The 57,671-nt window shown below is 40.3% G+C and carries 56 protein-coding genes and 1 pseudogene (1 of these 57 running past the window's edge); 43 read left to right on the forward strand and 14 right to left on the reverse strand.

The features are described 5' to 3' along the window. A partial coding sequence (locus tag HT689_RS09795) for a hypothetical protein (RefSeq protein WP_240148133.1) occupies positions 1–1,942 on the forward strand: 1,942 nt, incomplete at its 5' end. 378 nt (positions 1,943–2,320) lie between these two features. On the opposite strand, the gene HT689_RS07995 is transcribed toward HT689_RS09795, so the two are convergent. Further along, the gene (locus HT689_RS07995) at positions 2,321–3,004 is read right to left on the reverse strand and encodes a DUF4956 domain-containing protein (protein ID WP_173251774.1); all 684 of its coding nucleotides are present in this window, start codon (positions 3,002–3,004) and stop codon (positions 2,321–2,323) included. Further along, positions 2,997–3,320: pseudogene (locus HT689_RS08000) on the reverse strand (VTC domain-containing protein); the annotation flags it as partial. The gene HT689_RS07995 and the pseudogene HT689_RS08000, both read right to left, overlap by 8 nt. A 596-nt stretch (positions 3,321–3,916) precedes the next feature. Here HT689_RS08000 and HT689_RS08010 point away from each other — a divergent pair. The 10 genes from HT689_RS08010 (at position 3,917) to HT689_RS08055 (ending at position 14,367) form a co-directional block, all read left to right on the forward strand. Continuing rightward, positions 3,917–4,681: a nucleoside phosphorylase gene (locus HT689_RS08010; protein ID WP_173219958.1), complete on the forward strand. Its 765-nt coding sequence runs from the start codon at positions 3,917–3,919 to the stop codon at positions 4,679–4,681. 473 nt (positions 4,682–5,154) lie between these two features. After that, positions 5,155–6,534: a potassium transporter TrkG gene (locus HT689_RS08015; RefSeq protein ID WP_050236539.1), complete on the forward strand. Its 1,380-nt coding sequence runs from the start codon at positions 5,155–5,157 to the stop codon at positions 6,532–6,534. Positions 6,535–6,547: 13 nt separating this feature from the next. Then, positions 6,548–7,213 (forward strand): TrkA family potassium uptake protein, encoded by a 666-nt coding sequence (locus HT689_RS08020; protein WP_173224714.1) that lies wholly within the window; start codon positions 6,548–6,550, stop codon positions 7,211–7,213. A gap of 271 nt (positions 7,214–7,484) precedes the next feature. Beyond that, positions 7,485–8,501, forward strand: a complete 1,017-nt coding sequence (locus HT689_RS08025) for a glycosyltransferase family 2 protein (RefSeq protein ID WP_173224717.1) — start codon at positions 7,485–7,487, stop codon at positions 8,499–8,501. Positions 8,502–8,616: 115 nt separating this feature from the next. Beyond that, a complete protein-coding gene (locus tag HT689_RS08030) occupies positions 8,617–10,860 on the forward strand; it encodes a PavB family fibronectin-binding SSURE repeat adhesin (protein ID WP_173224720.1) in 2,244 nt (747 codons plus the stop codon). Between the two features lie 166 nt (positions 10,861–11,026). Further along, positions 11,027–11,725: a response regulator transcription factor gene (locus HT689_RS08035; protein ID WP_173213906.1), complete on the forward strand. Its 699-nt coding sequence runs from the start codon at positions 11,027–11,029 to the stop codon at positions 11,723–11,725. After that, on the forward strand, positions 11,722–12,756 hold the full coding sequence (locus HT689_RS08040; RefSeq protein ID WP_173224723.1) for a HAMP domain-containing sensor histidine kinase: 1,035 nt from the start codon (positions 11,722–11,724) through the stop codon (positions 12,754–12,756). Before HT689_RS08035 ends, HT689_RS08040 begins: the two co-directional genes overlap by 4 nt. Before the next feature lie 201 nt (positions 12,757–12,957). Beyond that, positions 12,958–13,569, forward strand: a complete 612-nt coding sequence (gene rpsD, locus HT689_RS08045; RefSeq protein ID WP_000092756.1) for a 30S ribosomal protein S4 — start codon at positions 12,958–12,960, stop codon at positions 13,567–13,569. Positions 13,570–13,742: 173 nt separating this feature from the next. Continuing rightward, positions 13,743–14,030: a type II toxin-antitoxin system RelB/DinJ family antitoxin gene (locus HT689_RS08050; RefSeq protein WP_173224725.1), complete on the forward strand. Its 288-nt coding sequence runs from the start codon at positions 13,743–13,745 to the stop codon at positions 14,028–14,030. Next, a complete protein-coding gene (locus HT689_RS08055) occupies positions 14,020–14,367 on the forward strand; it encodes a type II toxin-antitoxin system RelE/ParE family toxin (protein WP_173224728.1) in 348 nt (115 codons plus the stop codon). The genes HT689_RS08050 and HT689_RS08055 overlap by 11 nt, the downstream gene beginning before the upstream one ends. Before the next feature lie 802 nt (positions 14,368–15,169). On the opposite strand, the gene rpmG is transcribed toward HT689_RS08055, so the two are convergent. Together rpmG and rpmF are read right to left on the reverse strand one after the other, a co-directional pair. Further along, positions 15,170–15,319 carry a 50S ribosomal protein L33 gene (gene rpmG / locus HT689_RS08060; protein WP_001265622.1) on the reverse strand — a complete coding sequence of 50 codons (150 nt, stop codon included), beginning with the start codon at positions 15,317–15,319 and terminating at the stop codon, positions 15,170–15,172. A gap of 15 nt (positions 15,320–15,334) precedes the next feature. After that, complete coding sequence (rpmF, locus tag HT689_RS08065) at positions 15,335–15,517, reverse strand: 50S ribosomal protein L32 (RefSeq protein WP_000290417.1); 183 nt, start codon at positions 15,515–15,517, stop codon at positions 15,335–15,337. Between the two features lie 230 nt (positions 15,518–15,747). Here rpmF and ilvD point away from each other — a divergent pair, with 230 nt between their 5' ends. Then, positions 15,748–17,451, forward strand: a complete 1,704-nt coding sequence (ilvD, locus tag HT689_RS08070; protein ID WP_138336847.1) for a dihydroxy-acid dehydratase — start codon at positions 15,748–15,750, stop codon at positions 17,449–17,451. Between the two features lie 60 nt (positions 17,452–17,511). Here ilvD and HT689_RS08075 read toward each other — a convergent pair whose 3' ends face one another. Beyond that, positions 17,512–17,853 carry a metal-sulfur cluster assembly factor gene (locus HT689_RS08075; RefSeq protein ID WP_173224731.1) on the reverse strand — a complete coding sequence of 114 codons (342 nt, stop codon included), beginning with the start codon at positions 17,851–17,853 and terminating at the stop codon, positions 17,512–17,514. A gap of 123 nt (positions 17,854–17,976) precedes the next feature. On the opposite strand from HT689_RS08075, the gene rgg reads away from it, so the two are divergent. The 15 genes from rgg (at position 17,977) to HT689_RS08150 (ending at position 29,434) form a co-directional block, all read left to right on the forward strand. Beyond that, positions 17,977–18,828, forward strand: coding sequence for a quorum-sensing system transcriptional regulator Rgg (rgg, locus tag HT689_RS08080; RefSeq protein WP_173224734.1), 852 nt, complete (start codon positions 17,977–17,979; stop codon positions 18,826–18,828). Positions 18,829–19,028: 200 nt separating this feature from the next. Then, positions 19,029–20,276 (forward strand): transporter, encoded by a 1,248-nt coding sequence (locus HT689_RS08085; RefSeq protein ID WP_173280924.1) that lies wholly within the window; start codon positions 19,029–19,031, stop codon positions 20,274–20,276. Between the two features lie 228 nt (positions 20,277–20,504). After that, complete coding sequence (gene hisS / locus HT689_RS08090) at positions 20,505–21,794, forward strand: histidine--tRNA ligase (protein WP_173280926.1); 1,290 nt, start codon at positions 20,505–20,507, stop codon at positions 21,792–21,794. A gap of 96 nt (positions 21,795–21,890) precedes the next feature. Then, the gene (locus HT689_RS08095) at positions 21,891–22,355 is read left to right on the forward strand and encodes a hypothetical protein (protein ID WP_173280928.1); all 465 of its coding nucleotides are present in this window, start codon (positions 21,891–21,893) and stop codon (positions 22,353–22,355) included. Positions 22,356–22,364: 9 nt separating this feature from the next. Next, positions 22,365–22,571, forward strand: coding sequence for a helix-turn-helix transcriptional regulator (locus HT689_RS08100; protein ID WP_001176233.1), 207 nt, complete (start codon positions 22,365–22,367; stop codon positions 22,569–22,571). Further along, a complete protein-coding gene (locus HT689_RS08105) occupies positions 22,571–22,753 on the forward strand; it encodes a hypothetical protein (protein ID WP_173280931.1) in 183 nt (60 codons plus the stop codon). Before HT689_RS08100 ends, HT689_RS08105 begins: the two co-directional genes overlap by 1 nt. Next, positions 22,746–22,943: a hypothetical protein gene (locus HT689_RS08110; protein WP_173280933.1), complete on the forward strand. Its 198-nt coding sequence runs from the start codon at positions 22,746–22,748 to the stop codon at positions 22,941–22,943. The genes HT689_RS08105 and HT689_RS08110 overlap by 8 nt, the downstream gene beginning before the upstream one ends. A 2-nt stretch (positions 22,944–22,945) precedes the next feature. Beyond that, entirely contained in the window at positions 22,946–23,296 is a 351-nt protein-coding gene (locus HT689_RS08115; protein WP_173280936.1) for a PspC domain-containing protein, read from the forward strand. Positions 23,297–23,314: 18 nt separating this feature from the next. After that, positions 23,315–24,055: a DUF3169 family protein gene (locus HT689_RS08120; RefSeq protein ID WP_173280938.1), complete on the forward strand. Its 741-nt coding sequence runs from the start codon at positions 23,315–23,317 to the stop codon at positions 24,053–24,055. A gap of 10 nt (positions 24,056–24,065) precedes the next feature. After that, positions 24,066–24,890 carry an ABC transporter ATP-binding protein gene (locus HT689_RS08125; protein WP_000621676.1) on the forward strand — a complete coding sequence of 275 codons (825 nt, stop codon included), beginning with the start codon at positions 24,066–24,068 and terminating at the stop codon, positions 24,888–24,890. Continuing rightward, a complete protein-coding gene (locus tag HT689_RS08130; RefSeq protein ID WP_173280940.1) occupies positions 24,883–25,581 on the forward strand; it encodes an ABC transporter permease in 699 nt (232 codons plus the stop codon). The genes HT689_RS08125 and HT689_RS08130 overlap by 8 nt, the downstream gene beginning before the upstream one ends. A 9-nt stretch (positions 25,582–25,590) precedes the next feature. Next, positions 25,591–26,232: a type II CAAX endopeptidase family protein gene (locus HT689_RS08135; protein WP_173280943.1), complete on the forward strand. Its 642-nt coding sequence runs from the start codon at positions 25,591–25,593 to the stop codon at positions 26,230–26,232. Between the two features lie 17 nt (positions 26,233–26,249). Further along, on the forward strand, positions 26,250–26,480 hold the full coding sequence (locus HT689_RS08140) for a hypothetical protein (RefSeq protein ID WP_033682917.1): 231 nt from the start codon (positions 26,250–26,252) through the stop codon (positions 26,478–26,480). A gap of 271 nt (positions 26,481–26,751) precedes the next feature. After that, positions 26,752–28,515 (forward strand): aspartate--tRNA ligase, encoded by a 1,764-nt coding sequence (gene aspS / locus HT689_RS08145; RefSeq protein WP_173280946.1) that lies wholly within the window; start codon positions 26,752–26,754, stop codon positions 28,513–28,515. Further along, the gene (locus HT689_RS08150; RefSeq protein ID WP_033682919.1) at positions 28,493–29,434 is read left to right on the forward strand and encodes a YitT family protein; all 942 of its coding nucleotides are present in this window, start codon (positions 28,493–28,495) and stop codon (positions 29,432–29,434) included. The genes aspS and HT689_RS08150 overlap by 23 nt, the downstream gene beginning before the upstream one ends. 29 nt (positions 29,435–29,463) lie before the next feature. On the opposite strand, the gene HT689_RS08155 is transcribed toward HT689_RS08150, so the two are convergent. From HT689_RS08155 to HT689_RS08175, 5 genes are all read right to left on the reverse strand, one after another. After that, positions 29,464–30,450 carry a LacI family DNA-binding transcriptional regulator gene (locus tag HT689_RS08155; protein WP_049515781.1) on the reverse strand — a complete coding sequence of 329 codons (987 nt, stop codon included), beginning with the start codon at positions 30,448–30,450 and terminating at the stop codon, positions 29,464–29,466. Between the two features lie 9 nt (positions 30,451–30,459). Next, the gene (locus HT689_RS08160; RefSeq protein ID WP_173280948.1) at positions 30,460–31,260 is read right to left on the reverse strand and encodes a DUF1189 domain-containing protein; all 801 of its coding nucleotides are present in this window, start codon (positions 31,258–31,260) and stop codon (positions 30,460–30,462) included. A 145-nt stretch (positions 31,261–31,405) separates the two neighbouring features. Continuing rightward, complete coding sequence (locus tag HT689_RS08165; protein WP_020902368.1) at positions 31,406–32,248, reverse strand: sugar ABC transporter permease; 843 nt, start codon at positions 32,246–32,248, stop codon at positions 31,406–31,408. Position 32,249: 1 nt separating this feature from the next. After that, on the reverse strand, positions 32,250–33,542 hold the full coding sequence (locus tag HT689_RS08170; RefSeq protein WP_033687466.1) for a sugar ABC transporter permease: 1,293 nt from the start codon (positions 33,540–33,542) through the stop codon (positions 32,250–32,252). 110 nt (positions 33,543–33,652) lie between these two features. Beyond that, positions 33,653–34,924: an extracellular solute-binding protein gene (locus tag HT689_RS08175; protein WP_004259122.1), complete on the reverse strand. Its 1,272-nt coding sequence runs from the start codon at positions 34,922–34,924 to the stop codon at positions 33,653–33,655. A 477-nt stretch (positions 34,925–35,401) separates the two neighbouring features. Between HT689_RS08175 and malQ the strand changes: the two genes are divergently transcribed. The 3 genes from malQ (at position 35,402) to HT689_RS09800 (ending at position 39,655) form a co-directional block, all read left to right on the forward strand. Continuing rightward, on the forward strand, positions 35,402–36,919 hold the full coding sequence (gene malQ, locus HT689_RS08180) for a 4-alpha-glucanotransferase (RefSeq protein WP_078238543.1): 1,518 nt from the start codon (positions 35,402–35,404) through the stop codon (positions 36,917–36,919). Between the two features lie 25 nt (positions 36,920–36,944). Then, entirely contained in the window at positions 36,945–39,203 is a 2,259-nt protein-coding gene (glgP, locus tag HT689_RS08185; RefSeq protein WP_173280950.1) for a glycogen/starch/alpha-glucan family phosphorylase, read from the forward strand. A gap of 245 nt (positions 39,204–39,448) precedes the next feature. Beyond that, the gene (locus HT689_RS09800; RefSeq protein ID WP_000265676.1) at positions 39,449–39,655 is read left to right on the forward strand and encodes a hypothetical protein; all 207 of its coding nucleotides are present in this window, start codon (positions 39,449–39,451) and stop codon (positions 39,653–39,655) included. 105 nt (positions 39,656–39,760) lie between these two features. Here HT689_RS09800 and HT689_RS08190 read toward each other — a convergent pair whose 3' ends face one another. Continuing rightward, positions 39,761–40,609 carry a putative RNA methyltransferase gene (locus HT689_RS08190; RefSeq protein WP_173280952.1) on the reverse strand — a complete coding sequence of 283 codons (849 nt, stop codon included), beginning with the start codon at positions 40,607–40,609 and terminating at the stop codon, positions 39,761–39,763. A 151-nt stretch (positions 40,610–40,760) separates the two neighbouring features. Here HT689_RS08190 and HT689_RS08195 point away from each other — a divergent pair, with 151 nt between their 5' ends. Continuing rightward, entirely contained in the window at positions 40,761–41,039 is a 279-nt protein-coding gene (locus tag HT689_RS08195; protein ID WP_004258701.1) for a DUF6110 family protein, read from the forward strand. A gap of 1 nt (position 41,040) precedes the next feature. Continuing rightward, positions 41,041–43,104, forward strand: coding sequence for a heavy metal translocating P-type ATPase (locus HT689_RS08200; RefSeq protein WP_173280954.1), 2,064 nt, complete (start codon positions 41,041–41,043; stop codon positions 43,102–43,104). A 77-nt stretch (positions 43,105–43,181) separates the two neighbouring features. Here HT689_RS08200 and tyrS read toward each other — a convergent pair whose 3' ends face one another. Further along, entirely contained in the window at positions 43,182–44,438 is a 1,257-nt protein-coding gene (gene tyrS, locus HT689_RS08205) for a tyrosine--tRNA ligase (protein ID WP_000546884.1), read from the reverse strand. A gap of 141 nt (positions 44,439–44,579) precedes the next feature. On the opposite strand from tyrS, the gene pbp1b reads away from it, so the two are divergent. The 6 genes from pbp1b (at position 44,580) to HT689_RS08235 (ending at position 51,394) form a co-directional block, all read left to right on the forward strand. Further along, positions 44,580–47,063, forward strand: coding sequence for a penicillin-binding protein PBP1B (pbp1b, locus tag HT689_RS08210; protein WP_173226907.1), 2,484 nt, complete (start codon positions 44,580–44,582; stop codon positions 47,061–47,063). Positions 47,064–47,145: 82 nt separating this feature from the next. After that, positions 47,146–48,057 carry a DMT family transporter gene (locus HT689_RS08215; protein WP_173226905.1) on the forward strand — a complete coding sequence of 304 codons (912 nt, stop codon included), beginning with the start codon at positions 47,146–47,148 and terminating at the stop codon, positions 48,055–48,057. Between the two features lie 228 nt (positions 48,058–48,285). Then, complete coding sequence (dapD, locus tag HT689_RS08220) at positions 48,286–48,984, forward strand: 2,3,4,5-tetrahydropyridine-2,6-dicarboxylate N-acetyltransferase (RefSeq protein WP_173226903.1); 699 nt, start codon at positions 48,286–48,288, stop codon at positions 48,982–48,984. Positions 48,985–49,051: 67 nt separating this feature from the next. Continuing rightward, complete coding sequence (locus tag HT689_RS08225; RefSeq protein WP_173226901.1) at positions 49,052–50,182, forward strand: N-acetyldiaminopimelate deacetylase; 1,131 nt, start codon at positions 49,052–49,054, stop codon at positions 50,180–50,182. An 11-nt stretch (positions 50,183–50,193) separates the two neighbouring features. Continuing rightward, positions 50,194–50,733 (forward strand): 5-formyltetrahydrofolate cyclo-ligase, encoded by a 540-nt coding sequence (locus HT689_RS08230; RefSeq protein WP_050392045.1) that lies wholly within the window; start codon positions 50,194–50,196, stop codon positions 50,731–50,733. Continuing rightward, the gene (locus tag HT689_RS08235) at positions 50,717–51,394 is read left to right on the forward strand and encodes a rhomboid family intramembrane serine protease (protein WP_050392046.1); all 678 of its coding nucleotides are present in this window, start codon (positions 50,717–50,719) and stop codon (positions 51,392–51,394) included. Before HT689_RS08230 ends, HT689_RS08235 begins: the two co-directional genes overlap by 17 nt. A gap of 263 nt (positions 51,395–51,657) precedes the next feature. On the opposite strand, the gene galU is transcribed toward HT689_RS08235, so the two are convergent. Further along, positions 51,658–52,557, reverse strand: coding sequence for a UTP--glucose-1-phosphate uridylyltransferase GalU (galU, locus tag HT689_RS08245; protein ID WP_173226900.1), 900 nt, complete (start codon positions 52,555–52,557; stop codon positions 51,658–51,660). A gap of 21 nt (positions 52,558–52,578) precedes the next feature. Next, positions 52,579–53,595, reverse strand: coding sequence for an NAD(P)H-dependent glycerol-3-phosphate dehydrogenase (locus tag HT689_RS08250; RefSeq protein ID WP_173226898.1), 1,017 nt, complete (start codon positions 53,593–53,595; stop codon positions 52,579–52,581). 222 nt (positions 53,596–53,817) lie between these two features. On the opposite strand from HT689_RS08250, the gene HT689_RS08255 reads away from it, so the two are divergent. From HT689_RS08255 to HT689_RS08275, 5 genes are all read left to right on the forward strand, one after another. Further along, positions 53,818–54,738, forward strand: a complete 921-nt coding sequence (locus HT689_RS08255) for an XRE family transcriptional regulator (protein WP_173226896.1) — start codon at positions 53,818–53,820, stop codon at positions 54,736–54,738. A gap of 349 nt (positions 54,739–55,087) precedes the next feature. Next, complete coding sequence (locus HT689_RS08260) at positions 55,088–55,768, forward strand: ABC transporter ATP-binding protein (RefSeq protein ID WP_112445486.1); 681 nt, start codon at positions 55,088–55,090, stop codon at positions 55,766–55,768. Beyond that, complete coding sequence (locus HT689_RS08265; RefSeq protein ID WP_173226894.1) at positions 55,758–56,912, forward strand: FtsX-like permease family protein; 1,155 nt, start codon at positions 55,758–55,760, stop codon at positions 56,910–56,912. Before HT689_RS08260 ends, HT689_RS08265 begins: the two co-directional genes overlap by 11 nt. Positions 56,913–56,940: 28 nt before the next feature. Then, positions 56,941–57,357: a hypothetical protein gene (locus tag HT689_RS09805; RefSeq protein WP_234990575.1), complete on the forward strand. Its 417-nt coding sequence runs from the start codon at positions 56,941–56,943 to the stop codon at positions 57,355–57,357. A gap of 73 nt (positions 57,358–57,430) precedes the next feature. Next, positions 57,431–57,671, forward strand: partial view of a hypothetical protein gene (locus HT689_RS08275; protein ID WP_112445476.1) — the 5' portion only. 68 nt of this gene lie beyond the right edge of the window; 241 of the gene's 309 nt are visible here — the first part of the coding sequence; it begins with the start codon at positions 57,431–57,433; the stop codon falls past the right edge of the window.

Below are 57,671 nucleotides of genomic sequence, written 5' to 3' on the forward strand. Positions count from 1 at the left end.
TAAAGAATTACAAGAATATTTAGACAATGCAAAAGAAGATCCAGAATTACAAGAACAAATTCAAGGGTTTATTGATGAATTTGAAAAACGAACTAAAGCTCAGAAAGCTGACTATGAAGAACGCTTTAAAAAAGGTCTAACTGCAGAAGACGCTGAAAAAGAAGTAGAAGAAAAAGCTAAAGAAGAGGAAGTAGCAGAGGAACAAGAAGCTAAGGAAGAAGCAGCTGCTCAAAAAGAATTCTTATCTAATTTTGATAAAGCTAAAGAAGCTACACTTAAAGAATTACAAGAATATTTAGACAATGCAAAAGAAGATCCAGAATTACAAGAACAAATTCAAGGGTTTATTGATGAATTTGAAAAACGAACTAAAGCTCAGAAAGCTGACTATGAAGAACGCTTTAAAAAAGGTCTAACTGCAGAAGACGCTGAAAAAGAAGTAGAAGAAAAAGCTAAAGAAGAGGAAGTAGCAGAGGAACAAGAAGCTAAGGAAGAAGTAGCTGCTCAAAAAGAATTCTTATCTAATTTTGATAAAGCTGCAGAAGCTATAGTTAAAGAATTAAAAGAAGATTTAGACAATGCAAAAGGAGATTCAGAATTACAAAACCAAATTCAAGGGTTTATTGATGAATTTGAAAAACGAACTAAAGCTCAGAAAGCTGACTATGAAGAACGCTTCAAAAAAGGTCTAACTGCAGAAGACGCTGAAAAAGAAGTAGAAGAAAAAGCTAAAGAAGAGGAAGTAGCAGAGGAACAAGAAGCTAAGGAAGAAGAAGCTGCTCAACAAGAATTTTTAGCTAATTTTGACAAGGCATTAAAGGATACGGTTGCAAAATTAGAAGAAGATGCAAAAAATAATCCTGAAATAGAAGAACAAATTCAAGATACGATTGCAAAATTAAAAGCAGAAGCAGATAAAACAAAAGCTAAAATCGTAGAAGGTTTCAAACAAGGCTTAACTGCAGAAGACGCTGAAAAAGCAATCGATGATGCAAATAAAAAGTCAGCAGAAAAAGAGAAAGCAGCTCAGGAAGAATTTTTAGCAAACTATGATGCAGCATTGAAAGCAGCAATCGCAGAATTAGAAAAAGCTGAAACTAATAGTCCAGAAGAAGCAAAAGCAAAAGCTGATACAATTGCAGCATTAAAAGCAGCATCAGATGAAACAAGAAAACAAATTGTAGAAGGCTTCAAAAAAGGCTTAACTGCAAAACAAGCTGAAAAATTTATCGATGAATTAAATAAGAAAGCTGCAGAAGAAGATAAAGCTAAAGAAAAACCAGCGGAAAAACCAGCGGAAAAACCGGCGGAGAAACCAGCGGAAAAACCAGCTGAAACTCCAGCACAACCTTCTGTTCCTGCAAGACCATCTAATCCGACATATGTCCCTTCATACTCATCATATGTTCCATCATACAGCTCATATTCTGTAGTAGAACCAGCTAAACCAGCCGCTCCAAAAACAGGCTGGAAACAAGAAAACGGTATGTGGTACTTCTACAATACTGATGGTTCAACGGCGACAGGATGGCTACAAGACAACGGTTCATGGTACTACCTAAACGCTAATGGTGCTATGGTAACAGGTTGGCTCCAAAACAACGGTTCATGGTACTACCTCAACAGCAATGGCGCTATGGCGACAGGATGGCTCCAATACAATGGTTCATGGTACTACCTAAACGCTAACGGCGCTATGGCAACAGGTTGGGCTAAAGTCAACGGCTCATGGTACTACCTAAACGCTAATGGTTCAATGGCAACAGGTTGGCTTAAAGATGGAGGTACTTGGTACTATCTTGAAGCATCAGGTGCTATGAAAGCAAGCCAATGGTTCAAAGTATCAGACGAATGGTACTATGTCAATGGCTCAGGTGCCCTTGCAGTCAACACAACTGTAGATGGCTATAGAGTCAATGCTAATGGTGAATGGGTAAACTAATATTCAATGAAAATCAAAGAGCAAACTAGGAAGCCAGCCGCAGGCTGCTCAAAACACCGTTTTGAGGTTGCAGATAGAACTGACGAAGTCAGTCACATCTATACGGCAAGGTGAAGCTGACGTGGTTTGAAGAGATTTTCGAAGAGTATAAGCCTAATATAACTAGTTAATACTGACTTCCTGTAAGAACTCTTTAAAGTATTCCCTACAAATACCATATCCTTTCAGTAGATAATATACTCTTGTAGGAAGTTTAGATTAAAAAATAACTCTGTAATCTCTAGCTGGATTTATGGCGCTAGAGACTACGGAGTTTTTTTTGATTGGTAAAGAATGGTGGTACTCAAGAGACTCTTAGTTTGCTATTTGATTTGAAAATTACAAATTCTTTCTCTTCTTGGCATTCTTGGTCAGGGAAACCTGGTAAGTATCCTGTTTTTTAGTGAGGTAATTGATGATTTGGAAATCGTTAGTTTGAGCCTTGAAATCAACTTCATAGACAGTGGTGACTTGTTCTCCATCATTGCTAATATCAATCGAGATGAGGTCTAACTCAGTACAGAATTGTGCCAGTCCAGATTGGATAGTTTGGAGTTGCTTTTCTTGGTTGGCGATTGTGATGGTTAATAGTCTGCGGCGTTGGTGGTTGCTCTTGCTTTGTTGTTTCTCTAAAAGAAGCCATACCGCTAAGATAAAGACGGTGAAGAGAATCGCTAGAGCTAGATAGCCTGTCCCTGCTGCCAGCCCGATAATCATGGCAAGAAAGATAGCAATTAGCTCTCTCGAACCACTGGTGGCTGAACGGAAACGAATGAGGCTAAAGGTTCCTGCAACGGCGATAGAGGTTCCTAGGCTGCCATTTACCAGAAAGATGACCAAGGTCATCAAGCAGGGGAGTAGGGTCAAACTAACAGCAAATTCCCGTGTATAAAGGGTACGGTGTTTGTAGGCCCAGGTCAGCGCTAAACCTAAGATCAGGCTGACTAAGAGAGCTAAAAAGAGCTGGATGGGATTGGCAGTGGCGGTTGTGTCGTTGAAAATGGAGTTGAAAAGATTAGACATAAGTAGTACCTACACTTTCTGTGCTTGGTCGTGGGCTATAGTCCAGCCCCTGAGACTTGTGGTAGGCGCAGCTGTATTTTGAAAATTTCTGCTCTACCAGTCCATATTGGTCGAGAATATCTTGTAGCCATTGGGGTTTTCTACCTGGAGCTTTAATTTCCATGATGACAATGTCCTCGTTTAGTAGAGGGAAACCGTCCTTTCCTGAGAATAAACTGACATTCTCATCGCGATAGGTTAGATTTTGGTCAATGGTGACACGAATTTTATTGTAGGGAAATCCGCTAATTTCTTTCTTTTCCTTGAGAGAAAAGCGGAGTGGAGATAAAAACTTCTTCTATATTTTTTACCCAACCCACATTTACCTACTCTATATCTTAGCAAGTCTGCTTCATTGATCAATTTTAAATCATCTTGTAACTGGGATGTTTTTGATGCAAGAAGTACTAGTGTAGGAGAGAGTTTTTGTGGATGACTAGATGATGTCAATGATTTTTTCTATTTATTTTCAGTCAAAGATGATACAATAGTAAGGTCGCAAACACTAGACTGCGCAGGCAGGAGGTGATCTTATGTGCGTTTTCATCGAACTTGTCTTGCTACCTATTCTTGCTGGTACACTAGCGAATGTCTTATCGGAGTGGCTTATCCGATTTGTAGCAAGCAAATGCGACAAGAAAAAGAAATAGCCTGAGCGCCTTGAGCAAGCGCAAAAAAACACCACTGGCGGCAACCGGTGGTGTTTCTTATGTGCTTATTTCATCGAACTTTTAAGCAAGTCCATTGTACCATTAAAAAGAGTCTCTGTCAAAAATATTGTTATTGTATTGTTTCTCTCCCCAGTTCATCAGCTTCCTCCTTGACACTCGGTCAGTTTTTGATACAATAGTACAAAATTAGAGGAGGTAGGTTATGATTCAGAAACATGCGATTCCCATTTTAGAGTTTGATGATAATCCTCAGGCGGTCATCATGCCCAATCACGAGGGGTTGGATTTGCAGTTGCCTAAGAAGTGTGTCTATGCCTTTTTAGGTGAGGAGATTGACCGCTATGCTCAGGAAGTAGGGGCGGATTGTGTCGGTGAGTTCGTTTCTGCCACCAAGACCTATCCAGTCTACGTCATCAACTACAAGGGCGAGGAGATTTGTCTGGCTCAGGCTCCTGTTGGTTCAGCTCCAGCAGCCCAGTTTATGGATTGGTTGATTGGCTATGGTGTGGAGCAGATTATTTCCACAGGTACCTGTGGTGTGCTAGCCGATATAGAGGAAAATGCCTTTCTAGTCCCTGTTCGCGCTCTGCGAGATGAAGGAGCCAGTTACCACTATGTGGCGCCTTCTCGTTATATGGAAATGCAGCCAGAGGCTATTGCTGCTATTGAGCGAGTGTTGGAAACCAGAGAGATTCCTTATGAAGAAGTCATGACCTGGTCTACAGACGGTTTTTACCGAGAAACGGCTGAAAAGGTGGCTTATCGCAAGGAAGAAGGCTGTGCTGTTGTGGAGATGGAGTGTTCTGCGCTTGCGGCAGTAGCGCAATTGCGTGGGGTCCTCTGGGGTGAATTGTTGTTCACAGCTGATTCCTTAGCAGACTTGGATCAGTACGATAGTCGTGACTGGGGTTCAGAAGCTTTTGATAAGGCGCTAGAACTGAGTTTAGCAAGTGTTCACCTCCTTTAGTTATGCTGACAAAAGGTCTGCTTTATCATACAATGTCTAGCTCATACTTTGCAAAAATATGTTTAAACGAGGTCATCTTCCTCTTTTTGGACGCATGTTGAGATTGGGAAAAATCTTTAAAATCAGAAAAACGCATCATATCAGGTGAAAAACCTTGATACTATGCGTTTTTATTGTGGTAATATGAAATAAAATCTCAACAAATTGATTAGGTAAGTTGCATCAATTTCTAGTAATGTTTGAGAAGTTGTAGCCTACTATTTCAGATTCAAAATGGTGTGTTTCATTTTCTATAGAGTGAGTAGCTGGCGTTAAAAGCTCCTGTCTTACAGTCACATTATCAAGAACTCTTGAACGAGGCTTGTTATTGCCTAGACTATCAACAAAAAGGTGGCATTTTTTAGGCTTGGTGTTAGTGGATTTTGCCTTATCCTATCTAAGTCATTTCGAGCTTTTTATGGTACAATGGAAACATGTTATTCAAATTATCTAAGGAAAAAATAGAGCTAGGCTTATCTCGTTTATCGCCAGCCCGTCGTATTTTTTTGAGTTTTGCCTTGGTCATTTTACTAGGCTCTCTTCTTTTGAGCTTGCCTTTTGTCCAAGTTGAAAGCTCACGAGCGACTTATTTCGACCATCTCTTTACAACCGTATCCATGGTCTGTGTGACAGGACTTTTTACCCAGCCTGTCGCTGACACCTACAATATTTGGGGTCAGCTCATTTGTATGTTCTTGATTCAGATTGGTGGTCTGGGGCTCATGACCTTTATTGGGGTTTTCTATATCCAGAGCAAGCAAAAGCTTAGTCTTCGTAGCCGTGCAACTATTCAGGATAGTTTTAGTTATGGAGAGACTCGATCTTTGAGAAAGTTTGTCTATTCTATTTTTCTCACGACTTTTTTGGTTGAGGGTTTAGGAGCTTTATTCCTCAGTTTTCGTTTTGTTCCTCAACTTGGCTGGGGGCGCGGTCTCTTTAGTGCTATTTTTCTAGCTATATCCGCCTTCTGTAATGCAGGTTTTGATAATTTTGGAAGTACGAGCTTGATTGCTTTTCAGACTGATCCCTTGGTCAATCTGGTTATCGCAGGCTTGATTATTACAGGCGGTCTTGGATTTATGGTCTGGTTTGACCTTGCTACGCATATAGGGAAAAAGAAAAAAGGGCGCCTGCATTTTCACACCAAACTGGTTTTATTACTGACGGTGGGGCTCCTAGCTTTTGGGACGGTGAGTAGTCTCGCTCTTGAATGGAACAATGCAGGGACGATTGGCAATCTCCCTGTTGCAGATAAGGTCTTGGTCAGCTTTTTCCAAACTGTCAGCATGAGAACGGCTGGTTTTGGGACAATTGATTACAGCATGGCTCGTCCTGTTACCTTATTGATTTATATCTTGCAGATGTTTCTAGGTGGGGCTCCAGGAGGAACAGCTGGGGGGCTCAAGATTACCACATTTTTTGTCCTCTTGGTCTTTGCGCGAAGTGAGCTTTTGGGCTTGCCTCATGCCAATGTTGCGAGACGAACGATTGCGCCACGAACGGTTCAAAAATCCTTTAGTGTCTTTATTATCTTTTTGATGACCTTCTTGCTGGGCTTGATTTTACTAGGGATCACAGCCAAGGGAAATCCTCCCTTTATCCACCTCATATTTGAAACCATTTCTGCTCTTGGGACAGTCGGAGTGACGGCAAATTTAACTCCAGATTTAGGGAAATTAGCTCTAAGTGTGATTATGGTTCTCATGTTTATCGGACGAATTGGTCCCTTGACCCTGCTGGTCAGTCTAGCAGATTACCATCCAGAAAAGAAAGATATGATTCACTATATGAAAGCAGATATTAGTATTGGTTAAGAAAGGAAAGAGCATGTCAGATCGTACGATTGGAATTTTAGGCTTGGGAATTTTTGGGAGCAGTGTCCTAGCTGCCCTAGCCAAGCAGGATATGAATATTATCGCTATTGATGACCACGCTGAGCGCATCAATCAGTTTGAGCCAGTTTTGGCGCGTGGAGTGATTGGTGACATCACAGATGAAGAATTATTGAGATCAGCAGGGATTGATACCTGCGATACCGTTGTAGTCGCGACAGGTGAAAATCTGGAGTCGAGTGTGCTTGCGGTTATGCACTGTAAGAGTTTGGGGGTACCGACTGTTATTGCCAAGGTCAAAAGCCATACAGCTAAGAAAGTGCTAGAAAAGATTGGAGCTGACTCGGTTATCTCGCCAGAGTATGAAATGGGGCAGTCCCTAGCACAGACCATTCTTTTCCATAATAGTGTTGATGTCTTTCAGTTGGATAAAAATGTCTCTATTGTGGAGATGAAGACTCCTCAGTCTTGGGCAGGTCAAAGTTTGAGTGAATTAGACCTCCGTGGCAAATACAATCTGAATATTTTGGGTTTCCGAGAGCAGGAAAATTCCCCATTGGATGTTGAATTTGGACCAGATGACCTCTTGAAGGCAGATACCTATATTTTGGCAGTCATCAACAACCAGTATTTGGATACCCTAGCAGCATTGAATTCGTAAAAGAGGGAGCTTCCCTCTTTTTTGATGCCCAAGATGGCAAAGAGAGACAAAAGCCTTATATTCTAGTAAAAGTTCTTCAAAGGCTGGACTTTATGGTAAAATAGAAAGAAGTGACAAGAGAGAGTAATACTCAATGAAAATCAAAGATCAAACTAGGAAACTAGCCGCAGGCTGCTCAAAACAGTGTTTTGAGGTTGCAGATAGGGTTGACGCGGTTTGAATTTAATTTTCGAAGAGTATAAGAAAAAATCAGTCCCCTAAGGAGCAGATTATGAAGTTATTGTCTATCGCCATTCCTAGCTATAATGCTGCAGCCTATCTTCATTACTGTGTGGAGTCGCTAGTGATTGGTGGTGAGCAAGTTGAGATTTTGATTATCAATGACGGGTCTCAGGACCAGACTCAGGAAATAGCTGAGCGTTTAGCCAGCAAGTATCCTAGCATCGTTAGAGCCATCTATCAGGAAAATAAAGGCCATGGCGGTGCGGTCAATCGCGGCTTGGCGGAGGCTTCTGGGCGCTATTTTAAAGTAGTTGACAGTGATGACTGGGTGGATCCTCGTGCCTACTTGAAAATTCTTGAAACCTTGCAGGAACTTGAGAGCAAGGGTCAAGAGGTTGACGCCTTTGTGACCAATTTTGTCTATGAAAAGGAAGGTCAGTCTCGTAAGAAGAGTATGAGTTATGAGTCAGTCTTGCCTGTTCGGCAGATTTTTGGCTGGGATCAGGTCGGAAATTTCTCAAAAGGGCAGTATATCATGATGCACTCGCTGATTTACCGTACAGATTTGTTGCGAGCGAGCCAGTTCCAACTGCCTGAGCATACTTTTTATGTCGATAATCTCTTTGTCTTTACCCCCCTTCAGCAGGTCAAAACCATGTACTATCTACCTGTCGATTTCTATCGTTATTTGATTGGGCGTGAGGACCAGTCTGTCAATGAGCAAGTGATGATTAAGCGCATTGACCAGCAACTGAAAGTCAATCGACTCTTGGTAGACCAGCTTGATTTATCCCAAGTGAGCCACCCCAAAATGCGAGAATATCTGCTGAATCATATTGAAATCACGACGGTGATTTCCAGTGCCCTGCTCAATCGAGCTGGAACAGCAGAGCATCTTGCCAAAAAACGGGAGCTGTGGACCTATATTCAGCAGGAAAATCCAGAGGTCTTTCAGGCTATTCGCAAAACCATGCTCAGCCGTTTGACCAAACATTCGGTCTTGCCAGCCCGCAAACTTTCCAATGTCGTCTATCAAATCACCAAATCTGTTTATGGATTTAATTGATATAAGTATTTTATAAGAGGGATTTAAGAAAAATTTTAACTTTTTCTTAGTCCTTTTTAATTTTAGGAGATTATACTAGAGTCATCAAATAAAGAAAAACTCTAAGGAGAATCCTATGAAATTCAATCCAAATCAAAGATATACTCGTTGGTCTATTCGCCGTCTTAGTGTCGGTGTTGCCTCAGTTGTTGTGGCTAGTGGCTTCTTTGTCCTAGTTGGTCAGCCAAGTTCTGTACGTGCCGATGGGCTCAATCCAACCCCTGCTCAAGTCTTACCTGAAGGGGAATCGGTAACGAAAGAGGGTGACTTAGCAGAAACTCAGGGAGACACCGTTCTTGCTGAAGCGAAACCTGAGGCCGTTGCTGGAAATACGAATTCACTTCCGACAACTACAGAAGGAACTGAAGTGAGCGAGGAAACAAGCCCTTCTCGTCTGGATACACTTTTTGAAAAAGGTGAAGAAGCTCAAGAAAATCCAGAGCTAACAGATGTCTTAAAAGACGCTGTAGATACAGATGATGTGGCAGGGACACAAGCAACTCCAGAAGATATTGAAAAAGCTGTCGATGAGGATGTTAAAGACAGTATTGATGTCCCAGCGGGCTACCTAGAACAAGCCAAAGTTCCCGGTCCTTTCTTGGCTGGTGTAAACAAACCACTTAAATATGAACTTTTCGCAGGCGATGGTATGTTGACTCGTCTCTTGCTCAAAGCATCTGACAAGGCTCCATGGTCAGATAACGGTGTCGCTCAAAACGAGAAAATTCCACCAGTGAAAAATTTACCTGATGACAAGTATTACTATCAAGTATCTTTGAATGGTAACACCACAGGTAAGCAGGGTCAGGATTTATTAGATACACTTCGTACTAATGGTACAAATACCTATGTAGCTACCCTAACTGTCTATGAAGCAGCCGGAGATAAACCTGATTTGACTAAGGTTGTCAAGGAACGTAAAGTAAATATTACCTTGAACGGTCTTGTAACAAGAAGCGATGTTAACTCTGCAGTTGAAAACAACGTTAAAGACAGTATTGATGTTCCTGCTGCTTATCTTGAAAAAGCTGAAGGAAAAGGTCCTTTCACAGCCGGTGTAAACCAAGTAATTCCTTATGAACTATTCGCTGGTGATGGTATGTTGACTCGTCTCTTGCTCAAAGCTTCTGATAAGGCTCCTTGGTCTGATAATGGTGTAGCTAAAAATCCTGCTTTATCTCCATTAGGAGAAAACGTGAAAACCAAAGGTCAATACTTCTATGAAGTAGACTTAAATGGCAATACTGTTGGTAAACAAGGTCAAGCTTTAATTGATCAGCTTCGTGCTAATGGTACTCAAACTTATAAAGCTACTGTTAAAGTTTACGGAAATAAAGACGGTAAAGCTGACTTGACTAATCTAGTTGCTACTAAAAATGTAGACATCAACATCAATGGATTAGTTGCTAAAGAAACTGTCGAAAAAGCTGTTAAAGATAACATTAAAGACAGTATCGATGTTCCTGCTGCTTATCTTGAAAAAGCTGAAGGAAAAGGTCCATTCACAGCCGGTGTAAACCAAGTAATTCCTTATGAACTATTCGCTGGTGATGGTATGTTGACTCGTCTATTACTAAAAGCTTCTGACAAGGCTCCATGGTCTGATAATGGTGTAGCTAAAAATCCTGCTTTATCTCCATTAGGAGAAAATGTGAAAACAAAAGGTCAATATTTCTATGAAGTAGACTTAAATGGCAATACTGTTGGTAAACAAGGTCAAGCTTTAATCGATCAGCTTCGTGCTAATGGTACTCAGACTTACAATGCTACTGTTAAAGTTTACGGTAACAAAGATGGTAAAGCTGACTTGACAAATGTCGTAGCAACTAAACAAGTTACTATTAAGATAAATGTTAAAGAAACATCAGACACAGCGAATGGTTCTTTCTCACCTTCTAACTCTGGCTCTGGCGTGACTCCGATGAATCACAGTCATGCTACAGGTGCGACTCATCAAACAGCTACTGACCATAAGGACATGATGGCACCAGCCAAAGAGACTGATAAAGCAATGCCAGCAAATGACCAAATGGAAAAATCAGGTATGAAGACTGAGACTCCAGCTCCAGGTACTACAGATAGCATGCCTGCTGACACTATGACAAGCTCTACCAATACGATGGCAGGTGAAAACATGGCTGCTTCTGCTAACAAGATGTCTGATACGATGATGTCAGACAAGATGATGTCAGATGATAAAGCTATGCTACCAAATACTGGTGAAGCTCAAACATCAATGGCAAGTATTGGTTTCCTTGGGCTTGCACTTGCAGGTTTACTCGGTGGTCTAGGTTTGAAAAACAAAAAAGAAGAAAACTAATCAGCTAAGGAAATAAATGATGGATAGTGGGCTGACTAAGGCTAGTTTACCAACTCAATCAGCAATCAGGACTTTCTTTCAATAGCAGATTAAAATCATCGTAAAACAATAGAAATAGTGTTATACTTAAAGCAGTATAGCACTGTTTTTATCAAAGGAGAGACAGATGGGAAAGACAATTTTACTCGTTGACGACGAGGTAGAAATCACCGATATTCATCAGAGATACTTAATTCAGGCAGGTTATCAGGTCTTGGTAGCCCATGATGGACTGGAAGCGCTAGAGCTGTTCAAGAAAAAACCGATTGATTTGATTATCACAGATGTCATGATGCCTCGGATGGATGGTTATGATTTAATCAGTGAAGTTCAATACTTATCACCAGAGCAGCCTTTCCTATTTATTACTGCTAAGACCAGTGAACAGGACAAGATTTACGGTCTGAGCTTGGGAGCAGATGATTTTATTGCTAAGCCCTTTAGCCCTCGTGAGCTGGTTTTGCGGGTCCATAATATTTTGCGCCGCCTTCATCGTGGGGGCGAAACAGAGCTGATTTCCCTTGGTAATCTGAAAATGAATCATAGTAGTCATGAAGTTCAAATAGAAGAAGAAATGCTGGATTTGACTGTTAAATCATTTGAATTGCTGTGGATTTTAGCTAGCAATCCAGAGCGAGTTTTCTCCAAGACAGACCTCTATGAAAAGGTCTGGCAAGAAGACTATGTGGATGATACCAATACCTTGAATGTGCATATCCATGCTCTTCGACAGGAGTTGGCAAAATATAGTAGTGACCAAACGCCCACTATTAAGACCGTTTGGGGGTTGGGATATAAGATAGAGAAACCGAGAGGACAAACATGAAACTAAAAAGTTATATTTTGGTTGGATATATTATTTCAACCCTCTTAACCATTTTGGTTGTTTTTTGGGCTGTTCAAAAAATGCTGATTGAGAAAAGCGAGATTTACTTTTTGCTTGGGATGACCATCGTTGCCAGCCTTGTCGGTGCTGGGATTAGTCTCTTTCTCCTATCACCGGTCTTTACGTCGTTGGGCAAACTCAAGGAACATGCCAAGCGGGTAGCGGACAAGGATTTTCCTTCAAATTTGGAGGTTCAAGGCCCTTTAGAATTTCAACAATTAGGGCAAGCTTTTAATGAAATGTCCCATGATTTGCAGGCAAGCTTTGATTCCTTGGAAGAAAGCGAACGAGAAAAGGGCTTGATGATTGCCCAGTTATCGCATGATATTAAGACTCCTATCACTTCGATCCAAGCGACGGTAGAAGGGATTTTGGATGGGGTTATCAAGGAGTCGGAGCAAGCTCATTATCTAGCAACCATTGGACGCCAGACGGAAAGACTCAATAAACTGGTTGAGGAGTTGAATTTTTTGACTCTAAATACAGCTAGAAATCAGGCGGATATGACTAGTAAAGACAGTATTTTTCTGGATCAGCTCTTGATTGAATGCATGAGTGAATTTCAGTTCTTGATTGAGCAGGAGAGAAGAGATGTCCACTTACAGGTAATCCCAGAGTCTGCCCGGATTGAAGGAGATTATGCTAAGCTTTCTCGTATCTTGGTGAATCTGCTCAATAACGCTTTTAAATACTCTGCTCCAGGAACCAAGCTGGAAGTGGTGGCTAAGCTGGAGAAGAACCAGCTTTCAATCAGTGTGACCGATGAGGGACAGGGCATTGCTCCAGAGGATTTGGAGAATATTTTCAAGCGCCTTTATCGTGTCGAAACTTCTCGTAACATGAAAACGGGTGGTCATGGCTTAGGACTTGCGATTGCGCGTGAATTGGCCCATCAATTAGGTGGAGAAATCACAGTCAGCAGCCAGTACGGCCTCGGAAGCACCTTTACCCTTGTTCTTAACTTAAAATAAAGTCTAAACCCCCTTTACAAATCTAGCTATTCATGGTAGAATGGATTTTGTGTGAAATATCAGCAGGAAAGCATGAAGCTCGTCAACAGGTGTCTTATGATAAGTAACCTTGGCTGTTTAGGCGAAGGGCATCTGCACGAATCAGGGCTTTCTAAGTGACTATTTCCACCGAAATATTATTTATATCAGGAGGACATTCACATGTCACGTTATACAGGACCATCTTGGAAACAAGCTCGTCGCCTTGGCCTTTCACTTACAGGTACAGGTAAAGAATTGGCACGTCGTAACTACGTACCAGGACAACACGGACCAAACAACCGTTCTAAATTGTCAGAATACGGTTTGCAATTGGCTGAAAAACAAAAACTTCGTTTCACTTACGGTGTAGGTGAAAAACAATTCCGTAACTTGTTCGTACAAGCTACAAAAATCAAAGGCGGAATCCTAGGTTTCAACTTCATGCTTCTTTTGGAACGCCGTTTGGATAACGTTGTTTACCGTCTTGGTCTTGCGACTACTCGTCGTCAAGCTCGTCAATTCGTAAACCATGGTCACATCCTTGTTGACGGAAAACGTGTTGATATCCCATCATACCGCGTAACTCCAGGTCAAGTGATCTCAGTTCGTGAGAAATCATTGAAAGTTCCAGCTATCCTTGAAGCAGTAGAAGCTACTCTTGGACGCCCAGCATTCGTATCATTCGACGCTGAAAAATTGGAAGGTTCATTGACTCGCTTGCCAGAACGCGACGAAATCAACCCAGAAATCAACGAAGCACTTGTCGTTGAATTCTACAACAAAATGTTGTAATATTTTATTGAATCAGATAGGCTTTGGAGCCTTGATATTAAGCACTTTGGGGCGCTTTCCCTTAGTGCTTTTTTACATTTTAGAATAGCTTTTAAGCATCCAGCTATAAGTAGCTATACGTAACTAGACCTGTATAGTTTAAAGTGATATAATAGTCTAAAGGAGGTACTACCATGAATGTTTTAGAAAAAAACACACAGGTAAACTTTAAGACTAACAGAGACTTATTAGAGAAGGCTAAAGCTATTATCACATCGCAAAATCTTGATATGACAGCCAGTTTTAACTTGTTTTTAGAACACATTGTAGAAAATAAAGCCTTGCCATTTGAAACTCAAGTAGATAAAGAAAGAGAAGAACTTCTATCAGGGTTGCGTGCTGAAATTGCCCGTAGCTTTGACGATTTAGAACATGGAAGAACTTACAACCTTGATGAAGTGAGGGCTAACCTTGGAATTTAACGAGAACGCATATAGCCTCATTATATCCGAAACGGTGCAAGAACAGCTAAGAGGTATTAAAGACTATATCTCAGCTAACTATTTTTCAGAGCAGGCAGGAGCAAACACAGTTAAGAATATTCTTTATGGTTTGGAGCGTCTTGAAGTCTTCCCAGAAGCAGGATTTGATGATGACGAAAGAGTAGGATGTATTATATACCCACCTCACAAAACCAGATGCATCATTTTAGGCGATTACCTAGCCTTCTATCATATTTTAGAGGACAGAAAATCTGTCTTTGTATCAGATATTATTCATAGCAAACAGGACTACATCCGCTTGTTCAAGAAAAAATAGCGCCTACATGTGAAGGCGTTTTTGTTTGGAAATGATATAACATAGTGAAACGAAATAAAAATAGGACAAATCAATCAGGACAATCAAATCAATTTCTATACTCTTCGAAAATCTCTTCAAACCACGTCAGCTTCACCTAGCCGTACTCAAGTACAGCCTACGGCTAGCTTCCTAGTTTGCTCTTTGATTTTCATTGAGTATTAGAAGTCCAAATGTACTATTCTAGTTTCAATCTACTATATTTTGGCCCCCTCACTTTAAGGAAGGGAGGTGTTGCCGATGTTAGAAACTTTACTCACAGTGTTTCTAGCTCTGTTACTTATTAACGTGTTATCTGAGCTTTTCAAGTTATGGCTTAAGAAACGTAAGAAGTAATGGTTAACCCTTTAAGAGGGTAGCAAAAAAGCCCCATCGGTGGCACGGTGGGGCTTTTTAGTTACATATGCTGTAACTTTACTCATATTGTAAGTTCATTCTAACATATAACACCCAATATTTCAAGTTTTTATTTTGATATTCCTCAGAAGTCGTTCCGCAATCTTATAACGCTGAATCCTGTTGTTTGAGTCAGCTTCACTGAAATTAGTACACGCGCTGCCAATTTCCATTTTGCACATCATGTATAATATAGGTAAACAATGATGACATTGGTTAAGTAGAGTCCTAAAATTACCTGATTCAAATCAGTTTTACAAAAAAGATTGTAGGATAAGTAAAGTTTGAATTGAAATATAAGGTAGTTGACAAAAAGAAAAAACGCTTGAATCAGCGTTTTTCTTCTGTATTGATTCGTATTGAATGCTTACTTCACTTCTGTAAACACAACGTGTTTGCGAAGTTTTGGTGAGTATTTCTTCAATTGAAGACGGTCTGGAGTGTTACGTTTGTTTTTAGAAGTAAGGTACAAGCGTTCACCAGATTCTTTGTGTTCAAGTGTAATATTTACGCGCATGGTATCTCCCTTCTATTATTCAGCTGATGCAGCTTTAGCGATTTTACGTCCTTTGTAGTATCCTTTAAGTGATACACGGTGAGAACGTGAGTAATCTCCAGTAGTTTCGTCAAAGTTTACAGATGGAGCTGTTACTTTGTAGTGTGTACGACGTTTGTTTTTCTTCGCTTTTGAAGTGCGACGTGCAGGTACTGCCATTTTGATTTCTCCTTTAGGTATTTATATTCGATTCAATCTACTGATTTTCATCAACTATACTAGGATAACACATTTTTTTTGTAAAGTAAAGTTACTTGACAAAAAAAGATGAAAAAATAAGAAGAACATCAACCGAATTAATCGAAATTTTCTGAAAATTCAAGAATTTTCTTCTGTTCATTGCCTTTAAAATGTGCTATAATAGTAAAAACTGAAATGGGAGGGAACAAATGACTGAATTAGATAAACGTCACCGCAGTAGCATTTATGACAGTATGGTAAAATCACCAAACCGTGCCATGCTTCGTGCGACTGGTATGACAGATAAGGACTTTGAAACACCGATTGTTGGGGTCATTTCGACTTGGGCGGAAAATACGCCATGTAACATTCACTTGCATGATTTTGGGAAATTAGCCAAAGAAGGTGTCAAATCGGCAGGTGCTTGGCCTGTGCAGTTTGGGACTATCACTGTAGCGGACGGGATTGCCATGGGAACGCCTGGTATGCGTTTCTCTTTGACATCTCGTGATATTATTGCGGATTCCATTGAGGCGGCTATGGGTGGTCATAACGTCGATGCCTTTGTTGCTATCGGTGGCTGTGACAAGAACATGCCTGGTTCTATGATTGCCATTGCCAATATGGATATTCCGGCTATTTTTGCCTATGGTGGAACCATTGCACCGGGAAATCTTGATGGCAAGGACATTGACTTGGTTTCTGTCTTTGAAGGTATCGGAAAATGGAATCACGGTGATATGACAGCTGAGGACGTGAAACGTCTTGAATGTAATGCCTGCCCTGGCCCTGGTGGCTGTGGTGGTATGTATACTGCTAATACCATGGCGACTGCTATCGAAGTTCTAGGTATGAGTTTGCCAGGCTCTTCATCTCACCCAGCTGAATCAGCTGATAAGAAAGAAGACATTGAAGCAGCAGGACGTGCTGTAGTTAAAATGTTGGAGCTCGGTCTCAAACCATCAGACATCTTGACTCGTGAAGCCTTTGAAGATGCCATCACTGTAACCATGGCTCTCGGTGGTTCTACAAACGCCACTCTTCACTTGCTTGCCATTGCTCATGCTGCCAATGTTGACTTGTCACTTGAGGACTTCAATACGATCCAAGAACGTGTGCCTCACTTGGCCGACTTGAAACCATCTGGTCAGTATGTCTTCCAAGACCTCTACGAAGTTGGTGGTGTGCCTGCGGTTATGAGATATCTCTTGGCGAATGGTTTCCTTCATGGTGACCGCATCACATGTACTGGTAAGACAGTTGCTGAAAACTTGGCTGACTTTGCAGACCTTACACCAGGTCAAAAAGTTATCATGCCACTTGAAAATCCAAAACGTGCGGATGGTCCGCTTATCATCTTGCACGGGAATCTTGCCCCTGACGGTGCGGTTGCTAAAGTGTCAGGTGTTAAAGTGCGTCGTCACGTTGGTCCCGCTAAGGTCTTTGACTCAGAAGAAGATGCAATTCAGGCCGTTCTGACTGATGAAATCGTTGATGGCGATGTAGTCGTTGTTCGTTTTGTTGGACCTAAAGGTGGTCCTGGTATGCCTGAGATGCTATCACTTTCATCAATGATTGTCGGTAAAGGTCAGGGAGATAAGGTGGCCCTCTTGACGGATGGCCGTTTCTCTGGTGGTACTTATGGTCTGGTTGTTGGACATATCGCTCCTGAAGCTCAGGATGGTGGACCAATTGCCTACCTTCGTACAGGCGATATCGTTACGGTTGACCAAGATACCAAAGAAATTTCCATGGCAGTATCCGAAGAAGAACTTGAAAAACGCAAGGCAGAAACAACCTTGCCACCACTTTATAGCCGTGGTGTCCTCGGTAAATACGCCCACATCGTATCATCTGCTTCACGCGGAGCCGTGACAGACTTCTGGAATATGGACAAGTCAGGTAAAAAGTAAATTTAAAAAGCAAGCCAACTTCGGCTTGCTTTTTTTCATCTTCAAGAGTAATTTGCCTACTTAACGAGGTGGTAGTCCAAGGGCAATACGGCCGTAGCGACTGATTCGTGTGATTTTCCAAGCAGGCGACCAGGTAACTTCAACCTTGACATCTTCGATACCCTCGATTTGTTTGAGACCTGCAACGATTTCGATAGGCAGGCTTTCGGCGCAATCGCAGGCAGTATCGGTGAAGGTCATGACAATCTTGCAGAGGCCTGTTTCGTCCAGATTGATTTCATAAATCAGCCCTAGATTGTAAACATCCAATTCCACATCTGTATCAAAAACCTTCTCTAGTTTTTCGATAATTTGGTTTTTTAAGGCCAAAGCACGGTCATTGATTTTGATATCGTCTCTCATTACAGTCCCTCCACGTGATAAATATCCTCTATTTTCTCATAATTCTGACAATTTGGCAAGTTTTTGATGAATTTTCTGAAAAATATGATAAAATGAAGAAAATACGGAATCAAGGGGAAGCCTATGGAGCAGATTGGAAAAGTCTTTAGACAATTACGAGAGTCAAGAAATATCTCGCTGAGACAAGCAACTGGAGGACAATTTTCGCCGTCTATGTTGTCCCGCTTTGAAACAGGTCAGAGTGAGCTTTCGGTGGAAAAGTTTCTATTTGCCCTAGAAAATATATCGGCCAGTGTGGAGGAAATCCTCTTTCTGGCGAGAGGTTTTCAGTATGATACAGATTCTGAGTTGAGAAAAGAAATCATAGATGTCTTGGATCCAAAGAATATAGCTCCGCTTGAGGACTTGTATCGCAGGGAGTATCAAGAGCATGCCCATTCTCAAAACAAACAGAAACATATTCTAAATGCCATTCTTATAAAGTCTTATATGAAGAGCATGGACGAAAGGGTAGAGTTAACGGCAGAGGAGGGGAAAGTCCTTCATGACTATCTGTTTTCTACCGAGATCTGGGGAATCTATGAACTCAATTTATTTTCAGTCAGTTCAGCCTTTCTATCTGTTTCTCTTTTTACTAGATATGTACGAGAAATGGTACGTAAATCTGATTTTCTAATGGAAATGTCTGGCAATCGAAACCTTTTTCACACTATACTATTGAATGGCTTTTTAGCCAGCATTGAGTGTGAAGAATTTACTAATGCCTCTTATTTTAAACGTGTTATCGAAGAGCATTTTTACAATGAAAATGAAACCTATTTCCGAATTGTCTATTTGTGGGCAGAGGGTCTCCTTGATAGCAAGCAAGGCAGAGTCAAGGAAGGTCAGAAAAAGATGGAAGATGCTGTCCGTATTTTTGAGATGCTTGGCTGTAATAAATCTGCTGAATACTATAGAAAAACGACCGATTGTTGAATATCTGCAAACTAAGAAAATAATTTGAAATTTTAAGCGATAGAACTGATGGGCTCTCTCGTGTCACTGGAGCAATTCTATCGTTTCTTTTTGCTCATTTTATTTGTTGCATATATTCAAAAGTTTTTCCTCTAGAATTTCTAAGTGCTATACTATAGTCATACTTCATATAGGGATTAGAACAAGAAGGGAGATTACCTATGAAATTATTGTTTAGAAATCAAGCTTATCGACTCTTGACTTTGTCACGCTTCTTCAATGCTTTTGGTGCTTCAATTTTCAATCTGGTCTTTATCGTCTATGCATCGACCTTGCCACAAGCATCTTTTGCGGTTGCTATGGCCAATATTGTCATGATTCTTCCGACTCTCTTTACAGTTTTTGTAGGGATTCGGGCAGATTACACGAGGGACAAGGTCAAATGGATGACTTACAGCGGTTTGTTTCAGGCGGTTTTATTTTTTCTGGCAGCCCTAGTTGTCCAGCAAGCTAGTCTCTTTGCCTTTTCTAGCCTGTGTTTGATTAATGTCATTAGTGATGTCATCAGTGATTTTGCAGGTGGCTTGCGCATGCCTCTTGTTAAGGAAAAAGTAGCTGAAGAGGATTTGATGGAAGCTTATTCTTTTAACCAGTTCATCACCTATATTTCAGCCATTGGTGGTCAAGCTTTCGGAGTCTGGCTCTTAGGGCTATCGATCAATAATTTTTCTCTCGTTGCGGGAATCAATGCCTGTTTTTTCCTCGTATCAGCCGTGATTCTCTTTTTAGGAAAAAGCAAATTGAGCCTGTCACTTTCAGCTGCTGATGGTAAATCACTAAAAAATGAGAAGCTATCTATCAAAGAGCAGTTCCTAACGATTTATCGAAATTTACGTCTTGTTTTTCTTAAAGGTGGACAGAAAAACTTTGGCTTTATGCTCTTTGCTGTCTTGCTTATCAATGCTTTGGGTGGCGCTTTAGGAAGCATCTATAACATCTTCTTTTTGAGCCATTCTCTTTTGGACTTTTCTTACACAGAGGCATTATTTATCAGTCAATTCTGTGCTTTGTTAGCAATCATCATCAGTAGCCTTACGGGCAATGATTATTTTGGGAAGCAGTCCTTGCCTAGATTGATGATGTGGGTGACCGTAGGACTCAGTCTAGTTGGTCTAGCTAATTTATTCAATCAAGTCGTACTTGGTTTACTATTTATCTGTTCAACTCTGTATGTGTCTGCTAAAGTTCAACCAAAGATTAGTGCCTTGCTCCTGAAAAATCTAGCTCCAGAGGTTCTAGCTCGTACCAGTAATTTTTTAGGTTTATTGTTTACCTTATCCATACCTGTGGGAACAGCTTGTTTTTCACTTGTAGCTGTATGGAATATACAGTTGACTTGGATGCTATTTGTTGGTCTCTCCTTGATAGCTATTCTTTTGACAGTTATTAATCTCAAAAATGATATCTAATACTCTTCGAAAATCTCTTCAAACCACGTCAGCGTTGCCTTGCCGTAGATATGTTACTGACTTCGTCAGTTCTATCCACAACCTCAAAACACTGTTTTGAGCAACCTGCGGCTAGTTTCCTAGTTTGCTCTTTGATTTTCATTGAGTATAAATCCTAATTTTATTCATACTGTTTTAATCCCCCTATTTATGGTAAAATAAGACTATTAAGTTTAAAGAGGATTCCCTATGAAATTACAAAAACCAAAAGGAACGCAGGATATTTTACCTGCTGAATCTGCCAAGTGGCAGTACGTTGAGGGCTTTGCCCGTGAAATTTTCAAGCGCTATAACTATGCAGAAGTGCGCACGCCTATTTTTGAGCACTACGAGGTTATCAGTCGCTCTGTCGGAGATACAACGGATATCGTGACCAAGGAAATGTATGACTTCTATGACAAGGGTGACCGCCATATTACCCTCCGTCCAGAAGGAACAGCGCCCGTTGTCCGTTCTTATGTGGAAAATAAACTCTTTGCTCCAGAAGTGCAAAAGCCAAGCAAGTTCTATTACATGGGACCTATGTTCCGCTATGAGCGTCCACAGGCAGGGCGTTTGCGCCAGTTCCACCAGATTGGTGTTGAGTGCTTTGGCTCTAGCAATCCAGCTACCGATGTGGAGACCATCGCTATGGCAGCCCACTTCTTGAAAGAAATCGGTATCCAAGGTGTCAAATTGCACCTCAACACTCTTGGAAATCCTGAGAGCCGTGCAGCCTATCGTCAGGCCTTGATTGACTATTTGACACCGCTCAAGGAGACTTTGTCTAAGGATAGCCAGCGTCGCTTGGAGGAAAATCCTCTCCGTGTCTTGGACTCTAAGGAAAAAGAAGACAAGGTAGCAGTAGAAAATGCGCCGTCTATCTTGGATTTCCTTGATGAAGAAAGCCAAGCTCATTTTGATGCTGTGCGTCAGATGTTGGAAAATCTTGGAGTAGACTATATCATCGATACCAATATGGTGCGTGGTCTGGACTACTACAACCACACCATTTTCGAGTTTATCACAGAGATTGAGGGCAATGACCTGACAGTCTGTGCGGGTGGTCGCTACGATGGTTTGGTTGCCTACTTTGGTGGCCCTGAGACTGCTGGCTTTGGTTTTGGACTTGGTGTAGAGCGGCTGCTTCTCATTCTTGAAAAGCAAGGTGTTGCCCTCCCTATCGAAAACGCCCTAGATGTCTATATCGCAGTCTTGGGTCAAGGAGCAAATGTCAAGGCCTTGGAATTGGTACAGGCTCTTCGCCAACAAGGTTTCAAAGCAGAGCGTGATTACCTCAACCGTAAGCTCAAAGCTCAGTTCAAGTCAGCTGATGTCTTTGCTGCTAAGACCCTTATCACCCTAGGAGAGAGCGAAGTCGAAAGCGGACAAGTAACGGTCAAGAACAACCAAACCCGAGAAGAAGTGCAAGTGTCACTTGAGACAATCAGCCAAAACTTCTCAGAAATCTTTGAAAAACTAGGATTTTATACTCAATGAAAATCAAAGAGCAAACTAGGAAGCTAGCCGCAGGCTGTACTTGAGTACGGCAAGGTGAAGCTGACGTGGTTTGAATTTGATTTTCGAAGAGTATTAATGATAGATAAACTGGTCAGGAACTTACTCCTGACCTTTTTCTTTTGCAAAATGACAAAAATCATAAACTTTTTGACAAATATGCTTGTCAAAAAGAAAAAGATGTGTTACAATATAATCAAGTTAAGAGAAACGGAGAAAGGAACAATTATGTGGGCATTAGGATTTGTACCTCTTGTGTTTATGTTTTATCTCTATCATACCCAAAGGGTCAAGAAACTAGAGAATAAAATCAAAAGAATTGAGCAAAAACAGAAAGGAAATAAAGAAATGTCAAGATTATTAAAAGAATTGATTGGGAAAAAACCAACAATCTTTGGACAAGTTTTTGGGACAGACAATTGGGAAGTTGTAGATGTTGATGAGGAGTGGGTCAAGCTACGCCGTGTAAATAAAAAAGGAAAAGAAAAATTCAAACTACAACGCATTGAGGATATCCAAACCGTTGAATTTGACGGAGAGTAGGTGTGTGACATGCAACTAAAAAATCGTCTAAAAGAGCTGCGGGCTCGCGATGGCCTCAATCAAACCGAACTGGCCAAGCTAGCAGAGGTTTCCAGACAGACCATTAGCCTATTAGAACGGGACGAATACACCCCTTCCGTTGTGATTGCCTTGAAAATATCTCAGATTTTCAACGAAACAGTCGAATCGGTATTTCGCTTGGAGGAGGACGAGTGATGAACAAGTATAAAGTGTTTTATTATATGAGTGTTCTTGTCCTCATTGTGAATGCTTTCGCTATGGTTGGAACATTACTGGGGTGGTTCTATTTTGTTGAAAGTAAGTATTTGTTTTGGATTAATTTAGTCCTCTTATCCATTTTCAATCGGTTAGAGAAAAAGGAGAAAAATGATGAATAAGTATAAAGTGATCTATTATGTAGTAGCCATAGCTCTATTAGTCAGCATGTGTCTACTAATTGGAACAAATCTAGGATGGTTTGATCTCTATTACAGCGACCAATTTATTTGGGCCTACTTTGCTCTTATCCCAGTCGTTGACTGGATTGAAAAGAAAGCAAACAATTTAGCAAGTGAAAAAGGAGAATGAATATGAAAGAGTTTTTAGCAGGTTTTCAAGTAGATACTGAGAACAAAGAACTTGCAGGTGTCTGTGCAGGTTTAGGAAATTATTTTAATATCAAGACTAACGTCATCCGTTTAGTAGCAATTTTGCTGTTTCTTTCGTCAACAGAGTTTGGGATTTTAACAGTCATCCTATATGCTTATCTAGCAGGCTGGCTTGGGAGAGATCTTTTAGGAGAAGGGGCGAAAAAAGCAAGAAACCAAGCTATTCTCTTGTTTGTTGTTTGTTTGATTTTAGTATCACTTGGAACAGAGGGTTTGACAGCAATTTATGCATCAGGTAAAGCCTTTGGTCAGTGGTTAGTTGGATTGGTTTAATTTAGAAGGAGAATGAATATGAAAAAGAATAAGAAAGGTGTCTTGTTGTTTTTAATGTGTGTTGTCTTGGGAGCTTTCTTGGGCATGTTTGTAGGGATGTTTAAGGCTGTTGCCGAATCCCACGGAATCATGTTAGATGTGAAAGTCTTGATACCATGGATATCAGCTATTTGTTTAGTGTTAGGTTTCATTAGCATTCTTTTGACATTCAATTTCTTAAAGAAAAGCAGAAAATTTCATTCCTTGTATCAAGAGGAAATGGATGATGATCTGAATGAAAGCTATTATGTGCAAATGTATCGGAATCTCGAGTTTGGAACCATTGCTTTTAATATTGCAAGTGTAGCAATCTTATTGGCTCTTTTCATCTCAGGTAGTGAAGTGATTGTACCAAATAGAAGCAATCTAACCTTATCTCTTTCTTTTTTGGGATTAGTGCTGATTCTCAGTGTTCAAAAATATCTTTTTAAGACCATTGCGATTGTTCGTCAGTTTGATTTGGCATTTTTCTCAACACCAAAGGATGTCTTAGAGTATGTCAATTCTTATGATGAAGGGGAGCGACAAGCTAATTTAGAACAGAGTTTTCGGATTTTATTCCAATTAAATAACTATGTCTTACCAGCCTTATATATTTTTCTTTTTATCATTTCTTTCTTGACAGGAGAGATTCAGCTACTAGCCTTCTTGCTTGTCGGAGCAATCCATATTTATATCAATGTGATGCAAATACCTATGGTAAAACGCTATTTCAAATAAAGGAGTTTCTATGATTCGTGTTGAAAATGTAAGCAAAAGTTTTGGGAGCAAAAAAGCTCTTCATCAGATTTCTTTTGAGATTAAGGAAGGTGAAATCTTTGGCTTTCTTGGTCCTTCTGGCTCAGGTAAAACAACCATGATCAATGTCTTAACAGGACAGTTGGCTGCAGATCAAGGTAAAACAGTTTTGTTAGGCAAGAATTCTCAAGATTTAACCTCAAATGATTTGGAACAAATTGGTATTGTTAGTGATGGCAGTGGTTTTTATGAAAAGATGAGTCTTTACAAAAATCTGCTCATTTACGCTAAGTTATATGGTCTCAAGTCAGATAGAGTAAATCAGGTACTCCAACAGGTTGGATTGGCAGATGCTAAAGATATTATCGCAGAAAAGTTATCTACAGGAATGAAACAACGAATGTTCTTGGCTCGTGCCCTTCTTAATGCTCCTAAAATTCTCTTTCTAGATGAGCCAACTAGTGGTTTAGACCCTACAACATCTAAGATGATTCATACCCTACTTCAAGAATTAAAGCAGGCGGGGACAACTATCTTTCTGACTACGCATGATATGCATGAAGCAACTCTGCTTTGTGATCGCTTATCTCTTTTGAATAAGGGGAACCTAATAGAGTATGGAAGTCCGCAAGATATTATCCAGAAGTACCATGTGGATAAGAAAGTACGTGTGGTTTATAACGATGGACGAGAACAGATAGTTCCATTTGAAGAATTGCCACATTTAGACACGACAGATTTGATGGTGGTTCACTCTTGTGAGCCGACTTTAGAAGAGATCTTTATCAGATTAACAGGAGAAAAGTTAGATGTTTAGAAAATTAAATGCCCTACTATGGTTAAGATTACAAGTTCTTATCAGCAATTCAACTTTGTTGGCGACTCTATTGTTGCCTTTTGGACTGGCTGTTCTATATAATGAGTTCTTAAACAAGAGTGGAGAATTGAGTACGTATTTCCTTTCTATGAGTTTGACGATGGTCTTGAGTATGGGAAGTGGTTATATGGTATCGATTATGATGGCAGAAGATAAGGAAAAGTGCAATCTTAAATCACTCATCCTAAGTGGTGTGACAGCAACAGAATATACTTTCAGTATGCTCATTCTCCCTCTGTTGATTATGTTGCTTGGAATGATTTTACTACCAATCTATTTTAAAGTGGATGTATCAGGTTACTTATTGGCCTATGTTATCTATTTGGTCTTAGCAGCTATTAGTGTTATTTTTCTCAACCTTCTAATCGGTGCAGTGTCAGATACTCAGTCTAAAGCGCAAGTTTATAGTATGTTTCCTGTGTTTATCGTCTCTTTTTTACCCATGATTGCTCTTCAAAATGATACGGTTCAGAAAGTGTTGGATTACTCTTTTATTGGTCCAATTGTAAATCTTTTAAATAAAAAAGGTGGGGAAATATCTTTTTCTAATATTGGTATGTTACTTGCCTGGGTACTTGTGTTAGGAATAGCAAACCTCTTTGTATTGAAAAACAGCTATAAAGCAAGATAGGAGACCTTTATGAAACTACTTAAAAACCTCGGCTGGTTTCTTCTAGCCCTTCTATCCTTTTTCTTTATCTATGGCTTTATTCAGGTGCTCGCGACTACGTCGCTTGCCTTAGGCGGTTCACCCTATGCTGTGACCTTGCTCTATGTGGCCTTGGCTGGAGTTTATGTGTACGGCATTTACAAATGGTATCAGAAAGGTCCTGTTCGTATTGAGAAGAGTGGCTTCAACCGATTTATTTGGCTTCCTGCCTTGGTTTGGTTCTTATCTCTGGTTGTCCAGTTTTTCTTGCCAAATGATCCTTCAGTAAATCAGCAAATAGCGATAGACTTGACCTTGTCTCAACCACTTTTCTCATTCTTTGCGGTCGTTATTTTTGCTCCTTTGACGGAAGAACTTATCTTTAGAGGGATGTTGGCACGCTATCTCTTTCCTAAGCAGGACAATAGTAAACAAACTCTGATTTTCCTTCTGGTATCTAGTCTTCTGTTTGCCTTGATTCATTTCCCAGGTGATGTGCAACAATTTTTTGTCTATTTTAGCCTTGGTTTTAGTTTGGGTTTGGCTTACATTAGCAGAAAAGGTCTGGTCTACAGTATTTCTCTTCACGCTTTGAATAATTTAGTCGGCTTTTTGATGATTCTCATGCTATAATAGAGTCAGGAGGTCACATGAAACGAGTAATTTTATTAGCAGTGATTCAGGCAGTTGTTCTGTTTTTCATCATTGGGGCGTTAGCTTATGCCTTCAAAGGTGATTTCTTCTACAGCCATCTCGCAGTAGTCTTTGCCCCTATTGCCGGTATCTGGCGTTTTGGGACAGCTTATACAACGGAAATTGTCTTGCCTCGAAAGGCAGCTGAAATCGCTGAAAAGCGTAAAGCAGGCAAAAATTCAAAATAAAAGAGTCCGGTGAAGTTCATCGGATTTTTGTATGGGCAAGTTAATACTCTTCGAAAATCTCTTCAAACCACGTCAGCTTCCATCTGCAACCTCAAAACAGTGTTTTGAGCAATCTGTGGCTAGCTTCCTAGTTTGCTCTTTGATTTTCATTGAGTATAATTTTTAGGGTCTTCACTGGATTTTTAAAGACTGGCAAACTTTTCTGCTGATTTTCATGAAGAGCCTGCGCTTTTATGGTAAAATAGTAACAGAATAAAAGAGGAGAGAAACAATGAAACGTAGTATGTATGCTGGTCGTGTTCGTGAGGAACACATCGGACAAGAAATGACCTTGAAAGGATGGGTTGGCCGTCGTCGTGACCTTGGTGGTTTGATCTTTATCGACCTTCGTGACCGTGAAGGAATCATGCAGTTGGTTATCAACCCTGAAAAAGTATCTGCAGAGGTTATGGCAACAGCTGAAGGCCTTCGTAGCGAATTTGTTATCGAGGTGACAGGTCAGGTTGCTGCGCGTGAGCAAGCCAATGATAAGTTGCCAACTGGTGCAGTTGAGTTAAACGTGACAGCTCTGACAGTGCTTAATACAGCTAAAACAACACCATTTGAGATTAAGGATGGCATTGAGGCTAATGACGATACGCGTTTGCGTTACCGTTACCTTGACCTTCGTCGTCCAGAAATGTTGGAAAATCTTAAACTTCGTGCCAAGGTGACCCACTCCATCCGCAACTACTTGGATGAGCTTGAGTTTATCGACGTGGAGACACCATTCCTTTCTAAGTCAACGCCAGAAGGAGCGCGTGACTATTTGGTACCATCTCGTGTCAATAAAGGGCATTTTTACGCTCTTCCTCAAAGTCCACAAATCACTAAACAGCTCTTGATGAATGCTGGTTTTGACCGTTACTATCAAATTGTTAAATGTTTCCGTGACGAGGATTTGCGTGGAGACCGTCAGCCTGAGTTTACCCAGGTCGACTTGGAAACGTCTTTCCTTACTGAGCAAGAAATCCAAGATATCACAGAAGGCTTGATTGCGCGCGTGATGAAAGAAACCAAAGGTATCGAAGTAACCCTTCCATTCCCTCGTATGAAATACGATGATGCGATGGCTCTTTACGGTTCTGACAAGCCAGATACTCGTTTTGACATGTTGCTTCAGGACTTGACAGCAGTAGTCAAAGGTGTAGACTTTAAAGTCTTTTCAGAAGCACCTGCTGTAAAAGCCATTGTGGTCAAAGGCGCTGCGGACAATTATTCACGTAAAGACATCGACAAGATGACGGAAGTAGCCAAGCAGTACGGTGCCAAAGGTCTTGCTTGGGTCAAGGTGGTTGATGGAGAATTAAACGGACCAGTTGCCAAGTTCTTGACTAGCATCCAAGCAGAATTGACAACAGCGCTTGCACTTGAAGATAAGGACCTCGTTCTCTTTGTGGCGGATACGCTTGAAGTGGCCAATGCAACTCTTGGTGCCCTTCGTGGACGTATTGCCAAAGAGCTTGGCTTGATTGATAACGATAAATTCAACTTCCTTTGGGTAGTTGACTGGCCAATGTTTGAATGGTCTGAAGAAGAAGGCCGTTACATGAGCGCCCACCATCCATTTACTCTACCACAGGAAGAGACTGCTCACGAATTAGAAGGTGATTTGGCGAAGGTTCGTGCCATTGCTTACGATATTGTCTTGAACGGTTATGAACTTGGTGGTGGTAGCCTTCGTATCAACCAAAAAGACCTTCAAGAACGTATGTTCAAGGCTCTTGGTTTCTCAGCCGAAGAAGCAAATGACCAGTTTGGTTTCCTTCTTGAAGCCATGGACTATGGTTTCCCACCACACGGTGGCTTGGCTATCGGGCTTGACCGATTTGTTATGTTGCTTGCTGGGGAAGAAAATATCCGTGAAGTTATTGCCTTTCCTAAGAACAACAAGGCAACTGACCCAATGACACAAGCTCCTTCAACAGTCGCTCTCAAACAACTAGAGGAACTCAGCTTACAAGTAGAAGAAGATGAAACAAGCAAAACGAATTAAGCGGTGGCGCTATTATCTGCGCCGCTTTGCTTATCAGATAAAAATTTTACGTGTCTTACAAAGCATCTCTCGCGAAAAATATGATGAGAAGATTTCGGCCTCTCTGGTCTATGGTTTTTTATCAGCAGTAGCGGTCAATTTCTTTTTCCAACCAGGGCATGTGTATTCGAGTGGTGCGACAGGTTTGGCACAGATTATCTCGGCCTTGAGTAATCACTGGTTTGGTTTTCACATTCCGATTTCATTGGCTTTCTACGCGATTAATTTTCCTTTGATGGTCTTGGCCTGGTATCAGATTGGACATAAATTCACGGTCTTTACCTTTATCACGGTATCCATGAGTTCCTTCTTTATCCAGTTTGTCCCTGTGGCGACCTTGACGGAGGATCCCATCATCAATGCCCTTTTTGGGGGTGTTGTCATGGGCTTGGGGATTGGTTTTGCTCTACGAAACAATATCTCCAGTGGTGGGACGGATATCGTCAGTCTGACTATTCGCAAGAAAACAGGTAAGAATGTTGGCAGTATTTCTTTCTTGGTAAATGGGACAATCATGCTGATAGCTGGTTTGACCTTTGGTTGGAAATACGCCCTCTACTCTATGATTACCATCTTTGTCTCTAGCCGTGTGACAGATGCTGTCTTTACCAAGCAAAAACGGATGCAGGCCATGATTGTGACCAATCATCCAGACAAGGTAATTGAAAAAATCCATAAAAAATTGCACCGCGGAGCAACTATGATCCACGATGCAGAAGGAACCTATAATCACGAGAGAAAGGCAGTTTTAATCACTGTCATTACACGTGCAGAGTTTAATGAATTTAAACAGATTATGAAACAGGTGGATCCAAGCGCCTTTGTTTCTGTATCGGAGAATGTTCATATTTTGGGACGGTTCGTTGAAACAGATAATTAGTGGCCAAAAAAACCAGCGCGAGCTGGTTTTTATTTTTCGATAATTTTGTGGGCAATTAACTGACGGTAACAAATTTGTTTATTACTTTTAGCATCATTGATGATCTGGAGAATAGTTTCAAAGGAAACACGACCAAGTTCCAAGCTATTGATATCAACATAGGCCGCCAAGTTGAGCTTGGGATTGACTGAGTCGAAGCTGAGGACAGGGGCATCCAGTTGGTGTTTTGCGATGTAATCACAGACCCCTGCAGCAAGGAGACTATCAATGGTAATAATAGCGTCAATATTTGGATCGTGTTTGAAGAGAAGTCTACTAAAGCGATAACCATTATCTTCAAGAAATTCAGTAGCAAAGTAAGTCAGATTAGTATCGAGAGGAAGTTGGTATTGTTTTAGAGCTAGCTCGTAACCTGTCAGACGGTCTTGTGTTACGAAGAGTCGCTTAGTACCTCCGATAAAGGCAATTCGCTTGCATCCTTTTTTGATGAAATACTCTGTCGCATCAAAACCAGCTTGGACATTGTCATTATCGACAAGTGGAATGAAGGGAGATAGAGATTTACCTAAGATAAGGAAAGGAAATTGCTCGTCTGCTACTAACTTAACCAAAGGGTCCTCTTCTTGGGCATAGAGGAAAATCAAACCATCTACACGCTTACCATAGACCATCTGAGAAATAGCTTTAAGACGCTCTTTGGCATCTTTACCTGTCGCGATCTGAATGGCGTAGTGGTTTTCAGAGGCGACTTGGGCGATACCACGGAGGACAGATGGGAAGAAAGGATTTTGATAGAAGGCGTCTGAGTCGTCAGGAAGGACCAAGCCGATAACTTGGGTATAACTGCTTACCAAACTACGAGCATTGAGGTTGGGGTGGTAATTGAGTTCCTTCATAGCCTTGCGAACGCGTTTTTTCGTTTCGTCGCTAATGGTTGATTTATTTTGAATAACACGGGTTACGGTTGAAGGCGAAACACCAGCAGCCTTGGCCACGTCTTTAATCGTAACGGGCATAAAAATCTCCTATTTATGGTAATCTGGATCACGGAAATGTGTTTTATAAAAGATAGTGACCAGATAAAGGACAAAAAGAATGTTTTGTATAGTGATGAGGTTTGACATATTTTGGCCAAACAATCCCAAAATAAGCGTAATCAGAGTAGGTAATCCTAAACAGTTCAAGATAAAATGGTAGCACTCCTTAAAGGTTTTAAATGAAAAGAGGCGTGATTTCTTAGTGATATAAAGGAGGAGACTAGCCCCTAGAGAGACGATAAAGAAATTCAAACCAAAGAGGAAGCTTGCACCGAGAACTAGGAAGAGACTGATATAGATACGATTCTGCTGGTACCAGTCTTTAGAAATGGCTTGGGTCAAGCTGTCTTTGCTTTTGAAACTCTCAGTCTCAATGGCTCGGTAAGAGATGCGAGTCAGTTCCTTGCTTTCCTTGCTGATGACCAGTTCTTTTGTGTCGAAATGCAGTTGCAAGTCCTTAGGTAATTCCTTGCTTTGACTTGGACCGATCACAATAGAAGGCTCTTGACTAGCTGTTCCAGTATAAGTTAATTTACCATCAACAATTGTAGCGTGTTCAGAGAGATCCTGGACAACCTTATCTGTCAATGGTTCATAGACATTATCGATAAAGGTTTCTAGCGGATAAGTCTCCTGTGAGCTGTTTTGGATGGCAATAGGTACCATAGATAAGCTGATAAGGAAGATACTGGTAAAGAGAAGCTGAAACCAGTTGAGTCCGAAACGTTTGGACAGGGGCTTACGAAATCCCCAAATACTTGAAAAATATGAAAATGGATATGGAAGCATTTGTATCTTTCTAAAAGGTGTTTTCTATATGAGTATTATTATATAGAGAAATGTACTTTATTTCAAGTCTAGGAGACAAATTGCTTGCTACAAGGATATTTTTACAGTAACAAGTTTTAAAATGAAAAAGGGTGGCGGGGATATATTATCCCTTGTCGCCACCACTTGTAAGTCCTGAAACAAAGTTCTTTTGTAGGAAGAAGAAGAGAATACAGATTGGAAGGGCGATGAGGATAGCGCCTGCTGAGAAGTAGGCAATCTTCAAGTTCTTCGCATTGCTAACGAAGGTTTGGAGACCTACGGCAACAGTAAAGTATTCTTTCTCACGAAGCAAGAAACTAGAGAGGATGTAGTCCCCGAAAGGTCCCATGAAGGCCCAGAGAGCTTGTACGGCAACCATTGGGCGAACCAGTGGAAGAACAATTTGCCAGAAGCGGCGGAAGTGTCCTGCACCGTCTAGTTTTGCAGATTCGTCTAGAGACATTGGCACTGTATCGAAGTAGCCCTTCATGAGCCAAGCATTCATTGGGATACCACCACCAACGTAGAGGAAGATGAGGAACCAGCTGTGGTTAAGGGCGTTCAACATAAGTGCCATAACGAAGAAGGCTGTCAAAGCGGCCATTGTTGGAACCATTTGGATAATCAAGAAGAAGACCAAACTTTGTTTACGAGCCAAGAAATTGTAACGGCTGTAAGCATAACCAGCAAGTACGATAATACTTGTTTGAACAGCCATAGTAATTAAGGCGATAATCAAAGTGTTGAGATACCAAGTACCGTATAGGGTTTCAGTAAAGAGTCCTTTAAAGTTATCAAAATTGAAGTCGATGTTAGTATCGAGTTTAAAGGCCGCGACGTTACCTGCTTTAAAGGCTGACATGATGGTAATCAACAGTGGATAGATAATCACGATCGATAGGCCAATCAAGTAGAGGTAAGTAAGGGTTTGAGTCAGTCTACGTTTGAGTTTAATTGAGTTATTCATCTTAGACGTCCTCCATATCAAATGCGTGTAGTTTCTTGAATGCGATCATAGAGATTGAGATGACAATGATAGAGATAATCAAGGTAACAGCTGCCGCCATTGAGTATTGAGGAGATGTACCTGTTGTCAAACGGTAGATCCATGAGATCAAGATATCGGTTGAACCAGCTCCACCTCCGACACTACCAGGTCCTCCACCATTGAAGAGGTACATGATAGAGAAGTTGTTAAAGTTGAAGGTGTATTGACTAATCAAAGTAGGTGCCGCAACAGCCAAGATCATTGGGAAAGTGATGTTGCGGAATTTTTGCCAAGCATTGGCACCGTCAATATAAGCTGCTTCGTAAAGGTCGTTAGGAATAGATTGCAAGATACCCAAGGTCAAAACGTAGATGTATGGGAATCCAAGCCAACCCTGCATCATAATCAAGGCAATCTTAGTCCAAGTTGGGTCTGTTTTCCAAGGAATAAGAGTACCATCAAGGAAAGGAAGGAATTTAGCTAAGATTGGCAATACTTGAGTGTTGATGGCTCCGACACTATCGTTAAACATATTTGAGAATGTCAAGATAGTGATGAAGGCTGGAACAGCCCAAGGAAGAAGGAAAATAACACCAAAGATACGTTTTCCTTTGATAAATGGTTGGTTAGCAATGATAGCTGTGAAGATACCGATGACGATCTGTAAAGTTGAGGCAGCCAAAGCCCAGATGATAGTCCAAGAAAGAACGGCACCAAAGGCAGAACGGAAGGTACTCAAACTCCAGATGTTCGTAAAGTTGGTCAAACCAACCCAGTCCAACAATTTGTTTGGTGGCAAGTGCTGGAAGTCATAGTTGGTAAAGGCGATCATCAAGGTTACGATAACCGGGAATATAATCGCAAAAGTCATGGCAACATAAGATGGAATGATCAAGAGGTAAGGGAAACCATTTTCATAGATTCCTTTGATCATTTCTTTAAAGGTAAGTGCTACTGGTATGCCATTGTTAATGTGTTTGGCAGTTGTATGTGCATCTTTGATATTTGCGAAATAAAAGAGTACATAAACAACTACAAAGATTAAATGGAAGGCACCACGAATCAGCATAAAGAGGGAATTATCACGACCTGGTTTGTCACCAAGAGTGATGAGATTGCTCAATTCAGGGGCTGCAAGTGCTAGGAAGTAAAGGACAAATACGATGGTTACACCAAGGAATATAAAACCTTTGGATTTTTGTTTATTGTAAATCTGTCCTAACCCAGGAATGATAGACAGCAGAGCTGCTTTACTAGGTTGTTGCTTTTCCATAATAACTCCTTTCATAGGATACTGGTTTCTAATTAAAACCTAAACTATATATGTTTTTGATTGATAAATTCAAAGGGGGATTTGATTTCCACCCCCCTTGAACAAATTTTTTATTCACCAAATTTTTGTTTGATTGTTTCTTTGATCAATGTTACAGCGTCGTTAGCAGCTGTTTTCGCATCTTTCTTACCACTTACAGCATCAAAGAGCATAGTTTTCGCTGGATCCCAAACTGCAGACATTTGAGAGATATTTGGCATTGGTTGAGCGTTCTTGAACTGTTTGATAACAGCTGTTGTCAACTCATCATTTTTACCTTCAGCATATGTACGAGCTTCAGTGTTAGCTGGGATTTCGTTAGTTGTATCGTAGAAGGCTTTTTGTTCTTCAGTTGAAACAAGGAAGTCTACAAATTTTTGAGCGCCTTCAAGGTTCTTAGTGCTTGATGGGATAATCCAAGCTTTACCACCACCGAATGCAGCATATTCTTTTCCATTTGGAAGAGTTGGGATAGTTGCAACACCGTAGTTTACTTTAGCATCTTTAAAGGCTTGAGCTTTCCAAGGTCCGTCGATGATAGCAGCTGTTTTACCTTCTTGGAATTGAGTTTGGATTAAGTTGCCAGCACCTTCAGTATCTTGCATACCTTTAGGCCATTTTTCATACCAAGATTTAGCGTAGTTGATACCTGCGATAGAACCGTCGTTTGCAAGACCGATATCTTTAGCGTCTTTACCGTTTTGTCCGAATACGTAAGCACCGTTACCAGCAAGAAGTCCATATGCATAGTAGAAGTTTGTCCAGTCAGCTAGGAAAGCAGAAGTTTTTCCATCTTCTCCAGCGAAGGCATATTTGCTATCTTTAGCAAGGTTTTCTAAGTCAGCAAAAGTTTTTGGAGCTTCTTTTACCAAGTCTTTGTTGTAGTACATAACAAGTGACTCGATAACAGCAGGAGCACCGTAAACTTTACCATCAGCAGCTGTCACAAGAGATTTAGTTTTATCATCTGTTTTAGCACCGTCGCTCAATTTCACTTCTGAGAGTTGTCCGTCAGTACCAAGGCTACCTACACGGTCGTATGGAGCCATCATAACGTCAGCAGCTTGACCTGATTGGTTGTCAAGAGAAAGTTTGTCAAGCCCACCCATTTGGTCTCCTGTTTTGATGGTAACTTTTACGCCAGCTTCTTTTTCGTAAGCTTTTGCAGCTGATTCAGCAAAGGCTTTATATTGGTCTTCAACGTAGAAAGTGAGTTCTTTCGCTTCGGATGAACCAGAATCAGCAGGTTTATCAGCAGTTTTGCTTCCGCAAGCTACCAAAAGCAAGCTAGCAAGTGTAACAGTTCCAAGCACAGCAGCGCTCTTCATGAATTTAGATGACATAGTGTATTCCTCCTAAAGAATAACAAATTTTATAATGAGGAAACGCAAACGTTTTCCTTTATGGGATTAGTATAGCACAATCGGAAAGCGATTGCAAGTGTTTTTTGTAAAAATTTTTAAAAAATTGTGAAAAAAGTAAACGCTTCATCGTCATATAATAGTAGAAAATCCCAAAAATCGGTTTTGTTTTAAATTTAAAAAAAGTTGAGAAAACGATTGCCTAATTTACAAATGGAAAGCAGGGAGGATTCTCACTTTATTTTTGCTTAATGAGATAAGTGAAACCCGTATTCCTATTTTGTTTGTTTCCTGAAAGAATATATATACGAGTAAGAAGAAAAAATTTTAAAAAAATAATCAAAAAAGTTATCTAAAACCGCTTGCATTTATCAAGAAAATAAGCTATACTAGTAATAGCGCAAACGTTTGCGTTCATAAAAATGTAATATCTAACTATAAACACATGAGGTGCTTATTATGAAAAAACGTCAAAGTGGTGTGTTGATGCACATTTCTTCTCTTCCAGGGGCATACGGAATCGGATCATTTGGTAAAAGTGCTTACGACTTCGTTGATTTCTTGGTTCGCACAAAACAACGTTACTGGCAAATCCTTCCACTAGGAACAACTAGTTACGGAGACTCTCCTTACCAATCTTTCTCAGCCTTCGCAGGGAACACTCATTTTATCGATTTAGATATCTTGGTGGAACAAGGCTTGTTGCAAGCAAGTGACCTTGAAGGGGTTGACTTTGGTAGTGATGCGTCTGAAGTTGATTATGCGAAAATCTACTATGCACGTCGTCCTCTTTTAGAAAAAGCGGTAAAACGTTTCTTGGAAGTAGGAGATGTTAAAGATTTTGAGAAATTTGCTCAAGACAACCAATCATGGCTTGAACTCTTTGCAGAGTATATGGCTATCAAAGAGCATTTTGATAATCTTGCTTGGACTGAATGGCCAGATGCAGATGCTCGTGCTCGTAAAGCTTCAGCACTTGAAAGCTACCGTGAGCAATTGGCAGACAAGTTGGTTTACCACCGTGTGACTCAATACTTCTTCTTCCAACAATGGTTGAAATTGAAAGCTTACGCTAACGACAACCACATCGAAATCGTTGGGGACATGCCAATCTACGTAGCGGAAGATTCAAGCGATATGTGGGCAAATCCACATCTCTTCAAGACAGATGTCAACGGTAAGGCGACTTGCATCGCAGGATGCCCACCAGATGAATTTTCTGCAACTGGTCAGCTTTGGGGTAACCCAATCTATGACTGGGAAGCAATGGACAAAGACGGCTACAAATGGTGGATTGAACGCTTGCGTGAAAGCTTCAAAATCTACGACATCGTTCGTATTGACCACTTCCGTGGTTTCGAATCTTACTGGGAAATCCCTGCTGGTTCCGATACAGCAGCACCTGGTGAGTGGGTGAAAGGTCCTGGCTACAAGCTTTTTGCAGCCGTTAAGGAAGAACTTGGTGAGTTAAACATCATCGCAGAAGATCTTGGTTTCATGACAGACGAGGTTATCGAATTGCGTGAACGTACTGGCTTCCCAGGAATGAAGATTCTTCAATTTGCCTTCAACCCAGAAGACGAAAGCATCGATAGCCCACACTTGGCACCTGCTAACTCAGTTATGTACACAGGAACACACGATAACAATACGGTCCTTGGTTGGTACCGTAACGAGATCGATGATGCGACTCGTGAATACATGGCTCGCTACACTAACCGTAAAGAATACGAAACAGTGCCACATGCTATGCTTCGTACAGTCTTTTCATCAGTTAGCTTCATGGCAATTGCAACTATGCAAGATTTGCTAGAATTGGATGAGGCAGCTCGTATGAACTTCCCATCTACCCTTGGTGGAAACTGGTCTTGGCGTATGACTGAAGAACAATTGACACCAGCTGTCGAGGAAGGCTTGCTTGACTTGACAACAATCTATCGCCGAATCAATGAAAATTTGGTAGAATTAAAGAAATAATACAATATCAGGAGACACCTTAAACATGTTATCACTACAAGAATTTGTACAAAATCGTTACAATAAAACCATTGCAGAATGTAGCAATGAAGAGCTTTACCTGGCTCTTCTTAACTACAGCAAGCTTGCAAGTAGCAAAAAACCAGTTAACACTGGTAAGAAAAAAGTTTACTACATCTCAGCTGAGTTCTTGATTGGTAAACTCTTGTCAAACAACTTGATCAACCTTGGTCTTTACGACGATGTCAAAAAAGAACTTGCAGCTGCAGGTAAAGACTTGATCGAAGTTGAAGAAGTTGAATTGGAACCATCTCTTGGTAATGGTGGTTTGGGACGTTTGGCTGCCTGCTTTATCGACTCAATTGCTACTCTTGGTTTGAACGGTGACGGTGTTGGTCTTAACTACCACTACGGTCTTTTCCAACAAGTTCTTAAAAATAACCAACAAGAAACAATTCCAAACGCATGGCTGACAGAGCAAAACTGGTTGGTTCGCTCAAGCCGTAGCTACCAAGTGCCATTTGCTCACTTCACATTGACATCAACTCTTTACGATATCGATGTACCTGGTTACAAGACAGAAACTAAGAACCGCTTGCGTTTGTTTGACTTGGATTCAGTTGATTCTTCAATCATTAAAGACGGTATCAACTTTGACAAGACAGATATCGCTCGCAACTTGACTCTTTTCCTTTACCCAGATGATAGTGACCGTCAAGGTGAATTGCTCCGTATCTTCCAACAATACTTCATGGTTTCAAACGGTGCGCAATTGATCATCGACGAAGCAATCGAAAAAGGAAGCAACTTGCATGACCTTGCTGACTACGCAGTTGTCCAAATCAACGATACTCACCCATCAATGGTTATTCCTGAGTTGATCCGTCTTTTGACTGCTCGTGGTATCGAACTTGACGAAGCGATCTCAATTGTTCGTAGCATGACTGCCTACACTAACCACACAATCCTTGCTGAAGCCCTTGAAAAATGGCCTCTTGAATTCTTGCAAGAAGTGGTTCCTCACTTGGTACCAATCATCGAAGAATTGGATCGTCGCGTGAAAGCAGAATACAAAGATCCAGCTGTTCAAATTATCGATGAGAGCGGACGTGTTCACATGGCTCACATGGATATCCACTACGGATACAGTGTTAACGGAGTAGCGGCACTTCATACTGAAATCTTGAAGAACTCTGAGTTGAAAGCTTTCTACGACCTTTACCCAGAAAAATTCAACAACAAAACAAACGGTATCACTTTCCGTCGTTGGCTCATGCATGCTAACCCAAGACTATCTCACTACTTGGATGAGATTATTGGAGAAGGTTGGCACCATGAAGCAGATGAGCTTGAAAAACTCTTGTCTTATGAAGACAAAGCAGCTGTCAAAGAAAAATTGGAAAGCATCAAGGCTCACAACAAACGTAAATTGGCTCGTCACTTGAAAGAACACCAAGGTGTGGAAATCAATACAAACTCTATCTTTGATATCCAAATCAAACGTCTTCACGAGTACAAACGCCAACAAATGAACGCTTTGTACGTCATCCACAAATACCTTGATATCAAAGCTGGTAACATCCCTGCTCGTCCAATCACAATCTTCTTTGGTGGTAAAGCAGCTCCAGCCTACACAATCGCTCAAGACATCATCCACTTGATCCTTTGCATGTCAGAAGTTATTGCTAACGATCCAGCAGTAGCTCCACACTTGCAAGTAGTTATGGTTGAAAACTACAACGTTACTGCAGCAAGCTTCCTTATCCCAGCATGTGATATCTCAGAACAAATCTCACTTGCTTCTAAAGAAGCTTCAGGTACTGGTAACATGAAATTCATGTTGAACGGAGCTTTGACTCTTGGTACTATGGACGGTGCTAACGTGGAAATCGCTGAGTTGGTTGGAGACGAAAATATCTACATCTTTGGTGAAGATTCAGAAACTGTTATCGACCTTTACGAAAAAGCAGCTTACAAATCAAGCGAATTCTACGCTCGTGAAGCTATCAAACCATTGGTTGACTTCATCGTTAGCGATGCAGTTCTTGCAGCTGGAAACAAGGAGCGCTTGGAACGTCTTTACAATGAATTGATCAACAAAGACTGGTTCATGACTCTTCTTGACTTGGAAGACTACATCAAAGTCAAAGAGCAAATGCTTGCTGACTATGAAGACCGTGACGCATGGTTGGATAAAGTCATCGTTAACATTTCTAAAGCAGGATTCTTCTCATCTGACCGTACAATCGCTCAGTATAACGAAGATATCTGGCACTTGAACTAAGATACAAGATTTATACCAATACACTTTCCTATAAAGCGAATTTCGATTGAAATTCGCTTTTTTAAATGCTGTGGATTTGGGTCAATCTTGTCTTAAAAAGATAGAAATCATAGACACCTTAAACGCTTAAAATGCTGGTTTTTACTGTCTTCAGCCTTATATTTCTTCGTAGTTGATTACCTCATATCTCTTGTATTCGCTTACACAAAGTATTATAATATGATTATAGGAAAGAAGGTGTTCTTATGTGGAAAAAATATTTTTCAAAATATAAATGGACGGATTTATTTTGGATTCTATTTGTTATTTTAACATGCCTCTTGGCGGGTAATAGTAATCTTTACCCCCTTACCCATCAAGAAATCTCTTATCATGGGTGCTTATCGGGAATTACACTTGCCTTATTCCACTTGCTATTTATTGATAAGTTTTTTATTTCGAATCGAAAATAAATGGAGAAGCTAAAAGCTTTAAATGTTTAAGACTTTTGGGAACGATAGTTTAAAAATTGAAATTTAAAACCGCAGATCTTCTTGAAATGCGGTTTTTTGTGTCAATTATAGTACTCTCCCAACTAGAATCTCAGCCTCAATAGTAATCTCTGTCAGTTGGCTCCAGTCAATCTTGGTCTGGTCGACGTGAAAGAGTAGGGGCGTCATGCTGAGTAGGGATTGGAGCTGATCTGCTGTGATAGTCTTAGTCAGAGAGGCAGTTTTACTTGATAGGATGGTAAAGTGTTCTTGGAAATGATTTTTGATATCTTGGTTGGAATAGTCCTTGTTTGTCAGCTGGTCTTGTACCTTCTGACGGATTTCCTTGAGGTGATTTTTAGTTGGAATAACCTTTATCAAGATACCGTCTTTGGATAAAACGCGACGAAATTCTCCATAGTTGGCAGGGGAAAAGATATCAAGCAGGATATCCATGCTAGCGTCTTTTATAGGGAGGCGAGCTAAGTCGCCAACAAACCAATTGACTGCCCAATCGGGTTCGCTCTTAGCAGCGATTTGGACGGAATCTTTGGAGATGTCAAAGGCATAGAAGGTTTTGTCAGGATGACTTTCTTGGAGTTTGCGAGAATAGAATCCTTCGCCACAACCGATATCTAAGACTGTGGTGCTAGTTTCTGAACTGGCTAGCAAGTCAGATACAGCCTCTAAAATAGCCTGATAAAAGCCGGCTTCTAGGATTTGTTGACGATTTTGAAAATTTTCCTTGTCGTAGTTAGCAGATTGCTTGATTTGAGGGGCTAGATTGACATAGCCGAATTTTGACAGATCAAAAGAATGGTGATTGCTACACTTGAGACTGCTAGCTACTAGAGTTAGCTTTTCTTGACAGATGGGACAGGCAAAGGCAGTAGCAGAAGCAAAACGTTGAAGTTTGGGTTTGAGATTTGTATTCATAGTTTAAGTGTATCAAAAGAGGCAAATGAAAGCAACTTTAGGAATAAGTAGATGGGAGATTCAGTAGAAATAAAACTAATTCTCCAATTTATAGAATAAAATTGCTTTTATATCTAAATTTCTATATAATAATGATAAGGAGGAAATAAGTATGTTAAAAGAAGTATTAACCGTTGCAAAAGTTGCGAAAAAATCATCACTCTTTTTGGGTGGTGTCGCATTTGGTACCCTTGGTTTGAAAATCTTGGCAAGTAAGGAAGCTAAAAAAGGTTATTCTAAAGCTTTGGCTAAGGCTTACAAGTTGAAAGACGGGCTAGATGCATCTGTTTCTGTTATGAAACAACATGGAGACGATGTCTTGCAAGATGCCAAATATTTGTACGAGCAAGAGAAAAAAGAAGAGCAATTAGATAGCCTTATAGGAGAATAATATGTCTTTTAAAGTGCTACATAGAGGATACCAACATATCCGACTATCATCTTCTTTTTCACTCACCTTGGATATTCAAGACTATCTTCGTTCCTTGGCGAGAGATGAAAAGGGAATTGAGTCTATCCAGTTTTACATGGATCAACAGCACTTTACTCTACGCATAAAAGAAGGCTTTTCTGTATTAGATAATGCAGAAGCCTTTTTAAAAAGAATTGATAAAGGGAAAGTTTCTGAGTTGATGACTCTTCCCATTCGTAGAGAAGAGAGTGCTTATTCTATTGTTTCAGGTGCAGCGATTAAGCGTGTACTTTTTCGTAGTTTTGTGCCGTATCCTATTCGCTATATATGGACTTGTTATCAGGCTTTTGGCTATATTAGAGAAGCCTATCAGACTCTAGCGTGTAAGGAGCTAACGATGGAGGTCTTAGACTGTTCGGCGATTTTATTGTCCTTGTTTATGAACCAATCCAAGACAGCTAGCAATATCATGTTTATGCTTGATTTGGGGAATCATTTAGATCAGTGGTCCTTGAAAAAAACTGCAACAGATCTAGAACAAAGCCTTCTTGCAAAAGAGAGCGATGTATTCCTAGTACAGGGCGATACGGTTGTTAGTATCAAGAGTTCTGATGTTCAAATAGGAGATGTCTTGGTCCTATCTCAAGGAAATGAAATTCTGTTTGATGGACAAGTAGTTTCAGGTTTAGGTATGGTCAACGAAAGTTCCTTGACGGGAGAGAGTTTTCCAGTTGAAAAAAGAGAGTCTGATTTAGTTTGTGCAAATACAGTATTAGAAACTGGAGAGTTACGCATTCGTGTAACCGATAATCAGATGAACAGCCGGATTTTACAACTGATTGAGTTGATGAAGAAATCTGAAGAAAACAAGAAAACGAAACAACGCTATTTCATCAAGATGGCGGATAAGGTCGTCAAATATAATTTCTTGGGAGCTGGGCTGACTTACCTATTGACAGGTTCTTTTTCTAAGGCTATTTCTTTCCTATTGGTCGATTTCTCCTGCGCTTTGAAAATCTCTACTCCTGTAGCTTATTTGACAGCTATCAAGGAGGGGTTGAATCGTGAAATGGTGATTAAGGATGGGGATGTTCTGGAGAAATATCTGGAAGTTGATACTTTCTTGTTTGATAAGACGGGAACAATCACAACTAGTTATCCTATAGTTGAAAAGGTGTTACCTTTTGGGGACTATAGTGAGGAAGATATTCTCAGAATCAGTGCCTGTCTTGAGGAACACATTTATCATCCTATTGCTAATGCCATCGTCAAGCAAGCTGAGATAGAGGGAATTGAACATGAGGAAATGCATGGGAAACTCCAATATATCGCAAGCAAGGGGATTAAATCTCATATAGATGGGCAACCAGTTCTTATTGGAAATTATGTCTTGATGCAGGATGAGCAAATTCATATCAATTCAGAACAAAATGCTTTAATTGAAGAGTACAAGAGTCACTATAATCTCTTATTCTTGGCTTATCAGAATGAATTGATTGGAATGTTCTGTATTCATACTCCGTTGAGAAAAGAAGCAAAAGCAGCCTTGGAGAAACTTAAGGCACAAGGGAAAAAATTGATTCTGGCAACAGGGGACACCTTGGTTAGAACAGAGGAATTAGTCAAAGATTTGCCCTTTGATCAGGTCTATACAGACTTGAAACCTGATGGGAAATTTGAGCTAGTAGAGGAACTGCAGAAAGCAGGTCACACTATTTTGATGGTTGGAGATGGATTGAATGACTCAGCGGCTCTAACCCTATCAGATATCGGTGTGGTGATGAATGAGAGTGCAGACATTTCTAAGCAGATGAGCGATATCTTATTGTTAGATAATCGCTTGGATTTCTTCCAAGAGTTGGATTGGCTATCATCATCTTTGCAAACACTCATCAAGAAGAATATTCAAGATACCGTTGTCGTAAATAGTAGTTTGATTGGCTTTGGCTTATTTAATTGGCTCAGTCCTTCAAATCTCTCTATCTTACATAATCTAACAACCTTGCGCATTGTACTGCGTAGTCTGTCTATTAAAAATAGATAGATGAGATTTATTAACAGCAAAAAGGAGTTACCTTTCTCGAGGATAACTCCTTTGTTTATAGATAAATGTTGAATAGTTTAGTAAGTCAAAACAAAGTATTTTTTCTTCCCACGACGGATAACAGTCAGTTCGTTCTCTAACTTATCTGCGTCACTCAAGACATAGTCAAGGTCTTGGATGCGGTCGCCGTTGACGTAGATAGCTCCGTTTTGGACGTCTTCACGGGCTTGGCGTTTTGAGTTAACCACACCAGATGAGACGAGCAGTTCCACAATATTGTGATTTTCATCTGCTTGAACTTGGTAGTTTGGCACTCCACGAAGTCCTTGTTTGAGCTCTTTAACAGAAAGATTTTTGATGTTTCCTGCAAAGAGTTGCTCAGTGATGTTAAGAGCTTCTTTGTAAGCTTCTTCTCCGTGAACAAGAGTAACGACTTCACGAGCCAAGACTTTTTGTGCCAAACGTTCGTGTGGAGCTGCTTCAAATTGTTTACGGATGTCTTCAATCTCATCGAGTGACAAGAAAGTAAAGATCTTCAAGAAGCGAACAGCGTCAGCGTCCATAACGTTCATCCAGAATTGGTACATTTCGTATGGAGAAGTCTTTTCAGGATTGAGCCAGACTGCGTTTCCTTCTGATTTACCAAATTTCTTACCAGTTGCGTCTGTAATCAATGGAACAGTGATAACGTGGCCAGTCTTGTCAGCCTTACGGCGAAGCAATTCGGTACCAGCTGTCATATTTCCCCACTGGTCAGAACCACCGATTTGTAGCGTTACGTTGTGGTCTTGGTTAAGGACGAAGAAGTCATAACCTTGCATGATTTGGTAGGCGAACTCAGTGTAAGAAATCCCAGTTTCAATCCGTTTTTTCACAGACTCCTTGCTCATCATGTAGTTGACAGTAAAGTATTTTCCGATATCACGGAGGAAATCAATGAAGCTGATGCTGCCAAACCAGTCGTAGTTGTTGACCATGACAGCCTTGTTTTCGCCATTTTCAAAATCAAGAAAACGAGAAAGTTGTCCTTGGATAGACTTGACCCAGCCATCTACTGTGTCTTTTGTTTGGAGACTACGTTCAGCATCTTTGAAGGACGGATCTCCGATGAGACCTGTAGCACCGCCAACGAGCGCATAAGGTTTGTGACCTGCTAGTTGCAAGCGACGACTTGTCAAGATTGCGACAAGGTGGCCTAGGTGAAGGCTGTCAGCAGTTGGATCGTAGCCAGTATAATAAGAAACTTGACCTTCTTCTAGGGCTTTACGCAAAGCTTCTTCATCAGTCGTTTGAAAAATCAAACCACGCTCTTTTAGCTCATCAAAAATGTGCATGTGTCTTTTCTCCTTTTTAAAAATATTGTTTCTACCTATTGTATCACAAACTTGGACAATAGCCTAGTAGAATAGGGAAGAAAGTGGCTATTTTATTGAAAGTTTACCTTTTGTGGTATAATAGATAGAGTGAGGAAATCCATGCAAAATCAATTAAATGAATTAAAACGAAAAATGCTGGAATTTTTCCAGCAAAAACAAAAAAATAAAAAATCAGCTAGCCCTGGCAAGAAAGGTTCAAGTGTCCAAAAATCTAAATCCTTAGAGAAGCCAGCCATTTTTCCAGCTATTTTACTGAGTATAAAAGCCTTATTTAACTTACTCTTTGTGCTCGGTTTTCTAGGAGGAATGTTGGGAGCTGGGATTGCTTTGGGGTACGGAGTGGCCTTATTTGACAAGGTTCGGGTGCCTCAGACAGAAGAATTGGTGAATCAGGTCAAGGACATCTCTTCTATTTCAGAGATTACCTATGCGGATGGGACGGTAATTGCTTCCATAGAGAGTGATTTGTTGCGCACTTCTATCTCATCTGAGCAAATTTCGGAAAATCTGAAGAAGGCTATTATTGCGACAGAAGATGAACACTTTAAAGAACATAAGGGTGTAGTACCCAAGGCGGTGATTCGTGCGACCTTGGGGAAATTTGTAGGTTTGGGTTCCTCAAATGGGGGTTCAACCTTGACCCAGCAACTGATTAAACAGCAGGTGGTTGGGGATGCACCGACTTTGGCTCGTAAGGCGACAGAAATTGTGGATGCTCTTGCCTTGGAACGCGCCATGAATAAGGATGAGATTTTAACGACCTATCTCAATGTGGCTCCCTTTGGCCGAAATAATAAGGGACAGAATATTGCAGGAGCTCAGCAGGCAGCTGAGGGGATCTTCGGTGTAGATGCCAGTCAGTTGACGGTTCCTCAAGCAGCATTTTTAGCAGGACTTCCACAGAGTCCCATTACTTACTCTCCTTATGAAAATACTGGAGAGTTGAAGAGTGATGAAGACCTAGAAATTGGCTTAAGACGGGCTAAGGCAGTTCTTTACAGTATGTATCGTACAGGTGCCTTAAGCAAAGACGAGTATTCTCAGTACAAGGATTATGACCTTAAACAGGACTTTTTACCATCGGGCACGGTCACAGGAATTTCACGAGACTATTTATACTTTACAACTTTGGCAGAAGCTCAAGAACGTATGTATGATTATCTAGCTCAGAGAGACAATGTCTCCGCCAAGGAGTTGAAAAATGAGGCAACTCAGAAGTTTTATCGCGATTTGGCATCCAAGGAAATTGAAAATGGTGGTTATAAGATTACTACTACCATAGACCAGAAAATTCATTCTGCCATGCAAAATGCGGTTGCTGATTATGGCTATCTTTTAGACGATGGAACAGGTCGTGTAGAAGTAGGGAATGTCTTGATGGACAACCAAACAGGTGCTATTCTAGGCTTTGTAGGTGGTCGTAATTATCAAGAAAATCAAAATAATCATGCCTTTGATACCAAACGTTCGCCAGCTTCTACTACCAAGCCCTTGCTGGCCTACGGTATTGCTATTGACCAGGGCTTGATGGGAAGTGAAACGATTCTATCTAACTATCCAACAAACTTTGCTAATGGCAATCCGATTATGTATGCTAATAGCAAGGGAACAGGAATGATGACCTTGGGAGAAGCTCTGAACTATTCATGGAATATCCCTGCTTACTGGACCTATCGTATGCTTCGTGAAAAGGGTGTTGATGTCAAGGGTTATATGGAAAAGATGGGCTACGAGATTCCTGAGTACGGTATTGAGAGCCTGCCAATGGGTGGTGGTATTGAAGTCACAGTTGCCCAGCATACCAATGGCTATCAGACCTTGGCTAATAATGGAGTTTATCATCAGAAGCATGTGATTTCAAAGATTGAAGCAGCAGATGGTAGAGTGGTGTATGAGTATCAGGATAAACCAGTTCAAGTCTATTCAAAAGCTACTGCGACAATTATGCAGGGCTTGCTGCGAGAAGTTCTATCCTCTCGTGTGACAACAACCTTCAAGACGAATCTGACTGTTTTAAATCCTACTCTGGCTAATGCAGATTGGATTGGGAAGACTGGTACAACCAACCAAGACGAAAATATGTGGCTCATGCTTTCGACACCTAGATTAACCCTAGGTGGCTGGATTGGGCATGATGATAATCATTCATTGTCACGTAGAGCAGGTTATTCCAATAACTCTAATTACATGGCTCATCTGGTAAATGCGATTCAGCAAGCCTCCCCAAGCATTTGGGGGAACGAGCGCTTCGCTTTAGATCCTAGTGTCGTAAAATCCGAAGTCTTGAAATCAACAGGTCAAAAACCAGGGAAGGTTTCTGTTGAAGGAAAAGAGGTAGAGGTCACAGGTTCGACTGTTACCAGCTATTGGGCTAATAAGGCGGGAGCTCCTACGACAAGCTATCACTTTGCCATTGGAGGAAGCGAATCAGATTATCAAAACGCTTGGTCAAGTATCGTTAGTACATTGCCAACTCCATCAAGCTCCAGCAGTTCAAGTAGTTCAAGTAGTTCAAGTAGTAGTTCTAGCGATAGCAGTAACTCGAGTACTACACGACCTTCTTCTTCAAGGGCGAGACGATAAGTTCTATAAACTGTGCTAAATGAAGTGGCTAATCAATGGATTGCCACTTTTTTCTTTTTTCCTTTCGTGTTACAATAAAGGTATGAATCAGTATCAGAAAAAGATTGTTAAAGGAACCATTTATTCGCTCCTATCCGGCTTAATCTGGGGAATCTGTGGGATTTTAGGAGAGTACTTCTTTACTCATTACCAGGTGTCTTCGGGCTGGATTACCTCTATGCGTTTGACACTGGCAGGAAGTCTTGTACTCATTTGGTCTGCGATGCAATTAAAATCGCAAGTGTTTGATATTTGGCGAGATAAGAAAAATTACCTGCCCTTTTTGGCCTATGCTATTTTGGGGATTTTTTCAGTCCAATATTTTTTCTATCTCTGTGTAGAATACTCAAATGCAGCGACAGCGACTATTTTACAGTTTATTAGCCCTGTCTTTATCCTCTTTTACAATCGCTTGGTTTATCAAAAACGAGCGTCAAAAAGCGCTATTTTTTATGTTTTGGTTGCCATGCTGGGTGTTTGCTTGATGGCGACAAAGGGCGATCTCTCTCAGTTATCCATGACGCCACTGGCCCTTATAACAGGTCTGCTGAGTGCCATGGGGGTTATGTTTAATGTTATCTTACCCCAACCTTTCGCGAAGCGCTATGGTTTTGTACCCACGGTTGGGTGGGGGATGATTTTGGCCGGTTTATTTAGCAATGTCCTCTCGCCGGTTTACAAGCTGTCCTTTACTCTTGATATTTGGAGTATCTTGATTTGCCTCATTATCGCTTTCTTTGGGACGGCTTTTGCTTTTTTTATTTCCATGAAGGCTGTGTCCTTGGTTTCTCCTTTGGTGGTTTCCGTTATCAGTGCCAGTGAACCTCTCTCTTCTGCCCTTTTGAGTGTTTTGTTCTTAGGATTGGTAGTGGATTGGTCCCTTCTTCTAGCGATGGCCTTGATTATTTTACCCATGATATTTTTGTCTATAGAAGAAGCGAAAGAAAGTAGATAAAAAGTCTTTTCTTAATTCTAAAAGTGTGCTATACTAGAATGGTCAATAAAACACGGGGAGATAGTTGTGAAGAGTGTTTTTAGGTTGTATCGGTAGGGGCTTGCTTTTACCGACAGCACGTTTTATCTCACATCCCTAAAAATCATACCTAAAAACAAACAAAAAGGCTTCAAATTTGAGGCCTTTTTTGGTAGAATAGGTATCATTAAAATGAACTAGGAGGCGCCTATGACTGCCACAAAAATGAACGCTCAAGAAATTATCCAATTTATCGCCAATGCTGAAAAGAAAACCAGTGTTAAAGTAACCTTTGACGGACAACTTGCAACTGCTGTACCAAGCTCTGTTGTCAAACTAGGGAATGTCCTATTTGGAGACTGGAAGGATGTTGCTCCTCTTCTCGATGGTTTGGTAGAAAATCAAGACTATGTTGTTGAGCAAGACGCTCGTAATTCTGCAGTTCCCTTGCTAGATAAACGTGCTATCAATGCTCGTATCGAGCCAGGTGCTATTATCCGTGATCAGGTTGAAATTGGTGACAATGCTGTTATCATGATGGGAGCGGTTATCAATATCGGTGCTGAAATTGGTGCAGGAACCATGATTGACATGGGTGCTATCCTTGGTGGCCGTGCTATCGTTGGGAAAAACAGTCACGTTGGTGCAGGTGCCGTTCTTGCAGGTGTGATTGAGCCAGCTAGCGCAGAACCAGTCCGTGTTGGAGATAATGTTCTTATCGGCGCTAATGCAGTGGTTATCGAAGGGGTCCAAATCGGTAGTGGTTCAGTTGTCGCAGCAGGAGCTATTGTTACCCAAGATGTTCCAGAAAACGTGGTAGTAGCAGGTGTTCCAGCTCGTATCATCAAAGAGATTGATGCCCAAACCCAACAAAAAACAGCGCTAGAAGATGCGCTTCGTACCTTGTAATTGTAAAAGAAAAATAGAGGCGGAACCCTTCTTCCAGCCTCTTTCTGCTATATCGGAGGATAGATAGATGTTAGATTTGATTCAGACTAGACGAGATTTGCACCAGATTCCAGAGATTGGCTTGGAGGAGTTCAAGACTCAGGCTTATCTGCTGGATGTGATTGAGAAATTGACTGCGGGCAAGGATTTTGTCAAAGTTCGAACTTGGCGGACAGGGATTTTGGTCTATTTGCAGGGAAGTCAGCCAGATCGGACCATTGGTTGGCGAACAGATATTGATGGCCTGCCTATCGTAGAACAAACAGACCTGTCTTTCGCCTCTCAGCACCAAGGTCGTATGCACGCTTGTGGACATGATTTCCACATGACCATTGCTTTGGGATGTCTCGAGCGCGTCCTTGAGGAGCAACCAAAGAACAATCTACTCTTCCTATTTCAGCCTGCTGAAGAAAATGAAGCTGGTGGCATGCTCATGTATGAGGATGGCGCTTTTGGAGACTGGTTGCCAGACCAGTTTTATGGCCTCCATGTCCGTCCAGATCTGAAAGTTGGCCAGATTGCGACCAATACTCATACACTTTTTGCAGGGACTTGTGAGGTGAAGATTCGTTTCAAAGGCAAAGGTGGCCACGCAGCCTTTCCGCATGAAGCCAATGACGCTTTGGTGGCGGCTAGTTACTTTGTAACCCAAGTGCAGTCAGTTGTCAGCCGCAATGTCAACCCAATCGAGGGAGCAGTGGTGACCTTTGGCGTTTTTCAGGCTGGAACAACCAACAATGTCATCACAGACACAGCCTTTTTACATGGAACTATTCGTGCCTTAACTCAGGATATGAGCCTCTTGGTGCAAAAGCGGGTCAAAACAGTTGCAGAAGGAGTTGCAGCTGCCTTTGATATGGAAGTTGAAGTGGAACTCAAGCAAGGTGGATACCTACCTGTTGAGAACAATCCAGCCTTGGCGCGTGAACTGATGGATTTCTTTGAAGAAAAAGACGGAATCGAGCTGATTGATATCGAGCCTGCTATGACAGGTGAAGACTTTGGTTATCTTCTTTCAAAGGTTGATGGTGTTATGTTTTGGCTAGGTATCGATAGTCCCTACGCTCTTCATCACCCTCAAATGAGTCCTAAGGAAGAGGCTTTATCTATTGGGGTGGATGCGGTCTCTAGTTTCCTGAAAAAGAAGGCAGCAGAGTAGAGGAATTGTCTATGAAAGCAGAATTACGCAAGCAAGTCTTGCAAGAAATGAAGACTATATCTCAAGAGCAAAAACAGGCTATAGAGCAAGCTTTAACCGAGCGATTGTTACAACACCCCTTTTACCAAGAAGCCAAGGTTATTGCAACCTATCTCTCTTTTCCTCATGAGTTTCAAACGCAGGGATTGATTGAGCAGGCGCTGAAGGATGGCAAGAAGGTTCTGATACCCAAAACCTATCCCAAGGGGCACATGGACTTTGTGGTCTATGATCCGCAGCAGTTGGTAAAAACTTCCTTTGGCTTACTGGAACCACAGGGAGATTTGGAAGTATTGGATGCCTCTAAGATTGATTTGATTCATGTTCCGGGGCTGGCTTTTACGACAAAGGGTTATCGAATTGGCTATGGCGGAGGTTATTATGACCGCTATCTGGAACAGTTTACTGGTCATACTTTGAGTACGGTTTATCATTATCAAGTTCAGGACTTTATCCCTGAAAAGCATGATATTCCTGTTCAGGAGGTTCTGATTGATGAAAGAAATCTTTGATAGGCGTTACCCTGTGACGAGTTTCTTCCTCTTAGTGACGACCTTGGTATTTCTACTAATGTTGGTGACCACAGGAGGAAACTTTTACAGGGCAGATACCCTATTTCGATTTGGAGCTATGTATGGGCCTGTTATTCGGCTCTTTCCCGAGCAGGTTTGGCGTCTCTTCTCTGCTATTTTTGTTCATATTGGGTGGGAGCATTTCATTGTTAATATGCTTTCGCTCTATTATCTTGGTAGGCAAGTAGAGGAGATTTTCGGATCCAAGAAGTTTTGCTTTCTCTATCTCTTATCTGGAATGATGGGCAATCTCTTTGTTTTTGTATTTAGTCCAAAATCCTTAGCAGCAGGAGCTTCTACTTCTCTCTATGGGCTATTTGCTGCGATTATTGTTCTTCGCTATGCAACGCGTAATCCTTATATCCAGCAGTTGGGGCAATCTTATCTGACACTTTTTGTGATTAACATTATTGGAAGTGTTCTGATTCCAGGAATCAGTCTAGCAGGTCATATCGGAGGTGCAGTTGGTGGCGCATTTCTAGCAGTTATCTTTCCAGTTAGAGGAGAAAGACGGATGTATGGCGCTAGTCAGAGACTGGTAGCGTTAGTGTTGTTCGTAGGACTCGCAGTCTTACTTCTCTACAAGGGAATGGGAATGTGACGAGCTTATAATAATAGTTGTGTAATGAAAAAAGATAAGGCATTTTTTGAACCTTATCTTTTTATTTTATACTCAATGAAAATCAAAAAGCAAACTAGGAAACTAGCAGCAGGTTGCTCAAAGCACTGCTTTGAGGTTGTAGATAGAATTGACGAAGTCAGCTCAAAACACTGTTTTGAGGTTGCAGATAAGACTGACGAAGTCAGTAACCATATATACGGTAAGGCGACGCTGACGTGGTTTGAAGAGATTTTCGAAGAGTATTATTCCTTCTCAGCCAATTCTTTTCCAAGTTGGATGAGGTAATCCTTCAAGTCATCTTTGACTTGTGGATGTTTGAGGGCGTAGTCAATAGATGTTTTCATAAATCCAAACTTATCCCCAACGTCGTAACGAGCTCCTGTAAATTCACGGGCGAAAACACGTTGTGTTTTATTAAGGGTATCAATAGCGTCGGTAAGCTGGATTTCATTTCCAGCGCCAGGAGCTTGCTTTTCGAGGATGTCGAAAATTTCTGGTGTCAGAAGATAGCGACCGATGATTGCCAAATCACTTGGTGCATCTTCAGGAGCTGGTTTTTCAACGAAAGTTTCAACGCTATAGAGACCATTGATTCCTTCACCTTGAGGAGCGATAACCCCGTATGCTGAAACGTCTTCGTGTGGTACAGGCATGACAGCAATGGTTGATGCGTGTGTCTTTTCGTAATCATTCATCAGTTGTTTTGTCAAAGGAACGGCATTCTCGTCTGTGATGTCCATAAGGTCATCACCCAGCATAACAACGAAGGGTTCATTCCCCACAAAAGCTTTGGCTTGTAGGACAGCGTCTCCAAGACCACGAGGGTGAGTTTGGCGAATGAAATGGAGGCGCATACCAGTTGCTTCATCTACCAATTTTAACAAATCCGTTTTGCCTTTTTCCTTAAGATTGTATTCAAGCTCAAAGTTTGAGTCAAAGTGGTCCTCAATAGAACGTTTTGATTTACCAGTGACAACCAGAATATCTTCAATACCTGATTTGAGAGCCTCTTCCACGATAAACTGGATAGTTGGTTTGTCTACAATTGGCAACATTTCTTTGGCAAGAGCCTTGGTTGCTGGTAAAAATCGAGTCCCTAGTCCAGCGGCAGGGATAACTGCTTTTCTAACTTTTGATGTCATAAGAATCCTTTCTTTAGAGAGTTAAGACCACTCATTTTCTGCTTTAAATTCATTGTTCATGATGTCATAAATGGCATCTTTGATATTGGTTCCGTTGTAAATGACTTGGTAAATGGCCTGTGTAATCGGCATATAGACTCCAAGTTCTTGCGCTAGTTCATAGGCTGCTCGAGTCGTTGAAATTCCTTCAATCACCATGCCCATATTGGCTTCGATATCAGCTAGGGATTCTCCCCGACCAAGAGCATCTCCAGCTCTCCAGTTACGAGAGTGGACGGAGGTTCCCGTTACGATCAAATCTCCCACACCAGATAAGCCGCTATAGGTCAATGGATTAGCCCCGAGTGCTACCCCTAAGCGAGTAATTTCTGCCAAGCCTCGAGCGATGATGGCTGCCTTGGCATTGTCACCAAATCCCAAACCATGTAAAGCTCCAGCACCGACAGCAATAATATTTTTAAGAGCACCAGCAGTTTCAACTCCAATAACATCCGTATTGGTATAAAGTCGGAAGTAGTGATTACTAAAGAGCTCTTGAACGTATTGAGCTGTTTGTAAATCTTTAGAAGCAGCAGTGATTAAAGTTAGGTCACGTACAATGGTCTCTTCTGCATGACTAGGGCCTGAAACAACGACGATATCACTGCGGAGATGTTCAGGAATTTCTTCTTCAAGGATAGTTGATAATCGTTTATGGCTATCAGGTTCTAATCCCTTTGATGCGTGCATGATGATAGCCTTATGGTCTAAGGTTTTTGCAACTTGTTGGGCAACAAGTCGTGTCACTTTTGTTGGGACGACAAACAAAATCGCATCCACATCTTTTAATGCCTCTGCTAAGTCAGTGTAGGCAATGATATTTTCGTCTAGAACGACATCTTTAAAGTAGTGCTTGTTAGTATGATAGGTATTAATTTCATTGATTTGCTCGGGAATGTTTCCCCAAATACGTACCTCGTATCCATTGTCATTTAAGACTTGTGAAAGGGCAGTTCCCCAAGAACCAGGCCCCAAGACGGCGATGGTTTGTTTTTCCATGATTTCCTCCTTGATAGAGTTCTTTCTCTTATTCTATCATATTCTAGGGGATTTTGCACTTGCATTGCTGGGGAGTAGTGGCTTTGTGACTTGAAAAATATATAAAAACCGAGACGAAGTATTAAAGTCTTAGTCTTTAGTTAAAGTGAGAAGAAATCTGATAGATAGTTTGATTCAGTATATGCTATAATAGAGGTAAACAACTCAGGAGGTTCTTGTAGGTTGCGAGAGTTTGGCGAAAAAATTAAAAGATTACGTTTGGCTAAAAAAATCAGTCGTTCAGAATTTTGTGGTGATGAGTCTGAATTAAGTATCCGTCAATTAATTAGAATTGAAAATGGAGAATCCAGACCAACACTAACAAAGTTAAAATATATCGCTGAGCGTTTGGGAGTTGAAGATTACAAGTTGATGCCAAGTTATATAGAGTTGGATAAGGAATACCTAGAATTGAAGTATTTCTTGATGAGGACTCCTACATACGAAGATGAAACTATCGCCCAAAAGAAAGAGAGTGTTTTTGATAAGATTTTTGAAGAGTATTATGATAGGCTACCTGAGGAAGAAAGATTTATCATAGATGTTTTACAAGCATATGATGACTTTGGTTGGTGGAATGATGATAGCAATTTAGGAATGATTTTACAAGAGTATTTCGATCACATTTTGTTGAAATCAAAATATGAAGTTAACGATATTTTAATCATAAAGCTATTTTTGGTAAGATTAGTACACCAAAATACGATAATAGATGAGATTGAAGTGAATACCTTCTTAGTAATAGCTGATAAAATTTTACAACAAGTTGAGATGTTTGATATTGAATATTCATTTCTAATCAGAGATTCATTACTTTTGTTGTTAGGAATATTTGAAAAAATTGCTAATTACAGTCAATTTGAAGATATTCTCTATAAATTAAATGAAATTACCTCAAAGTCATACGACTATCAGAAAAAACCAATTATTCGACTATGGGAGTGGCGCTATTCATTATTTGTAAAAAAAGATTATCCAGTAGCTGAAAATTATTTTCAAGAAGCAAAAATATTTGCTAGAATGATTGATAATAGTCATTTGATAGAACAGCTAGAAAAACAATGGCAATATGACCTCCAGGATTTTTTTAAAAATAAACATTAGAAAATAAAAAAGTGACAAAAATGTCACTAGTTAAAAAGACCGAGAGAAAGTTTTCGAAATCATAAAAACGCATGATATCAGGTGTTTAAAAACTTGATATTATGCGTTTTATCATTTAAAGAGTTATTATGTTTTTCCCTTAGATTGAGTTCGTATCGAGTTCCTTTTTATACTAATTGAGTACTTATTAGTAGATAAGTTGTTGAAATTAGTGACATTTATGACCTTGGAGAATGTGTAACATAGAAGTATAATAATCCTGTAGAAAAAATAAGGAGAGAACATATGTTAGTGCTAGTTGTTGCCATTTTTTGGATTTATAAATAATAAAGATAGAATGGGAAGGTCTATGTTAGAACTAAAAAATATTAGCAAAAGTTACGAACAAGGGACGCTAAAAAATAATGTTTTAAGAGAAATAAATTTTAAGGTAGTTGAAGGAGAATTTGTATCGATAATGGGACCATCAGGTTCGGGCAAATCGACATTTATCAATATTTTGGGACTGATTGATTCTGAATTTAAAGGAGAATATATATTAGACGGAAAAAGTATTGAGAAGTTAAATGAAAATCAACAAGCAAGTTATCGTAATCGTGATATTGGATTTGTTTTTCAACAATTTCATCTTATTGATGAATATACTGTTAAAGAAAATATTTTATTATCATTCCTATATTCTGACCAACAGCCAGATATAGAATACATTGATAGTTTATTACAAGACTTAGGGCTTATAGATAAGATGAATGAGTACCCAAGTCATTTATCAGGCGGACAGAAGCAACGAGTTGCTTTAATTAGAGCTCTTGCTCATAAACCTAGATTTCTTATAGCGGATGAACCTACAGGTGCATTAGATGAGAAAAATAGGAATGAGATATTGCAAATTCTACAAAATTTGAATCATTCTGGAACGACAATTATTGTAGTAACTCACGATGAGTTTGTTGCCAGTCATTGTAGAACAAGGTATCGAATGAAAAATGGGTATCTAACATCTGAAGGAGAAGGATTACATGAAGTTTAAAAAGCTGTTAATAGATACTCTAAAGTTGTTAAAGAGGAATAAAAGACAAAGTATTCTGACATCCTTAGCCATCACAGTGGCAACATTTGTTTTATTAGTAATACTATCAAGTTCTTCCTATACAACTTCTACATTAGGTAATGATTTAAAGATAGAAGAAGACACAGCAACAATGACTTATACTCCTCAGAATATGTTGGATATTAGAGGGTTTACACAGGAAGATAAACAATTGGTTGAGCAAACTATTGGAAAACCTGCAAGACTTTCTTCCAGCTCTTATGCCTTGTATGCTGAAACGTATTTTAATGATTCTAAGCAGAATCTTAGTTTTCGAACATTGGGCGATTTGAATCAGAATGGTTTAGTTGTGCCTGCTTTATTAAAAGGAAGAGCATTAGAGGAACTAGATGGCGGTGTCGCTATTAGCGATAAGGCTCTCATGTCATTGACTCGAAAGGAAAATATTGAAACTTTTTTAGGAGAAACTATCAATATATCTGGAAAAGAATATCCAATTCAGGCAATATATTATGGATCAGCTGTTAATGAAAGATTACCTTCTTTATTGGTTACCAATGAAATCAAAGAGTTACTTTTAGGAGGAAGGGAATATTTTGATGAATTAGTAGTAGAAACTAATCAGTTGGAGAATATTAATAAGGCTTTATCTGCTTTAGATACTTATGGAATATTCCGCAAGGAAGGAACTTATGGATATATAGATAATAGAAGGGTATATGAGGAAACAAAGGCCCAAGCTACTACAATATTAAATTTCATTGCACTGTTATCAAGCATTTCAATTTTTGTAGCTGGTTTTGGGGTTATGAATGCTATGTTGTCTTCTGTTAGCGAACGTAGTAAGGAGATAGCCATTCGTCGAGCTTTGGGAGCTAAAAAATCTGATATTTATCAATCATATATGATGGAGGGGATTCTTTTATCGCTTCTGGGAGCTATAACTGGTATTGGAGTAGCGACATTATTTGTTGTTTTAATGAACATGAGTGGTTTTGTTACGACATTAACTCTGGATCATATTTTGATTACTCTATTCACAACGGGTGTATTTGGAATTGTATTTAGTATTATGCCTGCAATGGTTGCAGCAAATAAAAATGTTATTGAAGGTCTAAGGTAATGATGGATGTGAATTTAAAGGAGGTAAAATGAAATTTACAAAAATAGATGGAGTATTTTCTCTAATGTTAATTGTGGAATTTACAATATGTTTTTTTACACTAGATAATTTTAATCTTTTTCAATTTATGTTATTCGTACAAATTATACCGTCAATAGTATTAGCTTTGTTATCGGGAAGTATTTCTTCTAGAAGTAAGCACAGCTGGGTGTTATTAATTATTTTTGGAATGATCTATGCCTTAATGATGTTTGGAATTTTCAGAGTTACTCCTATGACGCTTATAGAACAAAATACGATTCAATCTGAAACTTCCGTATTTACATTCAATAGAAATTTACAGTTGGGAACTTATTTTGGATTTTTCCTACAGGAATTTTTACTAGGAGCTTTTATTTGCACTATTTCAAAAATTTTTGGAAGAATTAAACAAGGGAAATTTTAATGAAGACTGCATTAAAAAGAAGAATTGCTTTTGCAGTTATTTAGAAAATGATATTATTGAAATGGTGTAACATTTGGAGAAAATTATTTTTGAACGAAAAAGATTTGAGTATGTCGGTCCTAAGAGAAAGCAAGTAAAGGACTTTATGATTCTAAAAAATTTCATGTCTAAGATAATTCAAGTTGAAATCAGAGTGGAGGGATACTTGTTAGAACTTCTTATTTTAAAAGAGATGAGTCTAGAATTCTATAATTTAGATTTTCTTTCTTTGCCCTATGATGTCAATATAGATGTGAAAGAAGTTGTAGAGGATG

This window comes from Streptococcus sp. 2342 (assembly GCF_013276795.1).
In the GTDB taxonomy this organism is placed as follows: Bacteria; Bacillota; Bacilli; order Lactobacillales; family Streptococcaceae; genus Streptococcus.

What these genes read in the sequence shown, in the direction of transcription:
- HT689_RS08140 (WP_033682917.1), top strand. Translation starts at nt 26,250, where the DNA reads ATGAAACGAGTAATTTTATTAGCAGTGATTCAGGCAGTTGTTCTGTTT.
- HT689_RS08175 (WP_004259122.1), bottom strand. Translation starts at nt 34,924, where the DNA reads ATGTCATCTAAATTCATGAAGAGCGCTGCTGTGCTTGGAACTGTTACA.
- HT689_RS08010 (WP_173219958.1), top strand. Translation starts at nt 3,917, where the DNA reads ATGATTCAGAAACATGCGATTCCCATTTTAGAGTTTGATGATAATCCT.
- rpmG (WP_001265622.1), bottom strand. Translation starts at nt 15,319, where the DNA reads ATGCGCGTAAATATTACACTTGAACACAAAGAATCTGGTGAACGCTTG.
- HT689_RS08160 (WP_173280948.1), bottom strand. Translation starts at nt 31,260, where the DNA reads ATGCTTCCATATCCATTTTCATATTTTTCAAGTATTTGGGGATTTCGT.
- HT689_RS08195 (WP_004258701.1), top strand. Translation starts at nt 40,761, where the DNA reads ATGTTAAAAGAAGTATTAACCGTTGCAAAAGTTGCGAAAAAATCATCA.
- ilvD (WP_138336847.1), top strand. Translation starts at nt 15,748, where the DNA reads ATGACTGAATTAGATAAACGTCACCGCAGTAGCATTTATGACAGTATG.
- HT689_RS08085 (WP_173280924.1), top strand. Translation starts at nt 19,029, where the DNA reads ATGAAATTATTGTTTAGAAATCAAGCTTATCGACTCTTGACTTTGTCA.
- HT689_RS08150 (WP_033682919.1), top strand. Translation starts at nt 28,493, where the DNA reads ATGAAACAAGCAAAACGAATTAAGCGGTGGCGCTATTATCTGCGCCGC.
- HT689_RS09805 (WP_234990575.1), top strand. Translation starts at nt 56,941, where the DNA reads ATGAAATTTACAAAAATAGATGGAGTATTTTCTCTAATGTTAATTGTG.
- malQ (WP_078238543.1), top strand. Translation starts at nt 35,402, where the DNA reads ATGAAAAAACGTCAAAGTGGTGTGTTGATGCACATTTCTTCTCTTCCA.
- HT689_RS08030 (WP_173224720.1), top strand. Translation starts at nt 8,617, where the DNA reads ATGAAATTCAATCCAAATCAAAGATATACTCGTTGGTCTATTCGCCGT.
- HT689_RS08170 (WP_033687466.1), bottom strand. Translation starts at nt 33,542, where the DNA reads ATGGAAAAGCAACAACCTAGTAAAGCAGCTCTGCTGTCTATCATTCCT.
- rpmF (WP_000290417.1), bottom strand. Translation starts at nt 15,517, where the DNA reads ATGGCAGTACCTGCACGTCGCACTTCAAAAGCGAAGAAAAACAAACGT.
- HT689_RS08165 (WP_020902368.1), bottom strand. Translation starts at nt 32,248, where the DNA reads ATGAATAACTCAATTAAACTCAAACGTAGACTGACTCAAACCCTTACT.
- pbp1b (WP_173226907.1), top strand. Translation starts at nt 44,580, where the DNA reads ATGCAAAATCAATTAAATGAATTAAAACGAAAAATGCTGGAATTTTTC.
- HT689_RS08125 (WP_000621676.1), top strand. Translation starts at nt 24,066, where the DNA reads ATGATTCGTGTTGAAAATGTAAGCAAAAGTTTTGGGAGCAAAAAAGCT.
- HT689_RS07995 (WP_173251774.1), bottom strand. Translation starts at nt 3,004, where the DNA reads ATGTCTAATCTTTTCAACTCCATTTTCAACGACACAACCGCCACTGCC.
- HT689_RS08250 (WP_173226898.1), bottom strand. Translation starts at nt 53,595, where the DNA reads ATGGAAAAACAAACCATCGCCGTCTTGGGGCCTGGTTCTTGGGGAACT.
- HT689_RS08135 (WP_173280943.1), top strand. Translation starts at nt 25,591, where the DNA reads ATGAAACTACTTAAAAACCTCGGCTGGTTTCTTCTAGCCCTTCTATCC.
- HT689_RS08230 (WP_050392045.1), top strand. Translation starts at nt 50,194, where the DNA reads ATGAAAGCAGAATTACGCAAGCAAGTCTTGCAAGAAATGAAGACTATA.
- HT689_RS08155 (WP_049515781.1), bottom strand. Translation starts at nt 30,450, where the DNA reads ATGCCCGTTACGATTAAAGACGTGGCCAAGGCTGCTGGTGTTTCGCCT.
- HT689_RS08095 (WP_173280928.1), top strand. Translation starts at nt 21,891, where the DNA reads ATGATAGATAAACTGGTCAGGAACTTACTCCTGACCTTTTTCTTTTGC.
- hisS (WP_173280926.1), top strand. Translation starts at nt 20,505, where the DNA reads ATGAAATTACAAAAACCAAAAGGAACGCAGGATATTTTACCTGCTGAA.
- HT689_RS08260 (WP_112445486.1), top strand. Translation starts at nt 55,088, where the DNA reads ATGTTAGAACTAAAAAATATTAGCAAAAGTTACGAACAAGGGACGCTA.
- HT689_RS08200 (WP_173280954.1), top strand. Translation starts at nt 41,041, where the DNA reads ATGTCTTTTAAAGTGCTACATAGAGGATACCAACATATCCGACTATCA.
- dapD (WP_173226903.1), top strand. Translation starts at nt 48,286, where the DNA reads ATGACTGCCACAAAAATGAACGCTCAAGAAATTATCCAATTTATCGCC.
- HT689_RS08265 (WP_173226894.1), top strand. Translation starts at nt 55,758, where the DNA reads ATGAAGTTTAAAAAGCTGTTAATAGATACTCTAAAGTTGTTAAAGAGG.
- HT689_RS08105 (WP_173280931.1), top strand. Translation starts at nt 22,571, where the DNA reads ATGAACAAGTATAAAGTGTTTTATTATATGAGTGTTCTTGTCCTCATT.
- glgP (WP_173280950.1), top strand. Translation starts at nt 36,945, where the DNA reads ATGTTATCACTACAAGAATTTGTACAAAATCGTTACAATAAAACCATT.
- tyrS (WP_000546884.1), bottom strand. Translation starts at nt 44,438, where the DNA reads ATGCACATTTTTGATGAGCTAAAAGAGCGTGGTTTGATTTTTCAAACG.
- HT689_RS08190 (WP_173280952.1), bottom strand. Translation starts at nt 40,609, where the DNA reads ATGAATACAAATCTCAAACCCAAACTTCAACGTTTTGCTTCTGCTACT.
- HT689_RS08015 (WP_050236539.1), top strand. Translation starts at nt 5,155, where the DNA reads ATGTTATTCAAATTATCTAAGGAAAAAATAGAGCTAGGCTTATCTCGT.
- HT689_RS08120 (WP_173280938.1), top strand. Translation starts at nt 23,315, where the DNA reads ATGAAAAAGAATAAGAAAGGTGTCTTGTTGTTTTTAATGTGTGTTGTC.
- HT689_RS08215 (WP_173226905.1), top strand. Translation starts at nt 47,146, where the DNA reads ATGAATCAGTATCAGAAAAAGATTGTTAAAGGAACCATTTATTCGCTC.
- HT689_RS08040 (WP_173224723.1), top strand. Translation starts at nt 11,722, where the DNA reads ATGAAACTAAAAAGTTATATTTTGGTTGGATATATTATTTCAACCCTC.
- HT689_RS08075 (WP_173224731.1), bottom strand. Translation starts at nt 17,853, where the DNA reads ATGAGAGACGATATCAAAATCAATGACCGTGCTTTGGCCTTAAAAAAC.
- HT689_RS08225 (WP_173226901.1), top strand. Translation starts at nt 49,052, where the DNA reads ATGTTAGATTTGATTCAGACTAGACGAGATTTGCACCAGATTCCAGAG.
- HT689_RS08110 (WP_173280933.1), top strand. Translation starts at nt 22,746, where the DNA reads ATGAATAAGTATAAAGTGATCTATTATGTAGTAGCCATAGCTCTATTA.
- galU (WP_173226900.1), bottom strand. Translation starts at nt 52,557, where the DNA reads ATGACATCAAAAGTTAGAAAAGCAGTTATCCCTGCCGCTGGACTAGGG.
- HT689_RS08235 (WP_050392046.1), top strand. Translation starts at nt 50,717, where the DNA reads ATGAAAGAAATCTTTGATAGGCGTTACCCTGTGACGAGTTTCTTCCTC.
- HT689_RS09800 (WP_000265676.1), top strand. Translation starts at nt 39,449, where the DNA reads ATGTGGAAAAAATATTTTTCAAAATATAAATGGACGGATTTATTTTGG.
- HT689_RS08025 (WP_173224717.1), top strand. Translation starts at nt 7,485, where the DNA reads ATGAAGTTATTGTCTATCGCCATTCCTAGCTATAATGCTGCAGCCTAT.
- rpsD (WP_000092756.1), top strand. Translation starts at nt 12,958, where the DNA reads ATGTCACGTTATACAGGACCATCTTGGAAACAAGCTCGTCGCCTTGGC.
- HT689_RS08100 (WP_001176233.1), top strand. Translation starts at nt 22,365, where the DNA reads ATGCAACTAAAAAATCGTCTAAAAGAGCTGCGGGCTCGCGATGGCCTC.
- HT689_RS08035 (WP_173213906.1), top strand. Translation starts at nt 11,027, where the DNA reads ATGGGAAAGACAATTTTACTCGTTGACGACGAGGTAGAAATCACCGAT.
- rgg (WP_173224734.1), top strand. Translation starts at nt 17,977, where the DNA reads ATGGAGCAGATTGGAAAAGTCTTTAGACAATTACGAGAGTCAAGAAAT.
- HT689_RS08130 (WP_173280940.1), top strand. Translation starts at nt 24,883, where the DNA reads ATGTTTAGAAAATTAAATGCCCTACTATGGTTAAGATTACAAGTTCTT.
- aspS (WP_173280946.1), top strand. Translation starts at nt 26,752, where the DNA reads ATGAAACGTAGTATGTATGCTGGTCGTGTTCGTGAGGAACACATCGGA.
- HT689_RS08050 (WP_173224725.1), top strand. Translation starts at nt 13,743, where the DNA reads ATGAATGTTTTAGAAAAAAACACACAGGTAAACTTTAAGACTAACAGA.
- HT689_RS08020 (WP_173224714.1), top strand. Translation starts at nt 6,548, where the DNA reads ATGTCAGATCGTACGATTGGAATTTTAGGCTTGGGAATTTTTGGGAGC.
- HT689_RS08115 (WP_173280936.1), top strand. Translation starts at nt 22,946, where the DNA reads ATGAAAGAGTTTTTAGCAGGTTTTCAAGTAGATACTGAGAACAAAGAA.